39 protein-coding genes, 1 pseudogene and 1 riboswitch (1 of these 41 only partly in view) are annotated in these 57671 nt (G+C 68.0%); of the genes and pseudogenes, 15 read left to right on the forward strand and 25 right to left on the reverse strand.

Features of this window, described 5'->3' with window-relative positions; all coding sequences use genetic code 11:
- Nucleotides 1-591 carry the 5' portion of a hypothetical protein gene (locus tag ACW5EG_RS14505; RefSeq protein ID WP_457022058.1) on the reverse strand. 567 nt of this gene lie to the left of the window's left edge, so 591 of the gene's 1158 nt are visible here — the first part of the coding sequence; its start codon is at nt 589-591; its stop codon lies beyond the left edge, outside the window.
- A 120-nt stretch (nt 592-711) separates the two neighbouring features.
- Between ACW5EG_RS14505 and ACW5EG_RS14510 the strand changes: the two genes are divergently transcribed.
- Nucleotides 712-1404: a transposase gene (locus tag ACW5EG_RS14510; RefSeq protein WP_457022060.1), complete on the forward strand. Its 693-nt coding sequence runs from the start codon at nt 712-714 to the stop codon at nt 1402-1404.
- Between the two features lie 214 nt (nt 1405-1618).
- Here ACW5EG_RS14510 and ACW5EG_RS14515 read toward each other — a convergent pair whose 3' ends face one another.
- The gene (locus tag ACW5EG_RS14515; protein ID WP_457022062.1) at nt 1619-2101 is read right to left on the reverse strand and encodes an Imm26 family immunity protein; all 483 of its coding nucleotides are present in this window, start codon (nt 2099-2101) and stop codon (nt 1619-1621) included.
- 128 nt (nt 2102-2229) lie between these two features.
- Here ACW5EG_RS14515 and ACW5EG_RS14520 point away from each other — a divergent pair, with 128 nt between their 5' ends.
- The gene (locus tag ACW5EG_RS14520; RefSeq protein WP_457022064.1) at nt 2230-2493 is read left to right on the forward strand and encodes a hypothetical protein; all 264 of its coding nucleotides are present in this window, start codon (nt 2230-2232) and stop codon (nt 2491-2493) included.
- 156 nt (nt 2494-2649) lie between these two features.
- Here ACW5EG_RS14520 and ACW5EG_RS14525 read toward each other — a convergent pair.
- The 4 genes and pseudogenes from ACW5EG_RS14525 to ACW5EG_RS14540 form a co-directional block, all read right to left on the reverse strand.
- Nucleotides 2650-2760: pseudogene (locus tag ACW5EG_RS14525) on the reverse strand (RHS repeat-associated core domain-containing protein); the annotation flags it as partial.
- A 669-nt stretch (nt 2761-3429) separates the two neighbouring features.
- Complete coding sequence (locus ACW5EG_RS14530; protein WP_457022066.1) at nt 3430-3621, reverse strand: hypothetical protein; 192 nt, start codon at nt 3619-3621, stop codon at nt 3430-3432.
- A 368-nt stretch (nt 3622-3989) separates the two neighbouring features.
- The gene (gene xerC / locus ACW5EG_RS14535; protein ID WP_457022068.1) at nt 3990-4982 is read right to left on the reverse strand and encodes a site-specific tyrosine recombinase XerC; all 993 of its coding nucleotides are present in this window, start codon (nt 4980-4982) and stop codon (nt 3990-3992) included.
- Nucleotide 4983: 1 nt separating this feature from the next.
- Nucleotides 4984-6861 (reverse strand): hypothetical protein, encoded by a 1878-nt coding sequence (locus ACW5EG_RS14540; RefSeq protein ID WP_457022070.1) that lies wholly within the window; start codon nt 6859-6861, stop codon nt 4984-4986.
- A gap of 338 nt (nt 6862-7199) precedes the next feature.
- Between ACW5EG_RS14540 and ACW5EG_RS14545 the strand changes: the two genes are divergently transcribed.
- Nucleotides 7200-7559, forward strand: coding sequence for a helix-turn-helix transcriptional regulator (locus ACW5EG_RS14545; RefSeq protein WP_457022072.1), 360 nt, complete (start codon nt 7200-7202; stop codon nt 7557-7559).
- A 60-nt stretch (nt 7560-7619) separates the two neighbouring features.
- Here ACW5EG_RS14545 and ACW5EG_RS14550 read toward each other — a convergent pair whose 3' ends face one another.
- Genes ACW5EG_RS14550 through ACW5EG_RS14560 form a run of 3 tightly spaced genes read right to left on the reverse strand, consistent with a single transcriptional unit; the run spans nt 7620 to nt 14353 of the window.
- On the reverse strand, nt 7620-8054 hold the full coding sequence (locus ACW5EG_RS14550; protein WP_457022074.1) for a hypothetical protein: 435 nt from the start codon (nt 8052-8054) through the stop codon (nt 7620-7622).
- Nucleotides 8055-8084: 30 nt separating this feature from the next.
- Nucleotides 8085-9017, reverse strand: coding sequence for an RHS repeat-associated core domain-containing protein (locus ACW5EG_RS14555; RefSeq protein ID WP_457022075.1), 933 nt, complete (start codon nt 9015-9017; stop codon nt 8085-8087).
- Nucleotides 9014-14353 (reverse strand): RHS repeat protein, encoded by a 5340-nt coding sequence (locus ACW5EG_RS14560; protein ID WP_457022077.1) that lies wholly within the window; start codon nt 14351-14353, stop codon nt 9014-9016. Before ACW5EG_RS14560 ends, ACW5EG_RS14555 begins: the two co-directional genes overlap by 4 nt.
- Before the next feature lie 656 nt (nt 14354-15009).
- Here ACW5EG_RS14560 and ACW5EG_RS14565 point away from each other — a divergent pair.
- The gene (locus ACW5EG_RS14565) at nt 15010-15285 is read left to right on the forward strand and encodes a GntR family transcriptional regulator (protein ID WP_457022079.1); all 276 of its coding nucleotides are present in this window, start codon (nt 15010-15012) and stop codon (nt 15283-15285) included.
- Nucleotides 15286-15420: 135 nt separating this feature from the next.
- Here ACW5EG_RS14565 and ACW5EG_RS14570 read toward each other — a convergent pair whose 3' ends face one another.
- From ACW5EG_RS14570 to recC, 6 genes are all read right to left on the reverse strand, one after another.
- On the reverse strand, nt 15421-16653 hold the full coding sequence (locus ACW5EG_RS14570; RefSeq protein ID WP_457022081.1) for a sensor histidine kinase: 1233 nt from the start codon (nt 16651-16653) through the stop codon (nt 15421-15423).
- A complete protein-coding gene (locus ACW5EG_RS14575; RefSeq protein ID WP_457019268.1) occupies nt 16653-17330 on the reverse strand; it encodes a response regulator transcription factor in 678 nt (225 codons plus the stop codon). The genes ACW5EG_RS14570 and ACW5EG_RS14575 overlap by 1 nt, the downstream gene beginning before the upstream one ends.
- Nucleotides 17331-17371: 41 nt before the next feature.
- Nucleotides 17372-19726, reverse strand: coding sequence for a TonB-dependent receptor (locus ACW5EG_RS14580; protein WP_457022083.1), 2355 nt, complete (start codon nt 19724-19726; stop codon nt 17372-17374).
- A gap of 314 nt (nt 19727-20040) precedes the next feature.
- Nucleotides 20041-21981: an exodeoxyribonuclease V subunit alpha gene (recD, locus tag ACW5EG_RS14585; RefSeq protein ID WP_457022085.1), complete on the reverse strand. Its 1941-nt coding sequence runs from the start codon at nt 21979-21981 to the stop codon at nt 20041-20043.
- The gene (locus ACW5EG_RS14590) at nt 21978-25655 is read right to left on the reverse strand and encodes a UvrD-helicase domain-containing protein (RefSeq protein WP_457022087.1); all 3678 of its coding nucleotides are present in this window, start codon (nt 25653-25655) and stop codon (nt 21978-21980) included. The genes recD and ACW5EG_RS14590 overlap by 4 nt, the downstream gene beginning before the upstream one ends.
- Nucleotides 25652-29053, reverse strand: coding sequence for an exodeoxyribonuclease V subunit gamma (gene recC / locus ACW5EG_RS14595; protein WP_457022089.1), 3402 nt, complete (start codon nt 29051-29053; stop codon nt 25652-25654). Before recC ends, ACW5EG_RS14590 begins: the two co-directional genes overlap by 4 nt.
- Before the next feature lie 163 nt (nt 29054-29216).
- On the opposite strand from recC, the gene ACW5EG_RS14600 reads away from it, so the two are divergent.
- The 4 genes from ACW5EG_RS14600 (at nt 29217) to zapE (ending at nt 33643) form a co-directional block, all read left to right on the forward strand.
- Nucleotides 29217-29732 (forward strand): c-type cytochrome, encoded by a 516-nt coding sequence (locus ACW5EG_RS14600; RefSeq protein WP_457019148.1) that lies wholly within the window; start codon nt 29217-29219, stop codon nt 29730-29732.
- A gap of 74 nt (nt 29733-29806) precedes the next feature.
- On the forward strand, nt 29807-31555 hold the full coding sequence (locus ACW5EG_RS14605; RefSeq protein ID WP_457022091.1) for an ExeM/NucH family extracellular endonuclease: 1749 nt from the start codon (nt 29807-29809) through the stop codon (nt 31553-31555).
- 251 nt (nt 31556-31806) lie between these two features.
- Nucleotides 31807-32478: an alpha/beta hydrolase gene (locus ACW5EG_RS14610; RefSeq protein WP_457019150.1), complete on the forward strand. Its 672-nt coding sequence runs from the start codon at nt 31807-31809 to the stop codon at nt 32476-32478.
- Nucleotides 32471-33643: a cell division protein ZapE gene (gene zapE, locus ACW5EG_RS14615; RefSeq protein ID WP_457019152.1), complete on the forward strand. Its 1173-nt coding sequence runs from the start codon at nt 32471-32473 to the stop codon at nt 33641-33643. The genes ACW5EG_RS14610 and zapE overlap by 8 nt, the downstream gene beginning before the upstream one ends.
- Nucleotides 33644-33939: 296 nt before the next feature.
- Here zapE and ACW5EG_RS14620 read toward each other — a convergent pair whose 3' ends face one another.
- Complete coding sequence (locus tag ACW5EG_RS14620) at nt 33940-34698, reverse strand: helix-turn-helix domain-containing protein (protein WP_457019154.1); 759 nt, start codon at nt 34696-34698, stop codon at nt 33940-33942.
- 168 nt (nt 34699-34866) lie between these two features.
- On the opposite strand from ACW5EG_RS14620, the gene ACW5EG_RS14625 reads away from it, so the two are divergent.
- Together ACW5EG_RS14625 and ACW5EG_RS14630 are read left to right on the forward strand one after the other, a co-directional pair.
- Nucleotides 34867-35832, forward strand: a complete 966-nt coding sequence (locus tag ACW5EG_RS14625) for an alpha/beta hydrolase fold domain-containing protein (protein ID WP_457019156.1) — start codon at nt 34867-34869, stop codon at nt 35830-35832.
- Nucleotides 35829-36422, forward strand: coding sequence for an FMN-binding negative transcriptional regulator (locus ACW5EG_RS14630; RefSeq protein ID WP_457019157.1), 594 nt, complete (start codon nt 35829-35831; stop codon nt 36420-36422). Before ACW5EG_RS14625 ends, ACW5EG_RS14630 begins: the two co-directional genes overlap by 4 nt.
- Nucleotides 36423-36817: 395 nt before the next feature.
- Here the strand turns inward: ACW5EG_RS14630 and ACW5EG_RS14635 are convergent, their stop codons facing one another.
- Nucleotides 36818-39112, reverse strand: a complete 2295-nt coding sequence (locus ACW5EG_RS14635) for a prolyl oligopeptidase family serine peptidase (RefSeq protein WP_457022093.1) — start codon at nt 39110-39112, stop codon at nt 36818-36820.
- Between the two features lie 171 nt (nt 39113-39283).
- Entirely contained in the window at nt 39284-41569 is a 2286-nt protein-coding gene (locus ACW5EG_RS14640) for a TonB-dependent receptor (protein WP_457022095.1), read from the reverse strand.
- A 375-nt stretch (nt 41570-41944) separates the two neighbouring features.
- Nucleotides 41945-42171: riboswitch (cobalamin riboswitch) on the forward strand.
- A gap of 168 nt (nt 42172-42339) precedes the next feature.
- Here ACW5EG_RS14640 and ACW5EG_RS14645 point away from each other — a divergent pair.
- The 5 genes from ACW5EG_RS14645 to purU all read left to right on the forward strand — a co-directional run bounded on the left by ACW5EG_RS14645 (nt 42340) and on the right by purU (nt 47943).
- On the forward strand, nt 42340-44814 hold the full coding sequence (locus tag ACW5EG_RS14645; protein ID WP_457019160.1) for a ribonucleoside-diphosphate reductase subunit alpha: 2475 nt from the start codon (nt 42340-42342) through the stop codon (nt 44812-44814).
- Nucleotides 44815-44953: 139 nt separating this feature from the next.
- Nucleotides 44954-46015, forward strand: coding sequence for a ribonucleotide-diphosphate reductase subunit beta (locus tag ACW5EG_RS14650; RefSeq protein WP_457019162.1), 1062 nt, complete (start codon nt 44954-44956; stop codon nt 46013-46015).
- 160 nt (nt 46016-46175) lie between these two features.
- Nucleotides 46176-46655 carry a flavodoxin gene (locus ACW5EG_RS14655; RefSeq protein WP_457019163.1) on the forward strand — a complete coding sequence of 160 codons (480 nt, stop codon included), beginning with the start codon at nt 46176-46178 and terminating at the stop codon, nt 46653-46655.
- Complete coding sequence (locus ACW5EG_RS14660) at nt 46627-46953, forward strand: thioredoxin family protein (RefSeq protein WP_457019164.1); 327 nt, start codon at nt 46627-46629, stop codon at nt 46951-46953. The genes ACW5EG_RS14655 and ACW5EG_RS14660 overlap by 29 nt, the downstream gene beginning before the upstream one ends.
- A 138-nt stretch (nt 46954-47091) precedes the next feature.
- Nucleotides 47092-47943 carry a formyltetrahydrofolate deformylase gene (gene purU, locus ACW5EG_RS14665; protein ID WP_457019165.1) on the forward strand — a complete coding sequence of 284 codons (852 nt, stop codon included), beginning with the start codon at nt 47092-47094 and terminating at the stop codon, nt 47941-47943.
- A gap of 192 nt (nt 47944-48135) precedes the next feature.
- On the opposite strand, the gene ACW5EG_RS14670 is transcribed toward purU, so the two are convergent.
- From ACW5EG_RS14670 to ACW5EG_RS14700, 7 genes are all read right to left on the reverse strand, one after another.
- Nucleotides 48136-48765, reverse strand: a complete 630-nt coding sequence (locus ACW5EG_RS14670) for a nicotinamidase (RefSeq protein WP_457019166.1) — start codon at nt 48763-48765, stop codon at nt 48136-48138.
- A gap of 67 nt (nt 48766-48832) precedes the next feature.
- Nucleotides 48833-49726 carry a fructose bisphosphate aldolase gene (locus tag ACW5EG_RS14675; protein WP_457019168.1) on the reverse strand — a complete coding sequence of 298 codons (894 nt, stop codon included), beginning with the start codon at nt 49724-49726 and terminating at the stop codon, nt 48833-48835.
- Nucleotides 49727-49876: 150 nt separating this feature from the next.
- Nucleotides 49877-51055: a CaiB/BaiF CoA transferase family protein gene (locus ACW5EG_RS14680; protein ID WP_457022097.1), complete on the reverse strand. Its 1179-nt coding sequence runs from the start codon at nt 51053-51055 to the stop codon at nt 49877-49879.
- Between the two features lie 124 nt (nt 51056-51179).
- Nucleotides 51180-53075, reverse strand: a complete 1896-nt coding sequence (locus ACW5EG_RS14685) for a glycoside hydrolase family 127 protein (RefSeq protein WP_457019171.1) — start codon at nt 53073-53075, stop codon at nt 51180-51182.
- Nucleotides 53068-55269 (reverse strand): formylglycine-generating enzyme family protein, encoded by a 2202-nt coding sequence (locus ACW5EG_RS14690; protein WP_457019172.1) that lies wholly within the window; start codon nt 55267-55269, stop codon nt 53068-53070. The genes ACW5EG_RS14685 and ACW5EG_RS14690 overlap by 8 nt, the downstream gene beginning before the upstream one ends.
- Before the next feature lie 108 nt (nt 55270-55377).
- Nucleotides 55378-56376, reverse strand: a complete 999-nt coding sequence (locus ACW5EG_RS14695) for a ribokinase (protein WP_457019173.1) — start codon at nt 56374-56376, stop codon at nt 55378-55380.
- Complete coding sequence (locus tag ACW5EG_RS14700) at nt 56373-57518, reverse strand: serine hydrolase domain-containing protein (RefSeq protein ID WP_457019174.1); 1146 nt, start codon at nt 57516-57518, stop codon at nt 56373-56375. The genes ACW5EG_RS14695 and ACW5EG_RS14700 overlap by 4 nt, the downstream gene beginning before the upstream one ends.
- Nucleotides 57519-57671 lie beyond the last annotated feature (153 nt).

A 57671-nucleotide genomic window follows, 5' to 3' on the forward strand; every position in this document is an offset into this window, starting at 1 on the left:
GATCCAGCTTCCGGTGCCCGGTCGTTCCTGCAGCCCGTAGCTTGTCGCGGTCGCAACGGCGGTCCAGCTGACGCTGTAGCTGCCGGTGACATTGCTGGCAGGCACGGTCAGGGTCGGGGCCGAGGTGGGTGGGCGGGTCACCGCGACCACTTTCTCAGTCGTGTAGGCGCTGCGCCCTGCTACGTTGCACGCCCGGATGCGGTAGCCCCAGTTGCCCGCGGTTTTGCCGCTCAGCGCCTTGCTGGTACCGGCGGCGTTGTGGATCTGGGTCCAGGCTGCGGCCCCCAGCCGTTCCTCCAACTCGTAGCGCTCGGCCGCGGCCACGCTCGTCCAACTGGCGGTATAGCTGCCCGTGAGGTTGGTCGCCGGGACGGTAAGCGTCGGTGCGCTGGCAGGCGGGTGCACCACGTTCACTGTCTGCACCGTCGACCAGCCGGCGCACCCACCCGCATTGCAGGCGCGCACCTGGTAACCCCAGCTGCCCGTCGCCTTGCCGCTGATCGCCTTGCTGAGGCCCGCGGCATCGTGCACCGTGCTCCAGGCGCCGGCGCCCAACCGCTCCTGCAGCTGGTAGGTGGCGGCCGCTGTCACGCTGGTCCAGAGTCAAAGGGTGTCAGAGTGGCTTTCCGACGCCGGCTTCAGAGTTTTCCGATACATTCCGGCAGGGTTGGATGATCGCGCTGGGCAAATGCCTGCGCAACAGTTTTGCCCATGGCCCGATTGCCTCGTCCCGATCTCGCAGGTGTTTCTCAGCACGTCATCCAACGCGGCAACAATCGGCTCCCCTGCTTTCTGGATGACGAGGACCGACAACGCTATCTGCAGGGACTTGGCGAAGGGCTGCTTCGCTATGCCTGCTCGCTGCACGCGTATGTCCTGATGACCAACCATGTGCATCTATTGCTAACACCTGTGGAGACGGGTGCAGTCTCACGATTGATGCAGACGTTCGGCCGCAACTATGCTCGCTTTTTCAATGGCCGGCACGGCCGGACAGGGACGCTATGGGAGGGACGCTACAAGTCCTGCCTAGTCGATTCCGAGCAGTACGTTCTGACCTGCTACCGCTATATCGAGCTCAACCCTGTCCGAGCCTGGATGACCGATGACCCCAAGGACTACGTCTGGTCGAGCTGTCGCGCCAACACGACGGGGCATAGCGATCCCTTGATAACACCGCATCCTGCGTACCTTGCCCTCGGGAGGGGCGAACCGGAGCGACGTGCCGCCTATTGCGACCTCTTGGCTGAAGCCTTGCCGGATGAGACCCTGGCCGAGATCCGGATCTACCTGCAGCAGCAGCGGGCGTTGGGAACCGATCGATTTCGTGAGCAGGTGCAAGCCAAACTGCAGCGGTTCGCGGGAGTGCGCCCGGCATATCGGCCCCGAAAGGCCACCGCTTAAGTGACTCTGACACGGTTGTTCAAAGGACTCATCCTCAAGCACCAGGCCAAGCAGTCGCAGCTGCGCATGCAGCCGGCACGAGCGAACGAGAAGAAGGCAGCCGAAGGCTGAGCAGCGCGATTACAAGCGCCAACAACGACAAGGCCCGCAATGCGGGCCTTGTGCTTCATAGGCAATCGGGAAGTGAACCTGACACCGTTACTGCGGTCAATGGTCAGCCGTGCCGTCCAGAGAAAGACAATCGCTCAATCGGCTTCTTGTCTGGCGAGATCAACATTGCATCCAGAAAGTCTGGAACGTACCAGTCATCCCACGGCATCAATCCATAAAAGGCGTTGACGAATTCTTCAACAACACCAGAGCCATGCACTCTAGCCCCAATAAACCCACCTCTTCTAAGATCCTCATACGGCTTCATACCAGCCGCGATCTTAACGGCCTCATCATCAAGGACGACCCAGCGGCCGGAGTCGAGCAGATCCTTGGTGGCGAGAACTGTAGAAAAGATATCGTCTGAGCGCAGAGAAGGAATTTTCTGTTCAGCCGACCACTTTCCCTTTAGGTCGAACAGCGCTATCGCCACACTGTTCAACACGCTCTTCTCGCGACCAATTACTTGGCCCACGCACTCGGTTCCATCCTTCAATGGAACCAAGAAGACACTCCCTCTATCCCAGCGCTTCTTCTTGCCAGCCACGTCATCTACCTTCTTCTAATTCTTGTTCCAATCGGCGGCGGCTCCCGCCCTCCTGAAGCGCGATACCTCACGTCTCGCATTTCAACTCGCCCGTTGACAAGCCCACCACCATCTCGACGGAGCCCGCCATGTCGACGAATCTGGGTTTCTTCAGCGACCTCCAAATCCTTTCCAGGTTTTGCACGGTCGACAACATCATATACATGCTGATTTCCCAGATCCTTGTCATGACGGCGTTGCCGCTCAACGAAATGTTCTGGCGAGTTCGCACGACCAATGTATGTGTCACCTGTCTTCGGGTCGATTCGACGATAAATGATGCCCGCGGGCGCGCCGTCGATTGTATCGGCCTCAAGCCTCAGCCGCTGAGACGCTCGCGAATCACCGTATAGTGCGAAATGCGAACTCGCTAGATGCCTAGCCATTGCGGACTTTTCAGGCCCGTTAGGCATGCTTCTGTACTGGCGACTTTGGAACGCGTAGGCAAAGTGCGCTCCGGCCTCTCCAAAGGCATCAGCCATGTCGCGGTGCTGCCGCCCATCTGGATCAACGAACCGATAGGGGTTGTTAGCTCCATAACGGTAGCGATTGAACAATCCAACTGGGTCGCTAAATGCTGTGACAGGATCAACGCTGAGGAACAGTCCGATCCCCGGATCGTAATAGCGCTGAACACTCTGACCCGACGCGGGTTCCGCCCGTTGCTGCGATCAACCCTTGATGCCGTGTGGCCTGCCGTCGCCAACTCGCCTTGATGCACCTCCTGCCGTTCTCGCCGAAGCCCTTGAGGCGACTTTCGGCCCGTAACGCGCCTCCGTCAAGACGCTGACCACCCGTTGCCCACAACACACCCGGCGCAGGGGATGGATAGACCATCCCCGTACACGCCGGGACGGCGCTGCGCGCCGGTTGTGGACAACGCATGGACAGCTACGCCCTTTCATTCAACTGGGCGAATTAGCGCTTGGGCAAGAAGCACTCCGCCATTGGCGCTCCCGCGTCATGGCAGGGCCGCAAGTCTTGGATCAAAGCGTGTATTAATCCGCCCCCAACTGCGCCAAGAACCGCAGCCATGACGATGAAGGCCCAAACCCGATCCCGAGGCTTTCGGTTCCGGCCAAGCCAACGCCCAAGATGCTGCGATCCCAGCCATGCGAGATAGAACAGAACGACGATCAAGGCACCCAATAGGCACCAACCCAACAGCGATAGATTCCACAACATTTTTTTGCTTCCTTTCGATGACCCCGTGACGGGGCAATTCCAGCCTATCGGTGTCGGTGGCATTCCGAAATGGGACAATTCCCTATGATTTTTTCTGCCGCCAATCAGGATGTGCGTCCAATCTCCGTCCGCAATTCGGTGCTGGAGATTTCTCCGACCGCATACCGGAACATTGCGTCCCTTTCAGCCTGGGGTCGCAATACGCCTTCCCAGCCGTCCGCAGCGAATACGCCTTCCAGGTCTTGCAGGCGTTCTTTCATTTCCTCCAGCGTGGTCGGCTTTGGCAATCTGTCCATGTGTAACTCCTGTATTGAGTGAAGAATTGACCTTCTGCATCGCGGCGAATTGAGCGGCCAAAAGCGGGGCCGATTTTCCGTCGTGTCCTTAACCCTTCGAAACCCATACACCATACGCACCCTGCCGGGTGTACAGGTCATTGATTTTATTGCCTTTTCCAGAGGCGTCACGATTGGACGTTCGTACATAGGTACGACAAGCTACCTGCAAGCCCTTGATCGGCCACGGATTGGGTTCGTAACACTGTCGTACCCTGCTAACGTCGCATCGTATGAGAACGCGTGACGCCCTACGCGCCGCAATAGCCGATCCGTACATCAGTTGAAGTACTGATATACCCAAGGCTTCCAGGTTTGGAATTGCCCGCTTATCCCTCGCCTGGCTCCCGCAGCAACCGCGCGGCTGGATGCGTGGCCGCATGGACGGCTTTCAGGCGGGCAATGGAGACGTGGGTATAGCGCTGGGTGGTGCTGATCTGCGTATGCCCGAGCATTTCCTGTACGTGGCGAATGTCGGCGCCGTTGTCGAGCATGGCGGTGGCCATCGTGTGCCGGAATAGATGGCACGCCCCGCGCTTGGTGATGCCGGCCTGCTGGAAGTAGTGGCGCACCCGCCACGACAGCGCGTCATTGGATAACGGCTGGCCGTCGCAGTTGAGGAACAGGTGTTTCTCCTCCAGCCGTTTAAGCAATTGCGGCCGCGCTTCGCGCTGGTACTTCTCTATCCACGCCAGCGCCCGCTCACCAAGCGGCACGAACCGATCCTTGCGGCCCTTGCCTAGCCGCACGTGCAGGGTGCCGTGCGAGGGCTCCACGTCGCTCATGTGCAGACCTACAAGCTCCGCCCTTCGGATGCCGGTGGCATAGAACAGTTCCAGAACCGCCCGGTCCCGAAGGCCATACGGATCGGCAATGTCGGGCAAGGCGAGGACGGCCTCGACTTCCTCCAATGTCAGCGGTTCACGCAGGTCGTTCGTGCGCTTGGGCAATTCCAGATCGGCGGCGGGATTGGATTGCACTACGCCTTGCCGCACCAGCCAGCGGAAGAACATTTCCAGCGTGTAGAGCGCCACGATCTGGCCGTTCAACGCCATCGGCTGGCCGTTGGCCTTGCGGTAGCGGAACAGGTAGCCCTGGAACTGCTCCACGTGCCGATGCGTGACTTCCTGCGGACGCTCAATGCCGCGCTCACTGCACCAGCTATGGAACAGGGCCAGCCGGCTCCGACGGGTGCGCTGATCGGCTTCACTGCGATGCTGGACGCGTAGAGCTTCCAGATAGCGCCGTATCCACGCCGACAGGCTGTCCGGGTGCGACGGGGCCAGCAGCAGGGTCAGGCGTTCGGTGCGCGGGCCGGCCATGTCAGCGACCCGCCGCGTGGCCGTTCAGGCGAGCGGCTTTGCCTGCCCGTGGACGTGCGTTTGGGGAAGCTTCCCCGGCTGCCGGCCGCAAAGCCTTGTCCTGCTTGGGCTTGTTGGCGGTTTTGCCACCCCGCACAGGGGCCGCATCCCCACCGCGACCGGGCCGCGCAGCCCCCGCGAGGTTGGGGGTTGCACCCCGCGAGGTTGCCGTTTTGCCCCGCGAGGTTTTGCCGGCGCTGGATTCGAGCTCCGTCCACTCCGCCACACCCAGCCCCATCAGCTGCGGGCTATCGTTGGCCGTGTCGCCGTCGAACAGCAGACTGTACGCGAACCGCTGGCCCGGCCTGCCGCCGTGGACGGCCACGTAGTCCAGTTGCACCAGCCGATCCAGGTGGACACGCAACTGCGTGTCGGACAGCCCCAGCGGCCCGCGCACGTCGCGGCGGGTGAAGCGCACCGCCGCCCGCTCGATGCCCTCCACACCGGCTCGCTCAACCACCCACCCATCCAGCTCCGTCAGCACGCGCCGCGTCTGCGGCGGCAGCTCGTCCAGCGACCGGCCCAGCACCGCATGCGCCAGCCGGTTCGCCAAGGCAATGTCCTCGTGGGTCACTTCCACGTACTCGACCGCCTGCCCCTCGACTTCCAGCATCCGCACGGGCCGCTGGTACTGGTGCAGCAGGGCGATGGCGTCGATCAGGGCCAGGTACTTCACGTGGTCGCGGCGCAGCCGCACGCGGTCACTGGCGAAGGTCAGCGACTCGGCATAGGGGTTCACCACGGCCAGCGGGCGCAACAAGGTCTGCGCCGCCCGGTGGGCGGCCAACACGTGGTCACCAACCACCCGCGACTGCAAGCCGGCCAACGTCCGTGCCTGCCGCTGGCGCTGCTGGATCGCAGCCGTCTGTTCGGGCGTCTCGTTGATCGTCAGCACAAGGCAGCGGTTGAGCAGTTCTTCGTCGATGTCGATGGCAGTGGTGGTCAGGCACAGCATCACCGGGCCTTCCACCCGGTAATCGGCCGTGACCAGTTTGCCGGTGGCCGGGTCTTTGCCAGTCGAGGCGATGGTCAACTCACCCTGCGACTGCAACAGCTTCAAGGCATAGGCAGCCTGCCGAACCCCTTCTTCTTCGGCAATGGCGAGAATCTTGTGCCGCAGGTCGCCCTCACCGAGGTAGAACAGCGATTGCCCGGTCATGGCCGAGTAGTGGACGCGCTGGCGCTCGGGCATCAGCGACAATAGCGCATCCATCAGGGTCGATTTACCGGCCGCGGACGTGGACTGGATCAGCACGGCCAGCGGCTTGTCCAACAGGCGCGAGGTCATCGCCAGATAGCCGACCAAGGCATTGACGTTCTCGCCGACTACACCGACGGCTTCCACGTCCGCCACGATGCGATCGGGCAAGGCGGGATCGCGCAGCAGAGCCAGCCCTGCCGCTTCCTCGTCCTCGGTCAGCAATGACGCGTCGGCGGAGGCATCCGGAGCCAGTGCGCCACGGATGGCCTGCTCCTGTAGCGGTTCCAAGGCCAGCACCAGTGCCGACAGGTCGCCGGCGATGACCGACTCGGCCACGCCCAGTTCCAATGCGGCCGCCTTGGCGAACACACCACGGGCGCGGGCCAGGTACAGATCGAGCGTATCCAGATGCAGGCGTTCGCCGGACGATACCCGCAGCGTGATCTTCAAGGTCTCGGCCGACAGGTTCCGCGACAGGCCGCGCACGCGATAGGCGCGCGGGCCGCGAGTGAAACGCACATCGTCCTCGCCGGCAATTTCCAGAGAGCTGTTGGCACAGAGAGCACCCGACAACGGCATCGACAGCGCCGTATCCGCAGCAGAACCCGGTGACGGGGAGCCTTCGGGAGCGTGGGACATGGACGCGGCCTCCTGCGAAATGCTGTCAAGAGCGACAGCGGGTCATAATTCAATCGCAGTATCACGTCGATATGGCGTTAATGTCAACGCCGATACGGATAGACGAAAACGCCGGAAGTGCAGTTTTTGATGTAAGAAAGACGAACGGATTACGTCATTACTTACTGACGTAAATAGCCAATTACGCAATGACACAGAACAGACGCTGCCATCAGAAAGCACCTGAAAGATGAAAATATTTTGCTCAAACGATTACGCCATATCAGCGTATCATCGACGCCGAACCGTCAAACCGGGGTTAACGTATGGGCACCGTAGGGCCACAACACAGCGTTGCCATGACACCAGACGAGAAAGCCTTCTTCCGCAAGCTAGGGACGCGCATGGCCGACCTGCGCCGCGACCAGGGACTAACACAGGCGCAGTTGGGCGAGCTGGTCGGCGTGAGCCAGCAGCAAATCGCCTCGTTCGAGATCGGGCGCAGGCGTGTCCCGGTGTCGCTGCTGGCGGCACTGGCGACCGGGCTGGCGGTGACTGTGGAGGAGTTGATCGGAGTGCCGGGGCGGCGGCCCGCCGGGAAGCGCGGGCCGACACCGAAGCTGCAACAGCAGTTGGAGCGGATCAGCCAGCTACCGAAAGCCAAGCAGAAGATGGTGAGCGAGGTGTTGGACTCGTTATTAGCACAAGCAGGACGATAAGCCGCTCACAACTTCAGCCAACTGCAACAACGACAAGGCCCGCAATGCGGGTCTCATGTTTCACGGGCGATCTGATACTGAACCTGACGCCACCTCTGTATCGATTGGAATGGGACGCACCTTTAACCTTCCAGTGAAATAACCACCGCCTCTTAGAGAGACGCAAGGGCGTTGAAATTTCTCAAGAACGACTGCAGGAATATCCCCTGATAGCTTCGTGGTATCACCGACAGTCGCAAACCTGAACTCCGCCACCCTGTCCCCGTTGACAGATGGATCTATCGCGTAGAAAAGATCAGATCCATCGCAGTCGGTTACAGCGATGTGAACATATAGCTGACGCCGCTTTATTTTAACGGCATCGCGCGTTGGAATTACCACCTCCACTGTCACTGAATTAGCATTACGAACAGCATGCGCCGACACGATGTCGGGCCGCAAATTGCACCCCGTCAACGCATATACGGCAATCACCCAAAGAAATAATCTGATCATGCTTGCGGCTCAAAAATCATAGGGGCAAGTCTACTTCTTGTACGACGAGTCAATCTTCTGAGGAGCTTCTGCATCGCCCATCATTTTTCTGAAATCACCATGAGCAGCACCCGAAGTCTTATTAACATCAGCTCCAGAAGTATCCGTGACTCCCAGCATCCTACGCCCAAGATATGCAACCGCATCGGAACTGTTACCTGCACCAGCAGTGGGCTGAGCGAGCACGTTAGTCCAATTCGATACGTTAGCCGGCTTTGAACCATCGCCAGATGCGCCAACAGGATCAATAGTCACTAGATTTGTAATTTCGACCGATGAGCTATTTGCTTGTGAAATTGCCTCAGCAGCACCTAAGCTATGACCTATAACGTTGAGCGGCTCCCCCTCAGCAAGGGGAGCATTCATCGCGGCCGATATTTTCTCTGCCTCGTCATATGAGAAGAACTGGACATCGCGACCAGTAGTTGTCTTCTGCGTTTCAGCGTAGGACGCAACGTTTTCAGTCCAACGCTTGTCCGCTGCGCCCCCAATATAGATATCTCGCCTGCCATCCGGATCAACTCGGGTATATGGGTTGTTACTGGCATAACGATAGCGATGGAACTGCCCAACCGGGTTGCTGTAGGCCGTCACCGGATCGGTGCTTAGGAAGATTCCGAGCATTGGATCGTAGTAGCGCTGCTGCATGTACACCAACCCCGTCGCCGCGTCCTGGACGTGACCGGTGTATCCGGGTCCATCCTGCATCGCAGGCATGAGCTGCTGCCCATAGGCCTCGTACTCCCGGTGTCCCTCGACGACGGCCCCCGTCGCGTCCGTCATCGCCACCACGCTTCCCAGCGCGTCGGTGTGGACGTACTTGACCGTGGTCTGGGCCGTAGCGACCTGCGGCAGCAGGGATACAGCGACGAGCAGCAGGCTGCAGAGGCGCAACAGTCGATGGATGAACTTCTGGACGTTCATTCGCCGCCCTCCCCATCATTATCCGCCACCGGGTCTTGAGGCGGATCAGCGATGTCGGTATCTTCCGGCTTTGCGGCCCCATCTACGGTCGGCTCCGGATCGGCGTTGACGACAGGCGGATCACCCGGGTTGCCAGGTTCGCCGATCACGATTGTTTCCTGGGCTGCCGGGGGGGCGGACCAAGCCGAGCAGCCTGCGAGGTTGCAGGCCCGAACCACATGCGAGGGAGCGCAGTAGGCTGACGAGTTGCCGGGCCCGGCCACGGTCGTGAGGGGGCCCGTGTACTGGACCGCGCCGCCATAAGCCTGCAGCTCGTAGCTCGTGGCCGAGGCCATCGACGTCCACCGCACCTCACACCGGATGTGGGTCAGAGCTCCGACGTAAGTCTGGGTCTTCAGCGAGTACGTGATGGTGGGAGTCCCCGGCGGCCGCGTTACCTGCACCGCCTTGACCGTGGAGTAAGCCCCGCACCCGGCCTCATTGCATGCGCGGACCTGGTACCCCCAGCTCCCCGTGGCCTTGCCGCTGATCGCACGGCTGGTCGCGGAGTTCGCCTGCAGCGTGATCCAGCTACCGGTGCCCGGTCGTTCCTGCAGCCCGTAGCTTGTCGCGGTCGCAACGGCGGTCCAGCTGACGCTGTAGCTGCCGGTCGTATTGCTCGCAGGTACCGTCAGGGTTGGCGCGGCCGTTGGTGGTCGGGTCACCGCGACCACCTTCTCGGCCGCGTACGCGCTGCACCCGGCATCGTTGCACGCCCGGATCCGGTAGCCCCAGCTGCCCGTGGTCTTCCCGCTGAGCGCCTTGCTGATCCCTGCGGCATTGTGGATCTGCGTCCAGGCCGCGGTCCCGAGCCGCTCGTCCAACTCATAGCGGCTCGCCGTGGCTATCGCCGTCCAGCTGGCGGTGTAGCTGCCGGTGAGGTTGGTCGCCGGCAGGGTGAGCGTCGGTGGCCCCGCCGGCGGATACAGCACATTCACGCTTTTGATCGCCGACCAGCTGCCGCAACCAGCGTCGTTGCAGGCACGCACCTGGTAGCTCCAGCTGCCCGCGGCCTTGCCGCTGATCGCCCGGCTCAGCGCCGAACTGTTCGGGTAGCTGCTCCAGCTGCCGCTGCCCTGCCGCTCCTGCAGTTGGTAAACGTTTGCTGCGGGCACCGCCGTCCAGCTGACCGTGAACCCGCCGTTGGGTCCGGTCGTCGGGACGGTCAGCGTCGGCACCGCGGTAGGCGCCAACTGCACGGCCACCGTCTTCTCCGCGCTCCAGCTGCCGCAGGTCGCAGGACTACAGGCCCGGACCCGATATCCCCAAGCACCGGCCGCCTTGCCGGTGATCGACTTACTGTTGCCAGCCGCATTGTGGATCGTGGCCCAGCTACCGCTGTCCAGACGCTCCTGCACCTGGTACTTGGTCGCCAGCGCCGAGGTGCCCCAGCTGATGATGTAGCTGCCGGTCATGCTTGAACCTGGCACGGTCAGCGTCGGGGTCGACAGCGCGATCGCGTTCTCCACCTGCGCCACCAGGCTGCCGCCCAGGTGCACGTAGTCGGTCGTCTTGCCGGTGTGCTCGTCGCGCTGGAACCGCAGCGTGCCATCCTGGCCGTAGAGGGAGTAGATGTTGCGATCATCACGCGTCGACAGCACCCGTCGGCCGTGCCCGTCGTAGCGGTACTGCTCGCCTGCGCCCTGGCGCAGGCGGTTACCCTGGTCGAACGTGTAGGTCACGCCGTTCTTGTTCTGGACGTTGCCCTGCGGGTCGTAGCCCAGGCCGATCACGGTGGCGCCGCCCGAGGTGTTGGTGACGTTGGTCAGTTGGTTCCTGGCGTCGTAGACATAGGTGTGGTTGCGGGCCTTCGGCCCGCCGGTCACCTGCACGGTCTGCAGGTTGTCGAGCACGGTGTAGGTGTAGTTGGCCGTGCCGAACATGGGCGAGACGGCCTGGGTCAGCCGGTCGAGCACGTCGTAGGTCATGTCGCGGTGGCCGCGGCTGCCGGTTCGGCCATCGCTGATCGCCGCCACGTTGCCGTGCTGGTCGTAGTCGTAGCTGTCGCGCAGGACTGCGCTGGCTGTGCAGCTGGACCCGACGAAGTCGCAGCTGGTCACCGGCAGGCCGCGGGTGTTCTGGGACAGCGTGTGCTTGATCCCGTTGCCGTAGGTGAACTGCTTGATCCCGCCGTTGGGGTAGTAGCTCACCGCTGTTGCGTAGGTGCCCGCCTTGCTCGGCTGGCCCAAGGCATTGGGGGCCAAGTCGACCACCACCCCTGGCGATGCGTGGTCGGCCAAGTGACCGTGCTGGTTGTAGTTGTAGTCCAGCGCCCACAGCTGGCTACCCACGGCGAAGGTCTCGCCTTCGATGAGACGGCGCCGGTTGTAGCTGTAGCTGTTGGTGACGACATCGCCACTGCCGCTGTTCTGGGTGTTGATGGTCGCCGGCAGCCCGTCGCGCGTGTATGTCCAGCTCTGGTTGCCGCGGCCGTCCGGGAAGCTCAGCGTCCGCAGCCAGTTGCGCCCGTCGTAGGTGCGGGTGGTGCGCTGGGCGGCCGGGATGTCGGCCGTGTTACAGGCGCCCGTGGCGGTCTGCGTGGCGCCGGCCTTGCTCCAGGCCAGGTTGCCGGCGTTGTCGTAGGCCATGATCGTCGCGCCGGTCTCGGGCTCGACCGACTTGCACAGCTGCTGGTACGCGTCGTAGACGTAGCTTCGTGTCAGTGCCACCGAGCCGCTGCTGTTGCGACGCGTGATGGCGGTCGGCTTGCCGAACACGTCGCGACCGATGTCGGTGAAGGCGCCGGCAGGATGCGCGATGGCCACCGGCAAGTCGGTCGTGGGCTGGTCCCAGGCCAGGTAGCTGGTCGTGGTCTGGAACGCGGCGTTCGCGGGCTGCCCTCGCGGCGGGGTGACCCGCGTCTTGAAGCCGGCCAGGTACTCGGTCCCGGTCGTCAACGCGCCCAGTTCCGAGTCCTGTGTGATCTGGGTTGGCCGGCCGAGGGCGTCGTACCAGGTCCAGGTTCCTGTGCTCAGCGCATCGCTCGTGCCCGGGTGGGAGGCAAAGGTCACGCGCCCTTCGTGGTCGTAGGTGAACCGGGAGAAGCGCTGGGTACCCGAGGCGTTGGCGGTGTCGTACTCGCGCACGACCAGCGGACGCCAGAGCGCATCGAAGTAGCTGACCTTGCGCGCATTGCCGGTGCTGATCGTCTGGCGCCAGTGGCCCGCCGGGATGCCGTACTCGATGCCGGCCACCGGCTCGAAGGCCAGCGTCGTGTTATGCCAGACGACACTGTCGTCATCGGGATAGTCGATCAGAGAGAGTCGGCCCATGGCGTCATAGCCGTAGGCGGTGGTGAAGCCCGCCTCATCCACAGTCGACATGATCCAGCCGCTGTCGTTGACCACCGCCGCCTGGGTCGCGCCGGCCGTCGCCTCGGGCGTGGCCGGATACCGGATCGACTGCGGGATGCCGCGCTTCCAGCTGCCCAGCGTGGTGACCTTGCCGTTGCCGTCAGTCACCGAGGTGACGGTGCCGCGCTGGCCGCTGGCGATCGAAGAACTGGTGTCGTAGCCCAACGTCTGCACAGTGCGGCCGAAGTGCTTGCTGACCTGCGGCAATGCCCAGGTCGCATCGTAAGTGGTCTGCGACATCACCGAGTCGGCGGCGCCATCGCAAGCAGGGTTGGCGGGCGTCGAAGCTGTGCACGTCACCTGCGCAACCTGGCCCAGGATCCACTTGGCTAGGTTGTCGTGGTACGTCGTGGCCTCGGTGCGCGAGGGACTGCTTGGCAAGGTGCTGGATTTGACCGCACGCGTGGCTCTGCCATGAAGATCGAAGCAGTAGGTTGAAGACCCACAGCTTTGGGGAATGGTTGTGTTGAAGGTGACGCCGTCCTGGATAGTCGCCTGCGAGACGACGGGGCGGACCCGCGCCGTGGAGGGATCGTCGCCATTGATGATCAGGCCATACCTGGGATGGAACGTCTGGCTGTTCGCGGCAGACTCCGGCAGATACTCGGTCACGTCGGTCCGCTGCGTAGCGCCATTCCCGTTGCGAACCGTGGTGCCCAGCAAGCGACCTTCGTTGCTGGAGTAGAGAACTCCGTAACGGTGCACGCGCGCGGTGCCGTCGGGTTCGATCAGCGTCGTCTGCTTCTCCTCAGGGCACGTCGTGCACGGGTAAGCGGCCGCGCCGCCCCCGCCCCATAGGGGGTAATACTCACCGCCGTACGCGTATTCCCACTGAAGCGTGTTGGCCAGCCCCGGCCCGGATATTGACTTGCTCGTCAACGCCATCACGTCAAAGAAGTTGGGCGTGTTCAACACATAGTAGTAGTGGCTTTGATTGACCCTCTGCAGGCACTCGCTCCGGTGAACGCCAGATCTGTACTGCCGCTGGTTGGTAAACTCGAACGTGCCGACCGCGCCGGATGGGTGGGTAATGCTCAGCGAATAGTTGGCCTCAATCGCAGGAGGCTGCTCATTGCACGTCGCATTCGAACCCCCATCCCAAGGAACGTAAATGGGCGAAAGCGAGCCTGTTCGTGCGTATTGCCAACGTGCGCCATCGGGCAGAGTGACGGTTGCCAGCCAGTTCGCGTTGGTACCAGTGCCATACTGATAGATCCAGGTGCGGCCATGCGCAGAAGCGGATGAGAGCCTGCCACTCGTATAAGTCAGAAGGATCTGCCTGCCATCGCTGGACGAGATGTGCTCCGGGTTCCCGTCCCCGTTGTACTCGTACTCTACAAAGTTGCCGAATCGATCCTCGACCTTGCTGGCGAGCAAGTAGTATTTGGTTCTTGTGACACGCTGGGTGGCATCAATGCTGATCTGCCTCTTCATAACGCCCATGTAGCGGCTGGCAGCCACGTTGAACGTGTACTTGAGCCCCCCGACGGTCTGCATCGAGAAACCTTCCCCGGATAGTCCGCTCTGCATCGGGATGCAGGTAAAGACATCGCGTTCCCGACTGGTCCATTTGTAGGGCCCTCCGGCTGCGGGCAGAGGCGTCTGTGCCTCGGGAAGGAGCATGGAGCGATCACTCTCGCCCGGGACGTGCACGGTATTACCCTGCCAGAACTCCAGGGATTCGAACCCGGTCGCAGACGGGATGGCGCCAACCGAGCAGCGCGTGTCGGCCCAGCCAGAAGACGGGATGCTCGCGGCGATGTAAGGCACGTCGACATCCCAGTCGCCGGCGCCCTTCAGGTTCGAGTTCCAAGGCCCTCCCTCGCTGCCGACCGGATACAACTCGACCTTCATTCTCCGGGTCAGCCTGACCGGGAGAGCGCTGTTTCCAGGCACGTCGATGTCGGTTGCGGTGAACTCGGTGGCGCCGTTGTACAGGCTCACAGCCTCGCCCATTAGGTCGCCGGCTAGTCTCGAAATGGACTGGGACGCCTCAACGCGTTTCCGATACTCATGTTGTGGTTCGACCGCATGGGACCACTGGGGCGTCAGCGATGCGATGATGCCGGCCGCAGCTACGATGAGCGCGCCGCACACCGGAAGGCGAGGAGAACAATCAGTTCGCTGCGGGTCGTTGCACCGGGTTGATCGAAAGCGTGGCCGCCAGGCCGCTCCTGCCCGACACGTAGACGTGAACAGGTGGAACCAGCAGCCATCACTCACCGCGCGCCCGGGCATCTGGCCCGGCATCCTTGAACAAGCCATGTATCCCCCAGAAGCATCCCTTTCCGGCCCCGCCCGAACCGCTCCCCGGGGCGGTGCCACGCGCTAGCGATCTTGCGCCAACCGCGTTCTTTTCACAATCGGGCTACAGACCATCCCTAGGCGGGCCAGCGCATGTAGTGTCGGCTCTAGGCAGACTTTCCGGAACCGCTCAGGTCTGATGTTGGGAGCAGTTCAGAGCATCTCCTCATCGCGAGCAGTCGTGCCTGCGGGCTGGACACATACGGCCACATGCGGAAAGATTGAACCGCATCCGGCATCGGATCGCCAAAGACAACAGGGTGAGCTACTGCCATTCGCGGATACGGAGGTCCGCTATGAGCGCATTCCACACCAAGAGCGTGCAGTTGCAGGACCGGATTCGGCAGGCGCTGCGTTCGGGCCACCACCTGCCCGGCGACCGGATCGATCCGGCGTCGCTTGCCGACGAGTTCAATACCAGCCTCATGCCCGTGCGGCTGGCGCTGGAGCGGCTCGTCGGAGAAGGCGCCCTCGAGCGCCACGCCCGGGGTGGCGTGTACCTGCCGCTACCGGTCGAGATCGGCGGCAATGACACCGATGAGCCGCTGCCCACTTCGACCGATGACAGCTAGTCGGGCGCCGGGCAGGATCAGGCTCGCGCGAACGGGCGCGGCTTCGACCAGCTTGCCGTCCCACGCTGCGCGCCGCGCCTTTCGGTCGCGTTGATTGCAGTTACCTGCTGTTTGCGAAGGAGCAGTCTGTCCTGCTTACCAGGAAAGACGGGCGGTCACACGCGCCTCGTCCGCGTGCAGCGAGAATGCCCAGCCGTTGCGCTCACACAATCGTTGAACGATGCCAAGACCCAAGCCATGCCCGTTGGAAGAGGATGAGCCGGCGGCCGTGATGCGGCCAACTTCGTCACCGCTCAGCCGATTGGTGACCAGCAGCTCGTGCTCCTTGATGAGGACTGTGATCGGTCCCTGCCCGCCAGGCGTTTGCTCGAACGCATTCCGAACCAGATTGGTGACCGCGATCAGGAAGGCCTGTGGATGCCCGTGAACGACTGGTGTTGCGAGACTTTCGACGTCGACTTCGACGCACTTGCCGTTCAGCAGGTAGCGCTGCTGGTCGACCGCCCGGCTCACCAGTGGCGCCACCAGGAACTGCTCGCCGTACAGCCCGTCGTCGGCTTCGCGAGCGATGCACAGGAACATCTCGATCGTGGACTTCATCTCGAGCGTCGCACGCCGGATCCGATCCACCGCCCTCACGTCTTCGGCCGACAGATCACTTTGCTCCAACAGCTCGAGCGCGCCTGTTATCACCGTGATAGGCGTCCGCAGTTCATGACTGGCAGAACCGGTGAAGTCCCGCTCTCGCACGACGAACGCGCTGATGCGCTCGAGCGTTTTTTCGATGGCCCCGGCGAGGACGCCGACCTCATCCGTTCCGAACCGGCTGGACTCGATGAGCTTGTGGTCCCCAGCCGACAGATGCTCCAGGTCGATGCCCGCGACCACTTCGGCGAGCTGCACCACCGGGGAGACCGCTCTGCGCATCACCAGGACGCCCAGCCCCAAACCCAAGGCGCCGAGCAGTCCCACGACCCCAGTGATGACGAGGAGCCACCACCAGTCCTCGGAGGACGCAGCCTCGATCCCGGCGACATCGAACACCACGAATGCGCGCCCCCGTGCGTTGTCGGCGGGGACGACAGCGACATGCAGCTCTTCGGCGACGAACTCGTACAGACCCTCGGCAGGACCTGCCTGCGCCCACTCCCTCAGGGGTTCGGGCAAGCTCCCGGCGTCGTCGTAGCCGCGAAGGCTCATCGTGAGATCGGGGTAGTTCTCGGCGGCGCGCTGCAGCTGGGTGACCAGCACGCGGTCTTCGCTGAACCTGATGGCAGCGTAGAACGCGAGCCCCCAGGCCACGCTGAGTCCGACAACACACAGCGCGAACGCATACTCGACACGTTTGCGCAGACTGTGCCGCGACACTACTGGGCGTCCTCCGCGATTCGATATCCGATGCGATGCACCGTATGGATCAACAGCCGATCGAACGGCCTGTCGATTGCCTGGCGCAGCTTGTACATGTGCGAGCGAAGCGCATCGCCATCCGGCCTCTCGTCGGCCCACAGCAGCGTTTCAAGCTCGTCGCGATCCACGACCGACGGGGACTCTTCCATCAATCGTCGAAGCAACTTCATGCCGGCAGGGTTGATCTCGACACGCCGCCCCGCCCGGTGTACTTGCAGCGTGGACCGGTTCAACGTCAGATCGCCAACCGTCAGCAGGTTGTCGCCGTTCCGGCGACTCCGCTTGTAGAGAGCCCGGATGCGCGCATGCAGCTCCTGCAGTGCGAATGGCTTGACCAGGTAGTCGTCGGCCCCGGCGTCGAATCCCCTGAGCCTGTCGTCGAGCGTGTCCCTGGCCGTCAGCATGAGGACAGGCGTTTCGATTTCGGCATCGGCCCGCAGTCTCTGGCAGAAGGTAAGACCGTCCATCCTCGGGATCATCAGGTCCAGAACGATGACGTCGAACGGATGTGTCAACGCCAGGTTCATTGCGGTGACGCCGTCGTGGGCGAAATCCAGAACGTAGCCGAGCTTTTCGAGGTACGCGGCAATGTTCGCGCAGATGTCGCGGTTGTCCTCGACGATCAACGCCCTGATCGGCGCCGCATCAAGAGCGCGTGCCATCTGCCGCCTCCCTTTTACCAAGCGTAGTCTAGCCGAAGTCCGATCAGCGGCTCGGCCTCGCTATCGTCCTTCACGTTGACACCCCTGCGGTAGTCGAACTCGGTGTCGTCGGTCGACGCGGCCGACGTGACGTTGATGACATCGAGAAAGGCCGTGACGTCGACCGGGCCAAATGCGCGCCGATAGTCGACACGCAGGTTGAGCACGCCGTAACTGGGCCGGCGGCCCACATTGCGCTCGATCGTCTCCCGCGAGTAGCGCAAGGGCTGTCCGGGCCCCAGCACGTCTTCGTGGATGATGTAGGCGTCCTCCGGCCTGCCGGACAGGTACTTGTAACGCCCGGCGACTTTCCAGCGGTCGGTGATTTCCCAGGTCAGCCCAAGGGTCGCCACATGCTCGCGGCTGAACTCGTCGGTGACCGAGCCAAGGCCGTCCTTCCGGTCCACTTTCGCGTCGTTGTAGGAATAGGTCGCGGCCGCGTAGAGCCCTTCGCGGATCGTGCCCCTGACCACGACGTCGAAGCCGTATGAACTGCCATCGCCGATGTTGGCGAACGTCCCGCCCGCCCGATCCAGGTCGACCACGAGATTGGCCAGGTCCTGGTAATAGGCTTCCGTCAACACCGACCAGCTCTCGTTCGGGAAGTACTCCAGGCCGATACTCCCGTGCGTGATCTCCTCGTTTTCGAGCGTGTTCGCCGCATTGGCTGCGAGGTCCAGGAACCGTGGCGATTGATGGAAGAGCCCTGCAGTCGCGAAGTACCTGAAGCTTGTGTTCGGCTGCCAGTTCACCCGGAACCTGGGCGACACGAGGTTTTCGTCCGTCAGGCCGTCGCGCTCCAGGCGGACGCCCGTGCGGATATCCCAGGAGCCGATCTTGAAGGCCTGGTCCACGTAACCTGCGTAGCTCGTCGCTTTCCGGCTCAGCGAGGAATCGATGTTCGCCGGGGTCAGCACGATGAAGCGCTGGTCGGGGTCCGGCCTGGAGTCGTCGCCGTCGTAGACGTACCGGATCCAGTCGCCATCCAGCACGGTGCTGTAGTCCAGTTCGAGCTGCGTCACCTGCATGCCTGCATTGAACGCGCCCCAGCGATTCACCGTTTTGAAGTCGCTTCGCCAGCCGATCTCGGTCTCGTCTTCGGTCACGGTGATGATGTCTTCGCGCACCGGGAAACTGGAGGCGGGCGAGCCGTCGGGCACGAGATCGGGAAATGCTTCGCCCTCCGAGCTGATCTTGTTGCTGACCCGGTGGTAGACCTTGTTGGTCCAGACAGCGTCCTCACCGATCAATGATCGCAGGGTCAGCCCGTACAGGTCACTGTCCTGTTCGAAATCAAGAAGCGCAGCATCTTCGAAGTTTGGCGACTCGAAGACGTGGGTCACGTCGCGCGTGTATGTCTCGCGCGTATCGATGAGCAGCACCTCGAGCGTGTTGGACGGGCTGATCGGCACGGCCGACTTGACGATGATGTCCCTCAACACGGGGTTTCCGATGTCCAGCTCTTCGATATCTTCGAAGAAGGCACCGAAATCCAGTCGGCGGGCGGAAACGAGCACGGTGGAACCTTCAGTGATGCCGAGCGGCCCGTCGTAGCCGACTTCATTGCCTGCGAGGTCGAGGCGCAGGCTGGCCGACGGGCTTGGACTGCCGTCGGCGACTTCGAGCTTGAGCAGCGACCCGGCCCGGCCGCCATACGCAGGGCCCCACCCGCCCGGTGAGAACTCGGCACCACTGATGACGTTCGGTGCGAAGATCGAGAAACGGCCGCCACCGCCGATGTCCTCGTCCTCGCCCAGTGTCGCGTCGAAGTGTATCGCTTTGTCGAAGGGGAACTCGTCGACGAAGATCAGGTTATCCCGGGGGCCCCGGCCGCGTACGCTGAAGCTCGCGAACTCGCTGGCGGAGGCCAGGCCAGGCAGGCCGTCCAGCGAAAGGAGCGGATCTGCGCCACCGCCGACAGCACTTCGCAAGGCTTCCCGGTCGAGATAGGTGCTGGAAGGCGATGCGAGTGCATCGAGCGGCCGTGCCTGGACCACCACTTCCTGCAACAGCGGAATTCCCAGTTCGAATTCGATCCTGGAGTTCTTCCGCGTAACCACGCGTACGCTTGGCTCGTAGATTGAAGCGAATCCGACCTTGGTGATGTTGACCGTGTAGAGGCCGGGGTCGAGCTGTTCAACGAGGATGCGACCTTGTGCGTCGGTTTCCAGGGATCGCGCGGAGGCGGTTTCCCGTTCCGTGATCGTGACCTTCGCGTTTGAAAGTGGCCGGTCGGTATATTGATCCTTGACGATGATGGTCAGGGCACCGGGTGCGTCCGCTGCGTGCGCGTACAGTGGAAAGCCGATCAAGTGCGCCGAAAGGGCCAACCACAATGCGCGTCGGGCGTGCCTACTCATATCGCTCTGCCTCCGAGAATGGGCCGTCTCACTCCATGAACCGGTGCGAGATTAGCGAGGCAAATGTCGCCAAAAGGTCGCCGGCTTGGCGCAGCAGTGACTGTCGATGCCGGTGTGGGTGCGCTCGATACGCATCCGCGTGCGCTCCAGCTGCCACCCGACGACCGCAACAGCGTCGCCAGGGCCAACCGGGGTTCGGTCCTCGCATCGAACTCGCGGGTCCATTCGGAGCTGCGTTCGGCTATTACTCGACAGACTGCCTCGGGTCGAACGCGGGCACTCGGCTAGCTCCCGAGCCGACGTCCCAGGCCTGACCACCTTCCCGTATGTCGCGCAAGCGCGTTCGCAAGTACCTCGGCGCTCCCACCCATGTGCAAAACGCTCCGCGCCCGCGTCAGCCCCGTGTACACCAGCTCCCGCGACAGCACGCGGTTGAAGCGCTCCGGCAGTACCAGCCACACCTCGTCGAACTCGCTGCCCTGGGCCTTGTGCACCGTCATTGCGAAGGCGCTGTCGTGCGCGGGAAGCGCGGCGGGATGGAACGGGCGCGGGTTGCTTGGGTCATCACCAGGGAACCAGGCCATCAACGTGCCGCTGCCATCGCGCAGGCAGATGCCGATGTCGCCGTTGAACAGGCGATGGCGGTAGCTGTTCTCGGTGACCAGCAGCAGGCGGCGGTGGAAGTAGCGGCTGGCAGTGGATGCGGGGCCGGCGCCGCGGCGGGTACCAGCGAGCAGATCCTCGATGCGGGCGTTGAGGCCGCGGGCGCCCTGCGGGCCTTCGCGCACGGCGGTGAGGATGCGCAGGCGGCCGGCGCGTGCGAGGGCTTCGGCGGGGTCGCTGGCGTCGGCGAGCGAGGTCCAGTGTTCGAGCAGGTGGTCGCGGTGCGATTGCAGCGGATCGGCGTTGCCTTCGTGGAAGTGCACGCCCGACAGTTCACCGCTGCGCAACAGTGACAGCGCGGTGGCGGTATCGCCTTCGCGCACGGCGGTGGCCAGGGGGGCGAGATCGAGCGAGGCGCTCTGGCGGTAGCCGCGGGTGAGGTGGATGTGGCGGGCGGGGAAGGCCGGGATTCCTCGCTGCGCCCGGAATGACAGATCCGACTGGTCCACGGCTTCATTGGTGGCTGATGCGGAAGACTCGGCGGCGCGGAGGATGCCGGCAAGCACGTCGCCCGCTTCCACCGAGGGCAGCTGGTCGGGGTCGCCGAGCAGGACCAGCCGCGCGCCATCGGGCACGGCTTCGACCAGCTTGGCCATCAGCGGCAGGTCGATCATCGAGGCTTCGTCCACCACCACCACATCGAAGGGCAGCGGGTTGTCGGCGTGGTGCCGGAACCGTGGGCTGTCGGGGATGGTGCCGAGCAGGCGGTGCAGGGTGGTGCCGGTGGTGGGCAGCTGGGCGGCGAGCGCGGGGTCGGTACCGAGTGTGGGCAGGGCCTGGATGGCGTTGCGCACGCTTTCGGCCATGCGTTCGGCGGCGCGGCCGGTGGGCGCGGCCAGGGCGATGCGCGGCGGCGGGGCGCCGGCGTCGCGGGCCTGGGCGATGAGCGCGACGAGCATGCGGGTGATGGTGGTGGTCTTGCCGGTGCCGGGGCCGCCGGTGATGAGGAGGAGGGTGTGGTGGAGGGCGGCGGTGACGGCTTGGGATTGGGGGTCTTCGGGGGGTGGCGCGGGGGTGCCCCCATCTGCCCTGCGGGCATCTTCCCCCGCAAGCGGGGGAAGAGGTAAGGCCGGGGCGGCGTTGCCGATGCGGCGCAGGCCTTCGGCCAAGCGGCGTTCGTATTCGCGGTAGCGGCGCAGGTAGATCAGGCCGTGCTCGTAGACGAGCGGGGCGTCGGGGGCGGATTCGGTTTCGCCGGTGTCGGGGTGGGCGACCCAGGGGGAGGATTCAAGAGCTTCGCGCCAGGCCTCGGGCGTGGGCCAGTCGATTGGGGCATCGACCAGGCGCTGGGGTTGGGCGGGGTCGAAGCCGGCGTGGCCCGAGGCCACGGCCAGTGAAGCGAGGGCGGCGGCGGCGAGCACGGTATCGGGCGTGTCGGGATCCAGGCGGCGCAGGCTTTGGGCCAGGGCGTGGTCGAGTGGGCGCAGGTGGCCGGCCTTGGTCAGTTGCTGCAGCAGGCCGGTGGGGCGCGGTGCGTTCGGCGGCGAGACGTCGCGTGCGTCGGCGTTGCTGGCCGTGGCGTCAACAGGCTGGCCTTCGGGAAAGAGCGGGAGCGTGCTCATGCTGCAGCCTCCGTGGCCTGGCCTGCGAACAGCGCGTCGAGCGCTTCGACCAGCCCGGGTTCGAAGCGCCAGGCCTGCACGCCTTGCGCATCCGTGCGCGTCGCATCGAGGCCGCGGCAGAACACGTAGCGCACGCCGCCGAAGTCGCGGGCGTAGTCGTACGCGTGGCCTGCGCGGAAGCGCAGCCAGCGGTGCAGGGCCAGGGTGTAGATCAGGGCCTGCAGGTCGTACTCGCTGTGCGCCATGGCCTCATCCAGCTGCGCGGGGCTGTAGCCGGGCAGGCGGTTGGACTTGTAGTCGAGCACGTACCAGCGACCCTCAAACACGTAGGTGAGGTCGATCAGGGCGGTCATCAGGCCTTCCAGCCGGCGGCGCGTGCCGAAGCCCTGGCGCGCGCTCACCAGGCCGTGGCGGTGCAGCAGCGCGAGCAGGGCGTCGATGCGCGTGGGCGCGAGCGCGAACTGGAACTCGATCTCCGGGCGGCGCTGGCCTGCGGGCACGTCGGCCAGGCGCACGCCTTCGGGCAGGGGCACGGTGAGGGTGTGGCCGATGAGCGGGGTGAGCACTTTGATGCCGTCGTCGATGTCGTCGGCCGGGTAGCCGCCGGCGCGCAGGCGTTCGGCGATCAGATCGGTGTCGTCGGCGGTGGGCGCGGGGGCATCGGGCGTCCACGCAGACCAGCGTGCGAAGTCGGTGCGTTCCAGCACGTCGTGCAGCACGACGCCGAAACGGGTACCGGCGAAGCGCGGGTCGTAGATGTCGGCATCGTTGCTGGCATCGACATCGGCATCCGCCGCGGGTTCGTCCTGGCCGCCCGGCGCGGGTTGGGTGGCGCTGGCGGCCGCGTCGCCCTGGCCTTCGGCGTTGGCGAGCTGGGTGAAGCTGTAGACCCACCAGTCGCTGGCCAGCGAACGCGCGGCGATGCGCGCGGGCGGCACGGTGTCGGTGGAAGTCGGCGGCAGCCAGGGCAGTTTGTCAGGCGGCGTGCTGTCGTCGATGGTGACCGCGCTGCCCAGCGCAGCGGTGAGCGCATCGGGCGTCGCCACCATGTGCTGCAGCGGCGACTTGTCGTGATTGCAGACCATGCCGCTGGCCAGCCACAGCGCGTGGCGCGCGCGGGTGAGGCCGACGTACAGCAGGCGTGCGTCCTCGGCGCGCTGGGCGAAGGTCCAGGCGTCCTTCGCCGCTTCCCAGCCGGACTGCGAGGCCAGCAGCTTCCAGTGCAGCACGCGACCCTCGATGCCATTGACCACGGCGCGCTGGCCGGGATTGCGCGCATGCGCGCCGATGGCGGCGAAGGGCAGGAACACCAGCGGGTACTCCAAGCCCTTGCTCTTGTGCAGGGTCACCACCTGCACGCGGCGGGCGTCGGACTCCAGCCGCAGCAGCTGGCTCTCGTCATTGGCATTGGCATCGGCGATGGCGTTGGCCAGCCAGTCGACCAGGCCGTGCAGGCCCAGCGCGCGCGCCTGCGCGTCCTGCAGCAATTCGGCCAGCTGCAGGTAGTTGGTGAGGCGTCGCTCGCCGTCGAGCAGCCCGAGCAGGCGGCCGGCGTGTTCGGCACAGAGCGCGTTGACCAGGGCCAGCGCGCCGCCGCGCTGCAGGCGCTCGCGCCAAGCCAGCGCTTCGAGCTGCCAGTGGCGCAGCGCTTCGCCGTCTTCGTCGAGCGCGGCGATGGTGGTGGCGTCCAGGCCGACCAGCACCGTCGACAGCGCCATGCGCAGGCGGCCGTCGTCGGCGCCGTGCAGCAGGGCGAGCAGCAGCGCGTGCAGATCGCGCGCCTCGGGCGTTGCGAACAGGCTTTGCCTGCCGGCCGCGACCGCCGGAATGCCGGCCATCGCCAGCGCGTGGCGGATGCGCGTGGCCTCGCTGTGGCTGCGCACCAGCACGGCGATGTCGCCGGGTTGCACGGGGCGGCCTTCGATGCTGGCGTTGCCGTCGCGCGCATCGCACAGCACGTGGTGGATGGCGGCAACGCAGGCTTGCGTTGCAAGTTCGCGTGATCGGCCGGCCTTGTACGGTCTCGGCTTGCCCTTGCTGTCGACCTCCTCGGGCACTGGAGCGCGCCACACGGTGAGCGCGGGCGCGGGCGCGCCGTGGCGGATGAAGTCGTCGTCGCGGCGCACGCCACCCGGCTGCACTTCGCGAAAGCCGATGCGCGGGTCGATGAAGGGTGGCGGCACCTTGTCGTCGGTGTCGCTCGCCGCCTGGGCCTGCGCGTACAGCGTCGACACCGCGCGCAGCACGGATGGGCGCGAGCGGAAGTTGCTCGACAGCGGCGGCGCCTCGCGCGCCGTGTCGCGCGCGGCGAGGTAGGTCTCGACGTCGCCGCCGCGGAAGCCGTAGATCGCCTGCTTGGGATCGCCGATCACGAACAGCGCCGGCGCCTGGCCGTGCAGCGTGGCGCTGGCGGCACCGAACACGTGGTCGAAGATGCGCCACTGGCGGGCGTCGGTGTCCTGGAACTCGTCGACCAGCGCGACCGCGTACTGCGCGCGCAGGCGCTCGACCAGTGCGGCGGCGTGCGGGCCATCGATGGCGTCGGCGACCCGGTCGATCAGGTCGTCGTAGGTCTGCACGCGCTGCTGACGCTTGGCGCGGGCGACGCGCTGGCGCGCATCGGTACGCAGGCGGTGCAGCAGTTCGACGCGGCGCGCGTCCTGCCATTCGGCCATGGCGGTGAGCGCATCGAGGTAGGCGGGCACGGCGTCGCAGACCGGTGAATCGGGGGTGCGGCCGGCGCCGGCCTTGCTGGTGCGCAGCTGCAGCGTCTCGCGCGTGAGCTGCGGCAGCTTGGGATGCTCGAACGGCACATTGCGTTCGCTGGCGTTGCACCACTGGTGCAACGAATCGAACAACGCGTTGATCCAGTCCAGCTTGTAGCTGCCGCCGTGCAGCACCTTGCCCTCCACCGCCGACACCAGCGAGGCGCGGAAGTCGTCGCCGTGCGCGCGGAAGGCCTCGGCCAGCGCTTCGCCGCTGGCGTGCAGGCGTGGTGCGGGATCGTCGGGCAGCTCGGCCAGCGTGGGGCGCAGCGTGCGTTCGCGCACCAGCAGCGGCAGGTCGCAGGCCAGCGCCTGCGGGCCGCCCGGCCATAGCGCGAGCAGGTCGTCGGCGGATTCGTGGCTGCGGCCATGCGTGCGCCACAGGTCGGCGGCAATGGCCTCATGCAGCGGCGCGTCGCTGGTGAGCAGCTCGGGCGTATCGAAGGCCTGCCCCGCTTCCAGCGCATGTTCGCGCAGCACGCGCGCGCAAAAGCCGTGGATGGTGAAGATGGCGGCGAGGTCGATGTCGTTGGCGGCGGCGTGCAGGCGGCGGCGCAGCGCCTCGGCGGTTTCGGTGCCGCGCGCGAGGTGCGCGTCGAGCACGGCGCGGGTGAGCGCGGCTTCGGGCGCCGCGTCGGCGGCGAGCGGCGCGCCGACCAGTTCGCCGGCCAGCAGCAGGCGCGCGCGGATGCGGCTGCGCAGCTCCTGGGTGGCGGCCTCGGTGAAGGTCACGGCCAGCACCTGGCCCACGCGCAGGCCGCGTTCGACCACCAGGCGCACCACCAGCGTGGCGAGGGTGTAGGTCTTGCCGGTGCCGGCGGAGGCTTCGATGGCGTGGACGCCGTCGAGCGCGAGGTCGAGGTAGGGGTCGCTCGCGTGCGTGTGGATGGCGCTGGTGTCCGCGCTCATTCGGCCTCCTCCAGGTCGAGCGCGTCCGCGATCGCGTGCAGCGCGGCCGGATCGGTGCCTGCGTAGAACTCGCCCTTCACCACTGCCAGGTAGATGCCCATTGCCAGGTCGATGAAGGCGACCTGCGTGGCCTCGTCGCTGAAGGGGTCGCGCCCGCGCAGCGCCAGGCGCAGCGCTTCGCCGCTGCTTTCTGCCCAGCTGAAGTCGCTGCCGTGCCATTTCTTCGCGGCAGCCTCGAGCCCCTTGCGCATGTCGCCGGCGCGGAAGAACTCCCAGCCGCTGTAGGGCGCGAACGGCAGTGGGCTGCGCAGGCCCCGCTCCTGCAGATCGACCAGCGTGCGCAGCAGCGCGCGTGCCTGCACGGGATCGAGCGGGTCACGCACGTGCGGGCCCGCGCCAAGCTCGCGGTCCTCGTGGAATTCGACCAGCGGCCTCGCAAGACCGGCGGCGCTTGCCAGCAGCCAGTCGAGGCCGTTGCGGATCGCGGACTGGCCGGCTGGCGGATCGAAACGCACCCGCACGATGCCGTGGTCGTAGATGTCGGCGATGCGGCCCTGCAGGGTCAGCGCGTCGAGCGGCACTTCGAGGCGATGCGCCTCCGGCTGCGCATCGCCGCGCCAGCCGCCGAAGGCCAGCGCATACGGATCGACCTGTTCGCGCACCTGCTCCAGCGCACGCCGCCCCAGCGGCCCGGAGGGCAGCAGGCCGCGCGCGCGCAGCAGGGCTTGGGTGGTGGCATCGTCGTCGCCACGCAGCACGGCATCGAACACCGCCTTCTGCAGCGCGTGCCGGGCGAGGCCGCGGCCCGGCGCCAGCAAGGGTTCAACGTCCTCGTCGATCTCTTCGACCTCGGCCAGGCGCAGCCCCAGGCGCTGGCGCAGGAAGACCTCGGCCGGCGCCTGCAGGAAGCGGCGCAGTGCGTCGAGCGACAGCGTGGCGTCGCCGCTCGCGACATCGTCGGCATCGATTGGCGCCAGCGCTGCGCCACCGAACCATGCCGGCAGCGCCACGCGCCGCGCCGATGGCTGCGCGGCCGCCGGCCACCACTGCGCGCTGTACGAGAACCGCCGTGGCTCGTCCTCGTCGCCAAACGCGGTCGGCGCGAACGGCTGCAGCGGATGCCGCACCACCAGCGCGTCGCCCGCCTGCGCCTCCGACGCGTGCTGCGCGTCGGCCGCGGCCAGCAGGTCGGCCACCAGCACCGAGGGTTCGCGCACGCTGCCGTCGCGCGGGTCGGCGCCCTGGTAGCTCACGTAGAACACGTCCTGCGCCGCGGCGAACAGCTGCAGGAACAGGAAGCGGTCGTCGTCGCGGGTGGAGCGGTCACCGCGCAGGCGCCGGCCGCCGGCGAGGTCGGCGGCCAATCGGTCGAGGCCACCGGCGGGATCGCGACGGGGAAACGCGCCGTCGTCCATGCCCAGCAGGCAGATCACGCGGAACGGCAGCAGGCGCATCGGCACCATCCGCGCGACGCTGACGCCGCCGGTGAGCAGCGGCGCGCGCGTGTCGGCCTCCGACAGCGCGGCGGCGAAGTGCGCGCGCACGATCTCGGCCGCCACCGGCGTGTCGACGCCGGCACGCCGCGCATCGGCGGCGAAGTCGTCGATCAGGCTGCGCAGGCGGTCGAGCGCGCGCTGCGTGGCCGCTGCCGACGGCGCGGGCGGCAGCAGCGCGTCGAGCAGGCCGAGCAGGCGCTCGCGCCAGCCGTCCGGGGTCAGCGCCTCGTCCAGCACGCGGGCGTGGCGCGCGAGCACGCGCAGCAGCCGCACCAGGGTGTCGAGCGCGTCGAGGGCGCTGCCTTCCAGCTCCGGCATCGGCGCGACCAGTTGGCCGCTGGCGCTGGTGATCGGCGCGTCGCTGCCGGTGGCGTGGCCGAGCAGCAGGCGGTCGAGCGCGAAGGCCCAGGTGTAGGCATCGTCGTCCGGCGCATCCAGGCGCGCGCGGTGTGCGGCATCCAGGCCCCAGCGCGCGCCGGCGGCGTGCAGCCAGGCGTGCAGGCGATCGAAGGCGGCGGCATCCAACGCCGCCGCTTCGGCCAGCGGCGGGCTGGCGAGCAGGTCCAGCGTTTCCACCAGACCAAAGCGCGCCACCGGCAGCGCCAGCAGGCGCAGGAACACATCGGCCAGCGGCTCGCCGGCCAGCGGGCTGGCATCGGCCACGGCATAGGGAATGGCATCGCTGCGGCCACGGCCGCCGAACACGGCGTCGAGGTAGGGCAGGTAGGGATCGATATCCGGCGCCAGCACCGCGACCTCGCGCAGCTGCAGCGGCGGATCGAAGCGCTGGTCCTCGAACAGGCCGCGCAGCTGGTCGTGCAGCACCTGCAGCTCGCGCAGGCGGGTGTGGCAGGCGTGCACCTGCAGGCTGGGGTCGTCGCGGCGCAGCGCCGGCAGCCGGGTGCGGGCGTCGTCCGGCGTCGGCGCCAGCGGCGGCGACGGCCGGCGGTGGAACAGGTCGGACTGCAGGCGCCGCAGCAGGCTGCCCTGCAGCGCGCCGCCGCCCTCGCCGGGATCGGCGTCTCCGCGGACCTCGATGTCCGGGTGCACCACTTCATAGCTGCCCAGCACCGCCATGAAGTCGCGCCCGGCCGCGCCCCAGGCGCGCAGCAGCGGGTTTTCGCCTGCGGCCGCGTCGGGGTCGCCGCCGCGCACGCGCTGCAGGTCCCCCCAGTAGTCGCGGCTGGGCGAGGGCACGTAGAGATGCAGGGTGCCGACGCGCGCCTGGGTGGCGATCACGCGCAGCACGTCGGGCGAGACGTTGAGGATGGCGAAGGCGAACAGGCGCTGCGGCAGGCCGGACGGCAACGACGCATCAGGCTCGGCGAAACCGCGCAGGTAGGCATCGATGCGGCGCGCGCGGTGCTGCGTGCCGCCGGCCACGCGCCGCCACAGCGCGGCCTGCGGATCGCGCGGCGCCTCGCCGGCCTCCCAGGCCAGCAGCCATTCGCGGCGCCAGGCCTTGTACTTCTCGAAGGCCTGCGCGAGCTCGCCCGACAGCGACCAGCCCTTGAGCGGATCGGGCGCGTCCTCGAGGTAGGCACGCAGCGGCTGCAGCGCGCGCGCGCGCAGCAGCGCCGGATCGGCGAGCGCGGCGTGGATGCGCCAGCGCAGCGCGGCCGCGTCGAGGTCCTGGCCGCGCCCCGGCACATTGGCGTCCAGCGCGCGCTGCACGAATTCGCCCGGGGTCAGGAACTCGAGGTTGGCCGCCACCCCGTGCGCTTGCGCCAGGGTGGCCTGCAGCCAGCGCCGCAGCGCCACCTGCGGGATCAGGATCACGTCCGGTTCCAGCAGGCCCTGGCCCGGGGCCGGCGTGCGCAGTTCCCTGGCCAGCAGCCCGGCCAGCACGTCCAGCGCGTTGGAGTGGTAGAGGCGGAAGTCGGTCCGGGCGTCGGTATGCATGCGTCCGGGCATTGTGCAGGAACCGGTCTCAGCGCCCGATACGGGAGCGGCGGAGCCCGCTGCTGGCGCCGCGTGGATGGGGCGGGGTGGGTCCGGCGGTGTTTGGTGTTTATACTTCGCCGCTAGCTGCGGCTCCGTGTGCCGCGGGCCATATGGGTGTTCCGTGCGCAATTACGACCTCGAATTCCTCAAGCGCTTCTCGATGGTGCTCGGCTTCCTGACGTTGGTGACGTTGGGGCTGATCATCGCGGCCGTGTTCCTGCACCGGACGCTGCCCCTGGAAGTGGACCCGGCCGCGGCCAAGCGCACCGAGAACCGCATCGCGCCGGAAGGCGCAGTCTATGCCGGCAGCACCGGTGCCGCTGCCCAGGCCGCGGCTGCGGCTGCCGCCACCGCGCAGGCCGCTTCGCAGGTCGCCTATGGCGGCACGCTGGACGGCTCGGTGGTCTACCAGAACCTGTGCGCGGGCTGCCACGCCTCGGGCGTCGGCGGCGCGCCGACCCTGGCCCGCGCCCAGTGGACCGACCGCCTGGCCCAGGGCACCGAGACCCTCTACAGGCACTCGATCGAAGGCTTCACCGGCAACACCGGCCTGATGCCGGCCAAGGGCGGTAACCCCGCCCTGTCGGTCGAGCAGATGCACGCCACGGTCGACTGGATGGTCGCCAACCTGCAGTGACGCGACCGCCCGCAGCGGTCGCGATGACGCCGCCTCCGGGCGGCGTTTTCGTGTCCGCGCCCGAGGAATCCCGTATGGCCATGCCCCTCCCTCCCCTGTCTTTCGTGCTGGTCGGCCTGCTGGCCGGCTGCGGCATGCCTGCCGTCGAAGCCCCGGCCGCGATGCCCCGGGCGGAGGGCGTGCTTGCGATCGGCCAGGTGCAGGGCGATGGCGCGGCCAGCCCGCTGCTCGACCGCAGCGTGACCGTCGAGGGCGTGGTCACCGGCAACTTCGGCCGCCACCTGGGCGGCTGGTTCGTGCAGGACGAAGGCGACGGCGATGCGGCCACCTCCGACGCCATCTTCGTGGTCGCCGACGCCGATCCCGGCCTGCGCGCCGGCGACCGGGTCCGCGTGCACGGCCGCGTGGTCGAACACGGCGAGCGCGGGCGCGGCACGCTCACCTCGCTGCAGGCCGCGTCGATCGAGGTGGTCGGGCGTGGCCAGATGGCGCCGCTGGTGCTCGACGCCGCGCCCGCCGACTGGGAGCCGCTGGAAGGCATGCACGTGCGCATCGACGCGCCGCTGACCATCGGCGGCCAGCACGAGCTTTCGCGCCGCGGGGTGCTGCACGCCAGCTTCGGCGAGCGGCTCTACACCCCGACCGAACTCGCGCCGCCGGGCCCGCAGGCCGCGCGCGTGGCCGCCGACAACGCGCGCCGGCGCCTGCTGCTGGACGATGCGAAGGCGCAGGAGCGCCCGAGCCGGGTCTGGTACCTGGAGGGCGGGCCGGCGCCGCGCTCGGGCAGCGTGATCACCCGCGCCGAGGGCATCGTCGACCAGCGCTGGGGCGACTGGCGGCTGCAGCTGACCGCCGCGCCGCGCATCGAGCCGGCCGCGCGCCCGCCGGCGCCGACCGTGCCAGGCAGCGTGCGGCTGGCCTCGTTCAACCTCGGCAACCTGTTCAACGGCAACGGCCGCGGCGGCGGCTTCCCGACCGCGCGCGGCGCCCGCACCCCGGCGCAGTGGCAGGCGCAGCTGGCCCGTGCCGCGGCCACGCTGCAGGCGCTGGACCCGCACGTGGCGGCGCTGATGGAGCTGGAGAACGACGGCTACGGCCCGGAATCCGCGCTGGCCCAGCTGGTGGACACACTCAACGCCGGCGGCGGCGACTGGGCTTTTGTCGACGCTGGCCAGGGGCCGGGCAGCGACGCGATCCGGGTCGGCATGGTGTACCGCAGCGGACGGCTGCGGCCGCTGGGCCGTCCCGTCACGCTTGAGGACGGCCCGCTCGGGCGCGGCAGTCGGGTGCCGCTGGCGCAGGCCTTCGTGCCGGTGGCGCAGGGTCGCGAGATCGGGCCGGCGTTCGTGGTCGTGGCCAACCACTTCAAGTCCAAGGGCTGCGGGGAGGCCCGCGGCGACGAGGCCGACCAGGGCGATGGCCAGGCCTGCTGGAACCCCAGGCGGGTGGAATCGGCGCGCCGGCTGGCGCGCTGGCTGGACACGGACCCGACGGGATCCGGTAGCAATCTGGTCGCGATCGTCGGCGATCTGAACGCTTACGCGCAGGAAGATCCGATTCGCCTGCTGCGCTCACAGGGCTGGAGCGATGCCCTGTCGGCTGATGCGCCGCGGCACAGCTTCGTGTTCGACGGCATGGCGGGACGGCTGGACCATGTGTTGCTCAGTCCGTCCCTGGCGAAGCGTCTGGCCGGTACGGCGACCTGGCACAGCAATGCCGATGAACCCGCCAACGCCCGCGATCGTGCAGGCAACGGCGGTGATCGTGAGACGCCTTGGCGCAGCTCGGACCATGACCCGCTGCTGGTGGGGTTGGACCTGTAGGAGCGCGCTCGCTGTCATTTCGACCGCCACCCTCGCTGTCATTTCGACCGCAGGGAGAAATCTCCGCAGGCGCCGCGGCCCGGGATTTCTCCCTGCGGTCGAAATGACAGTGTGTGGGCCTTTCCACGGCCCAAATGACAGCATCGGGGTCGGCAGCAAGGGGCGGCGGCGGCATGGGGCCGTCGGCGCCCGTGATTCCCTGCCGCAGCAGGTCACCGGCCCCTTGCAGGCGCCCGGGTATCATGCCGGGCATGGCCACCCTCCCCGACTTTCCCGCCGAATCCGGCACCCTGCTGCTGCCCGGACCCGCGGGCGCGCTGGAAGTCGCCGTCGACCCGCCCGATGGCGAGGTGCAGGCGCTACCGCTGGTCGCGATCGTCTGCCATCCGCTGCCCACCGAGGGCGGCACCATGCACAACAAGGTCGTGACCATGGCCGCGCGCGCGCTGCGCGAGTCGGGCGCGACCACGGTGCGCTTCAACTTCCGTGGCACCGGCGGCTCCGAAGGGGAGTTCGACGATGGCGAGGGCGAGCTCGACGACCTGCGCGCCGTCGCCGCCTGGGTGCGTGCACAACGGCCGGGCGACACGCTGTGGCTGGCCGGTTTCAGCTTCGGCGCCTATGTCTCGCTGCGCGCGGCGGCCGAGCTGCGGCCCGCGCTGCTGGTTTCGATCGCGCCGCCCGCCGGGCGCTGGGACTTCGACGCGATCACCCTGCCGACGATGCCGTGGCTGGTGATCCAGGGCGAGTCCGACGAGATCGTCGACCCGCAGGCGGTGTACGACTGGCTGGAGCAGACCGGCGCCCAGGCCGAACTGGTGCGCATGCCCGATACCAGCCACTTCTTCCACCGCAAGCTGATCGACCTGCGCGGCGCGATCAAGCACGGCGTGCGCGCCTACCTGCCCACCGCGGATGACTGAGCCGGACCTGGCGTCGCTGCCGTCGGCGCACTACCGCGCCGGCGTCGAACGCGGCGACTGGAGCGAAGACCCCGCACAGCTCGATGCGCTGCGGGCGCTCGACCGCATCCATGCCGCGCTGCTGCAGGCTGCGCCGCGGCGCAGCCTGCTCGACCGCCTGCGCGGCCAGAGCGTGCCCGACGCGCCGCAGGGCCTGTACCTGTGGGGCGGGGTCGGTCGCGGCAAGACTTTTTTGGTCGACCTGTTCTACGCCACCCTGCCGCTGCCCGAAGTGCGCGGCGCCGCCCTGGCCAGCGGCGCGCTGCCGCAGCCTGCGCCGGGGCGTGGCGCGGCCGGCAAGCGCCGCACCCACTTCCATCGCTTCATGCGCAGCGTGCACGCCCTGCTGCGCGCGCACGCCGGCGAGCGCGACCCGCTGGCGGCGATCGTGCGCGAGTGGCGGCGGCAGCTGCGCGTGCTGGTGCTCGACGAGTTCTTCGTCAACGACATCGGCGACGCGATGATCCTGGCGCGGCTGCTGGAGCGCATGTTTGCCGAGGGCATCGTGCTGGTGACCACGTCCAACGTCGATCCGCCGGACCTGTATCAGGGCGGCCTGCAGCGCGCGCGCTTCCTGCCGGCGATCGAGCTGATCCAGCGCCACTGCCAGGTGGTGCACCTGGACAGCGACACCGACTACCGGCTGCGCGCGCTGACCCGCTCGCCGGTGTACCGCACGCCGCTCGACGCCGGCGCCAATGCCTGGCTTGAGTCGCGCTGGCGCGAGCTGGGCGGCGACGAAGCGCACCGCGACGCCGGCATCGAGATCGACGGCCGCCGCATCGCCGTGCGCGCGCGCTGCAAGGACATGGCCTGGTTCGACTTCCAGGCGCTGTGCGAAGGCCCGCGCGGCAACGCCGACTACATCGAGATCGCGCGCGAGTTCCACACCGTGCTGCTGGGCGGGATCCCGGTGCTGGACGACCAGCGCAACGATGCCGCGCGCCGCTTCGTGCACCTGGTCGACGAGCTGTACGACAGCCAGGTCAACCTGGTCTGCACCGCCGCCGCGCCGCCGCATGCGCTGTATGCCGGCGAGCGGCTGTCGGGTGCATTCGAGCGCACCGCCTCACGGCTGATCGAGATGCAGGGCACGGACTACCTGGCGACCGAACACCGCGGCTGAGCGACCCAGCTGTCATTTCGACCGCAGGGAAAGGCGCCCCTCAACGGCGGAGCCGGTAAATCTCTGCGGGACCGCGAAACCGACACCCTGTCTCTGCCTGCCTGGAGAAGCAGATTTCTCCCTTCGGTCGAAATGACAAACCACGGGTCGAAATGACAAGCCTCGGGTTGAAACGGCAAGCCTCGGGTTGAAACGGCAAGCCTCGGGTTGAAACGGCAAGCCTCGGGTTGAGACTGCAAGCCTCGGGCTGAAATGACAAGCTCGGGTCGAGATGATGGAAGCCTCCGCCCCGCCGCTCAACGCCCCATGTACGCACTCGGCGGCTCGCCGAAGGCACGGTGGAACATCGCGGTGAACGCACTCGGGCTTTCGTAGCCGACGTCGAAGGCGACCGAGGTGATCGAGCGCCCGGCGGCGAGCAGCGACACCGCCTGCATCAGCCGCACCTGCTGGCGCCACAGCGCAAAGCCCATGCCCAGCTCCTGCTTGAAGGCGCGGGTGAAGGTGCGCCGGCTCATGCCGATCTGCGAGGACCAGGCATCGATGTCGCGCTGGTCGGCGGGGTTGGCGATGATCGCCTGGCACACGCGCGACAGCCGTGGCTCGGCGGGCATCGGCACGTGGTAGGGCGCGCCGGGCATGCGCCGGATCTCGTCGAGCAGCAGCCAGACGATGCGGCCCTCGCGTCCGTCCAGGTCGTATTCGGCGGGGAACTTCACCGCTTCCAGCACCAGCGCCTTGAGGAATTCGGAGACCTCGAGCACGCGGCAGGCGTGCGGGGCGGTGTCGTGCACCGGGTCGATGTACAGCGTGCGCAGCGACACCGCGCCGCGGCAGGACACCTCGTGCATCATCCCGGCCGGCAGCCACAGCGCGCGCTGCGGCGGGATCACGAAGCTGGTGGTGGGCGTGACCACCGACATCACGCCCGAGGACGCGTACAGGAACTGCGCGTGCGCGTGGCTGTGGCGCGGGTCGACGAAGCCGGGCAGGTACTCGTCCTGCAGCCCGATCATCGGCCGCGCCCTGAGCGGATAGTCCTGGCTGTGTTTCATCTCGGTGACATCGGCAGCGAACGTCCGATCACACCGCAATCACGCGCGCGGCGCAACCACGCCGACACGCGCCCGCGACGGCGTGGCCCGACCGCGGGAGTCTGCGACCTGTCCCCGTGGCACGGTCCGGGCGTGCGGCGCTAACGTAACGCCGCACAAGGAGAGCGCATGCACCCACAAGGTTCCAACCCGCCGCCGGCACAGGACGACGACGTCGACCCGCAGCTGCGCCAGTTCATGCTGCGCATGGCCGAAGGTTATGTCGGGCATCCGCCGCTGGACGGGCTGCCGCTGGACGATGTGCGCCGCATCACCGCCCGCGTGCGCGAGCAGTGGGGCAGCGGCGGCCCGGAGATGGCCACGCGCGAGGACGTCGATGCCGATGGCGTGCGCGTGCGCATCCTGCGCCCGACCATCGATGCGGCGCAGCCGGTGCTGGTGTACCTGCACGGCGGTGGCTGGACCCTGTTCAGCATCGACACCCACGACCGGCTGATGCGCGAGTACGCCGCGCGCGCCGGCGTGGCGATCGCTGCCGTCGACTACAGCCTGTCGCCGGAGGCGCGCTATCCGCGCGCGCAGGACGAAACGGTGGCGGCAATCGCCTGGCTGCGCGCGCACGGCGCCGCGTATGGGATCAATCCCTCGCGCATGGCCGTCGGCGGCGATTCGGCCGGCGCCAACCTGGCCATCACCAGCCAGCTGCGCCTGCGCGACGCAGGGCTGCCGACGGTCTCGGCGATGCTGCTCAACTACGGCGTCTTCAGCGACCAGGCCACGGCGTCCTGGTCGCGCTACGATGGCGCCCGCTACATGCTCGAGTGCGTGGAGATGCAGGCCTTCTGGCACAACTACCTGGCCAACCAGGCGCAGCGCACCGATCCGCTGGTGATGCCGCTGCTGGCCGACCTGCGCGGGATGCCGCCGGCGTTCATGGCGATCGCCGGATGCGACATCCTGGCCGACGGCAACCACGCGATGGCTGCGGCGCTGCGCGAAGCGGGCGTGGCGGTGGAGGCGCGCGAGTACGCGGGCGCCACCCACAGCTTCCTCGAGGCGATGTCGGTGTCCGACCTGGCCAATCGCGCGATCGACGAATCCTCGGCCTGGCTGCGGCAGGCGCTGTCGGCATGAGCGGATCGTTCGATCCGCGCGGGCCGGAGGACATCCTGGCGCTGGTGCAGGCGCATCCGCTGGCCTGGCTGGTGCCACGCGATGGCGACGCGGCGGCGACGCCGCTGCCGCTGCTCGCCGAATGCGATGGTGAGGGACGCATCATCGCGCTGTTCGGACACATGGCGCGGCGCAATCCGCTGTTTGCCGCGCTGCAGGCGCAGCCGCGCACGCTGGTGCTGTTCCAGGGTCCGCAGGCCTACGTGCCGCCGCGTCTGGTGTCCAAGCCGGACTGGGGTCCGACCTGGAACTACGCGGTGGCGCGCTTCGATACGCGGGTGGAATTCGTGCCCGACGAGACCGACGCTTCGCTGCGGCGGCTGGCCGCGCATCTGGAGCAGCACCGCGCCGAGCCCTGGACGGTGGAGCGCATGGGCCCGCGTTACGCGCAGTTGCGCGAACACGTGATCGCCTTCCGCGCGCATGTGCGCGATGTGCACGCCACCTTCAAGCTGGGCCAGGACGAGGCGCGCACCAGCTTCGACGAGATCGTCACCGGGCACGAGGATGCCGCGCTGCGCGAGTGGATGCTGCGCTTGCGGCAGGATTGAGCGCGGGTCCGAGGCGGGAGATCGCTGCAGCCATGGGGACGCGGATCGCCCAACCCGTTGCGAAATGTCCACACCTTTCCCGCCCGGAGCGGGACTTCGGATGGACGCCCGGTCCCGTCGGCGGGAAGTCGCTCTTCCCTCGGTCAGGGCTTCCTGCCCTGACTCGGGCGCGCGCCATCCATGGCGCGCTTGCCGCGACCTCCCGCCGCCGGGACCGCGCTAGTCGCGCATCTTTTCTCGCCCTTCGGCGAATCACCTTCAGTTGTCGCGGTTTCTGCCGTTTCGCATATGAGCGGGCAGCCCTGTCGGTGTCCTGATGGCAGAGCCTTCCTTGGGGCCGCAGGCACGCAGCACGGGCGGATGCCGTTGCGGTCAGGCCATCGCGCGCAGCGCGGTCATGCGCGCTGCGGCACGGCGCCCCATCGGTTGTCGGCGGCCCAGATGGCGAAGGCCAACAGTCGTGCTTCCTGCGCGCGCGTGGCGCTGGCGCCGCTGTCGCCGGCGTGGCCGGCGGCCATGGCGATGCGCACCATGATCGGACGCTGGCCGGTGGTGAGCGCGCGCGCCTTCGCCGCGAACTTCAACGGCTCGTAGAAGGCGACGCGTTCGTCAGCGACGGCGCCGGTGGCAAGCAGGGCAGGATAGTCGGCCGCAACGAGTTGCTCGTAGGGCGACCAGGCCTGCATCGCCGCGTGGTCTTCGGGGATGCGCGGATCGCCCCAGATCGGCAGCGCGCCCGCGCCCAGCGGATGCGCGTCGAAATGCTCCATGGTGTTGAGCGGATCGACGAAGGCGACCTCGGCAATCGCGCCAGCCCACAGTTCGGGCCGCATCGCATACACCGCGCCGGCCAGCAGCCCGCCGGCCGACATGCCGCGCGCGACGATGCGGCGCTTGGACGAGTAGCCGGCCGCGACGAGATGTTCGGCGCAGGCGATGAAGTCGGTGAACGTGGTCTTCTTGTTGCGGGTGAGCACAGAGCGCCACCAGTGGGTGCCCTTCTCGGCGCCGCCGCGCACGTGCGCGATCGCGTACACCCAGCCCTGGTCGACCAGCGCGATGTTGGACGGCTGGAACAGGGCCTCGACTGACGATCCGTAGGAGCCGTAGCCGTACAGCAGCAGCGGACTGCTGCCGTCGAGCGCGGCGCCGCGGCGCATCAGCACGGTGACGGGGATGTCGGCGCCATCAGGCGCGCGGGCGGACAGGCGCCGCACTTCGTAGCGCTGCGGGTCGTAGGCGGGCAGCGAGGGTGAAGACGCCGTTGCCACCGTGCCGTCGTCGAGATTTGCGCTGCAGGCGACCTCCGGCAGCCGCGGCGACTGCATGCCGAACACGATCTGTTTCGCGTGCCAGTCCTGCTGTGGCGGCATGCGCAGCGCGTAGGCCGGCTCGTCGAAGGCCAGCGTGTGTTCGCCGCCGTCGCGCCGCATCAGCACCAGTCGCGGCGCTGCGTCGCGCCACTCTTCGCGCACCAGCGCCTCGCCGAACGGATGCACGGCGGTGATCAGGCGACCGGCTTCGTGCTCGACCAGCGGCCGCCAGTGCGCCATGCCGGGCGTGGCCGGGTCGGCCTGCATCAGCTTGAAGTCGGCGGCGCCATCGGCGTCGGTGAGGATCAGCAGCTGGCCGTTCCAGTCGTCGACGTCGTAGTTCAGGCCCGGCGCGCGTGGTTCGACCAGGATCGGCATCGACTCCGGCGTGTCCATCGGCACCAGCCGCACCTCCGACTGCGCGCCGTCGTAGCTGCGCAGGACGACGTAGCGGCCCGACGCGGTGGTGCGCATCAGCAGGAACGGGCCGGGCTGCTCGACGCGGTACACCAGGGTGTCGCTGCCATCGCGCAGGTCGCGGCGATGCAGGCGGTCGGCGCGGCCCACCGCGTCGCGCCCGACCCAGTACAGCCAGCGCCCGTCAGGCGACAACGCAAAGGTGCCGTAGGCCTGCGCCACTTCGGTGACGATGCGACCGCTGTCGATCTCGCGCACGCGGATGGCGTACTGGCCGGAGCCGACGCGATCTTCCGACCAGGCGAACAGGCGCCCGTCGCCGCTGCGCACCGGTTCGCTCCAGTGCAGGGCGTAGTAGTCGCTGCCTGCGGCCTCGACATTGGGATCGAGCAGCACTTGCTCCGCACCGTTCGCGACGGGGCGGCGCAGCCAGGCGGCGTACTCCGCGCCTTCGGCCTGGCGCTTGAAGTACAGCCAGTCGCCGGCCTGCACCTCCAGCTGCGCGGCGCCCAGCGGTTCGAGCGCGGCCATGCGCGCGGCGAGTGCATCCTGCAGCTTGGCCGTGGGCGCGAGCATGGCCTCGACATAGTCGTTCTCGGCCTGCACCGCGGCCTTGATCGGCGCGTCGAGCGAGGCCGGGTCGCGCAGCACCGCCAGCCAGTCCTTCGGCCGGAACCAGGCGAACTCGTCGATGCGGCTGTGGCCGAAGCGGCCGACCTCGGTCGGGATGCGCGGATGCTGCGGCGGCAGCGGCCAGCGCGCGGCGGCGGCGGCTGCGGCAGCGACCCCGGCGAGCGCGCGATGCGGATGCAGGACCAGTGCGCCGATGCCGGCGAGGCTGGTGGCCAGGAAGTTGCGGCGGCTGCTCAGTTGGGACTCCTTCGGGTGTTGCGGCCCTGCAGTTTGCGTTGTGCCGGGGAGTACTTGGACGGGAAGGCTCCGTTCGCCCTCAGTCGTCATCCCCCGCAAAAGCGGGGGATCCATTTTTGGCGACCTGCAGAATGGATGATCAGCCTTCGGCTGTTGAAAGGCGCTTCCAGCGTTCGCTGGGATGACGGGAAGGTAGCTGGGATCCGAAGCCGGCGATTGCCAAAGGGGATCACCGGCTCTGGATAGGCAGCACCCGCCCAGCTAGTACCGCCAGTGCACCGTCACCCCAAACGTGCGCGGCCGCAGGAAGCCCTGGCCCAGGCCGTAGGCCTCGGGCACGGTGCGGGTCACGCCGCGCTCGTCGGCCAGGTTGGTGCCGAACAGGGTCACGTCGGTGTTGCCGAAGCTCATGCGGAAACGCGCATCGAACTGGTGGTAGTCGCCCTGCTCGTTGGGTGCCACGCCGGGCACCGCCGAGTTGAGGTCGCTGATGCCTTCGGACAGGTAGGTGTGCGAAAGCATCAGGGCCGGCGCGTACGTGCCGTCGAAGCGCCAGGCCAGCTGGTTGGCAATGGACCAATCCGCCGAGCCGGGCAGGCGCGAGCCCTTGGGCGCGGTGCCGTACCAGAGGATGAACACGTCCTCGTCCAGCCGTGCGCGCTGCCAGGTCACGCTGCTGGTCCAGTCGAACGCCGCGGTCGGGCGCCACTGCGCCGACAGCTCCACGCCCCTGCTCGAGGCCTTGCCGCCGTTGCCCGCGTAGTTGACCACCGGTTCGGGCGTCTGCAGGCGCAGCTGGATGTCGCTCCAGTCGATGTGGAACACCGTGGCGTCGAGCAGCAGGCGGCCACCGGCGAGGTCGGTGCGGAAGCCGAGCTCGTGGTTGACCAGCGAGTCGCTGCGCGAGCCTTCCGGGATGTCGTGCTGGGTCACCGAGGAGTTGTTGGGCACGCCGAACCGGAAGCCCTCCGAACGCAGCGCATAGACCATGAAGCGGTCGCTGGGCCGGTAGCGCAGCGAGACCTTGGGCTGGAAGCCGCTCTCCTCGGTGTTGTCGTCGGCGGTCTGCGCCGACGGCAGCGGATATACGTCGACGCCCGAGGTGGTGTCGACCACCCGCACCTGGGTCTTGAAGGCACGTCCGCCCAGTCCCAGCGTCCACTGCGGATTGAGGTGGATCGAGGCTTCGCCGAACAGCGCCTGCTCCTTGCCGGTGACCTTCGAATAGAAGGCGTTGAACACATCGCCGTCGGGCGAGACCACCGCGCCGGTGCCCGGTCCGAAGCGCGGGTTGGTGGAGCCATCGAGCTGCGCGGCGAAGCCCGGCGCGCCCAGCTGCTCGTACAGGTGTTTCTCGGTGTCGAACACCATCGCGCCCAGCAGCCACTCGAAGCGGTCGTTGTCGGCCGAGGCCAGGCGCAGCTCGTAGCTGTTGCCGGTGCTTTCGCCGCCGCTGTTGACGAACAGCGGGCCGGCCGAATCGGTGCCCAGGTCGGCGTTGTAGAAGTCCAGGTAGGGCGTGAGGTCGAAACGCCAGTCCTGCGATTTCTGCTGGCGCGAGGCCAGCGCGGTCAGCGTGCCCCAGCCCAGGTCCTGGTCCCAGCGCAGGCTGTGCAATTCGATGTCGGTCTCGGTGAACTCGGGCGTGGAGGTGTAGCGCACCAGGTCACCGAGTTCCGGGATGCGGTAGGCGTTGTCGTCCGAATCGATGGTCTGCAGCAGGCTCAGCCAGGTCAGCGTGGTGGCCTCGCTCGGGGTCAGCACCATCGACAGGCGGCCGCCGGAGACGGACAGGTCGTTGGCGCCGTCCTCGCCGGTGCCGAGGTTGTCGATGTAGCCCGGCGCGCTGCGCTGCTGCGCCACGGCGCGGATCGCGAACACGTCCTGCTTCACCGGCACGTTGACCATGCCCTTGAGCGTGTAGCCGATATCGGCGTTGCGCGTCGACGACAGTCCGGCCTCGACCGCAGCATCGAAGCCGGAGGCATCGGCGGTGTTGGCGATGTAGTTGATCGCCCCGCCCATCGAGGCCGAGCCGAACAGCGAGCCCTGCGGGCCGCGCAGCACTTCCACCCGGTTGAGGTCGAAGGCGTCGATGTCGGGGATCGCGATGGTCCAGCCCGGCTCGATCAGCGGCACGTCGTTGAGGAAATAGCCGGTGGTCGGCTGGCCCTGCGGATTGCCGGCGCTGGTGGAGATGCCGCGCACCACCACGTGCGAGACGCCCGGCTGGTAGCTGTTGAAGACCACGCCCGGCGTCTTCTGCACGTAGTCGGCCAGCGACTGCGCGCCCAGGTCCTGCAGCTGCTGCTGGGTGACCGCCGACACCGACGCCGGCACTTCGCGCACCGACTGCTCGCGCTTGGCGGCGGTGACGATCACGCGGTCGAGTTCGATGGCGCCCTCTGCAGCCGCGGTGTCCTGCTGCTGCGTGTCCTGCGGTGCGGCAGCGGCCAGGCCGGCGCTGCTCGCCAGCGCGATGGCGACGGCCAGGCGCAGGCGCCGGCAGCCGTGCGCGACAACGTCGTATCCGAAACGGTTCTGCATGTCTGTCTCCCCATGTGTTCCGGCCAGCCCGGCCCTGCAGGTCGCAGGGGAGGCGCCGACACTTCGAATATGCGCGCGGCAATGGGAACCAGTTGCGTCGCGGGGGCCGGATGCCGTCGCATTCAGGCCAAGCGGGGTGAATGCAGGCACGGCGCGCACACAGACGCGCATCTGTCGGGAGTCGCCAGGCTTCGCGACGTTTCGGATTCGGTGCGCGAAGGGCGCGGCTGGCCGACGTGGAGGCCGACTGCGCATCTCACGCATTCGGTGGAGGGCGCACGGGTGGCCGTGTCGGGGCAGGCGTGGACGTTCGCGCGCGGCGGTCGTCGGTTCCACAGACCACAACATTTTCGGTTGACCGCAAAACCCGACCACACTATCTTGTGCCCTGTCGGTTCTCCGCACCTGGTGCGGGGATGAAAAGGGAAGCCGGTGACGCCAGCCCGCAAGGCTCGGCCAGTCCGGCACTGCCCCGCAGCGGTAATCGGGAACGAACCCGCCACCAGCACTGGAGCCTGCGCTCCGGGAAGCGGCGGGGGAGGTGGACGCCACGGCGTCCGGGCCCGTGAGTCCGAAGACCTGCCGACAGCCGCGCGCATGCACGCCGCGCGGTGCCGGCCGCGGAATCTCCGGGGGGAGATGGCTGGTGGAGCAGTTCGGGCCGCGCCATGCGCAGTCCCGGATTCTGCGACGCCGCCTGTCCACCCTGCCTCCAACGCCACGCTCGCCTGCGAGGGACAGGCCGGCCGTGCGCCACGCATGGAGGACGCATGAGCCAACACCACGACACCCGCGGCGACATCGCGGTCGCAACGCGCGCCGGCGCCACCGGCTCCGACGCGCCCTCGCCGGGCCGTGACCACGACATTGCGGACGCGCGCGACGACATCGTGCCCGCGCCCGGCGCCGATCCGGGCCGCGCCGACACCGCGGCCGTCGCCGTCGCGGCATCCACCTGGATCACCAAGGAAGCCGGCAACCGCCGCATCCCCTTCGACCGCGCCCGCCTGGAGCGCGCCATCGACCGCGTCCACGCCGAGTTCCCGCAGCTGGACATCGCCGACTACAAGCGCAGCGTGCTGGGCTTCGTCGAGCGCAAGGACGCGGTGAACGCCGACGATCTGGTCGACCACCTGATCCGCGAGGCCGAGGCACGCGTCGACGTGGCCGCACCGGAATGGGAGATGTTCGCCGCACGCCTGTACCTGCATCGCCTGTACAAGCGCGCCGGCCGCAACCGCTTCTACGACGTCGAACAGAAGTACGGCTCCTATGTCGGCCTGCAGGAATCGCTGGCCGACCGCAACATCTATTCCAACGACATCCTGCGCGCCTACTCCAAGGAAGAGTTGATCGAGGCCGGCAAGATGATCGATCCCGGGCGCGACAGGCTACTGGCCTACAACGGCCTGTACCTGCTGGCCACGCGCTACCTGGCCACCGATCACGCGCGCAACGTGTACGAACTGCCGCAGGAGCGCTGGCTGACCATCGCGCTGTACCTGATGCAGGACGAGCGGCCGCGCGGGCGGCGCATGCAGCTGGTGGGCGAGGCCTACTGGGCGCTGTCGAACCTGTACATGACCGTGGCCACGCCGACGCTGCAGAACGCGGGCAAGGTGGGCGGGCAGCTGTCGAGCTGCTTCATCGACACGGTGGACGATTCGCTGCAGGGCATCTTCGATTCCAATACCGACATCGCGCGCGTGTCCAAGGGCGGTGGTGGCGTCGGCGCCTACATGGGCTTCGTGCGCTCGTCGGGATCGGCGATCCGCGGCGTGCCCAATTCGTCCGGCGGCGTGGTGCCGTGGATCAAGCAGCTCAACAACACCGCCGTATCGGTGGACCAGCTGGGCCAGCGCAAGGGCGCGGTCGCGGTGTACCTCGACATCTGGCACCGCGATATCGAGGCCTTCCTCGACCTGCGCCTCAACAACGGCGACCAGCGCCTGCGCGCGCACGACGTGTTCACCTCGGTCTGCATCCCCGACCTGTTCATGGAGGCGGTGGAACGCCGCGGCGACTGGTACCTGTTCGACCCGCACGAGGTGAAGCGGCTCAGGGGCTGGTACCTGCAGGACTTCTACGACGAATCGAGGGGCGAGGGCAGCTTCCGGCAGAAGTACGAGGAGGTGGTCAACGACGAGCGCATCGGCCGCAGGACGGTCAAGGCGATCGACCTGTTCAAGCGGATCATGGTGTCGCAGCTGGAGACCGGCAACCCGTTCATGTTCTACCGCGACGAGGTCAACCGGAAGAACCCGAACAAGCATGCGGGCATGGTGTACTCGTCCAACCTGTGCACCGAGATCCTGCAGAACATGAGCGCGACCCGGCTCATGCAGGAGATCATTTCCGGCAACCAGATCGTGACCACGCGTCAGGCCGGCGACTTCGTGGTCTGCAACCTGTCCTCGATCAACCTCGGGCGCGCCGTGCTGCCGGCCGAAGACCAGGGCGACCTGATCACCGACGTGCTCGAACGCCTGGTCCCGATCCAGGTGCGCATGCTCGACAACGTGATCGACCTCAACGCGTTGCCGGTGCCGCAGGCCACGATCACCAACCGCAAGTACCGCGCGATCGGCCTGGGCACCTTCGGCTGGCACCACCTGCTGGCGCGCAAGGGCATCCACTGGAACGAACCCGCGGCCGAGGACTTCAGCGACACGCTCTACGAGCGGATCAACTACCTGACCATCCAGGCCAGCATGGCGCTGGCGAAGGAGAAGGGCACCTACCCGGTGTTCACCGGCAGCGACTGGCACACCGGCGCCTACTTCCGCGACCGCGGCTACCACAGTCCGCAGTGGCTGGACCTGGCCGCGCAGGTCGGCGTGAACGGGCTGCGCAACGGCTGGCTGCTGGCGGTCGCGCCGAACATGTCGACCGCGCAGATCGCCGGCTCCACCGCCTCGATCGACCCGATCTACTCCGCGTTCTACTACGAGGAGAAGAAGGACTACCGGCGTCCGGTCGCCGCACCGGGCCTGTCGCTGGAGACCTGGCCGTACTACGAGAAGGGCGCGTACAAGCTCGACCAGTTCGCCAGCGTGCGCCAGAACGCGCGCCGCCAGCGGCATGTCGACCAGGCGATCAGCTTCAACCTGTACGTGCCCTCGACCATCCGCGCCAGCACCCTGCTCGAGCTGCACATGAGCGCCTGGCGCGAAGGGCTGAAAACCACCTACTACGTGCGTTCGAACGATATCGACATTACCGAATGCGAATGGTGTTCGAGCTGACGCGCTGATCTCCCTTCCCCCGCTTGCGGGGGAAGGTGCCGAAGGCGGATTGGGGGCATTCGAAGCGACCGGCTCGCCCCCACCCCAACCCTCCCCCGCAAGCGGGGGAGGGAGCAACAACAACCGACGAGATAGCACCATGTCCACAGCAGCCCCCCGCACCTCCACGCCACTCGAGCGCATCCGCATCCTCGAGCCACGCCATCCCAACCGTTCCACCGGGATCATCAACGGCAAGACCTCCGGCATCCTCAATTGGAACGACATTCCTTATCCGTCGTTCTACCGCGCCTACAAGGAGCTCTCGACCAACTTCTGGATTCCGGACGAGGTCGACATGAAGAGCGACGCGCGCCAGTACGGGGAGCTGTCGGCGCGCGAGAAGAACGCTTACGACTCGATCATCGGCCTGCTGGCCACGCTCGACTCGCCGCAGACACGCTTCATCTACAACGTCGCCGAGTACATCACCGACCCGGCCGCGCACGCCAACGCCGCGATCATCGGCCAGCAGGAAGTGATCCACAACGAAAGCTACAGCTACGTGCTGGCCTCGATCACCGACCTGGCCAACCAGAACCGGGTGTTCGAGCTCGCACGGACGCATCCGACAATCATCGCGCGCAACGCGCCGATCATGGCCTCGTACGACGACTTCATGCGGGAAAAGACCGCCGAGACCCTGCTGCGCGCGCTGGTCCAGTCCTCGATCCTGGAGGGCATCAACTTCTATTCCGGCTTCGCCTATTTCTACAACCTGGTGCGCCAGAACCGGATGGCCGGCACCGGCAAGATCATCAGCTTCATCAACCGCGACGAGCTGGCCCACACCAAGTTCATCAGCGAGGTGATCCGCGCCATCGTCGGCGAGAACCCGCAGCTGCAGACCCACGAGCTGACCGACTACGTGCACACCGCCTTCGCCCACGCGATCGAGCTGGAGACGCAGTGGACCGGCGAGGTGCTCGACGGCATCGACGGCATCGACGTGGACGAGATGATCCGCTACGTGAAGTACCGCGCCAACAAGATGGCCGGCATGCTCGGCATCGAGTCGATGTACCCGGACACCACCGACAACGTGATGCCGTGGATCAAGGCCTACGCCGACAATTTCACCGAGACCAAGACCGACTTCTTCGAGATGCGCAATGCGTCGTACAAGAAGACCAACGTGGACAACGGATTTGACGATCTGTGAGGCCGGTCGTGGTGCTCCCGTCGCGCGACTGGACGACCCGTGATGCCATCTTGCCCTGTAGGAGCGGCTTCAGCCGCGATCTCCCGATCCGGCGCCGCGCCTCCCTGATGCTCGCGGCTGAAGCCGCTCCTACAGGGGGCGGGGCAGCCGCCTTTACGCCATGCGCATCCTGATCGCCTTCACCTCGCTCAGCGGCAACACGCGCGACGTCGCGCGCATGGTGCGCGCGCGCTGCGAGCAGCGCGGGCATGCGGTGAGCTGGGTCGAGACCGATATCGCCGGGCTGGCCGCGGCCGGTCCCGACCCGCACCACGACCTCTACCTGCTCGGCGCCTGGTCCGACAACGCGGGCCGCACGCCGGCGGCGATGAAGCGCTTCATCGCCGCACTGGTGGAGGCGGTGGGCAAGCCGGCGCAGCTGGCGGTATTCGGTACCGGCGAGACGCAGTGGGGCGAGGAGTATTACTGCGGCGCGGTGCGGCGCATCGCCCACTTCTTCGATTCGTCGTTCCCGCGTCTGGAGATCGAGCAGATGCCACATGGCGAACGCGACGCGACCCGGATCCGGCGATGGGCCGATCACATCCTAAATTGCATCGAGAACCCACGACATGCGGACCCTGCACGCGCCATCGCCTGACGACTACCACGCCGCCATCAAGGCGCATCCACGCCTGCTTGTGGACTACGGCAAGCACGACTGCCCCGGCTGCAGGATGCTGGACATGTCGCTGCGCAAGTTCGCCGACCAGGCCGCGGCCAGCGATCTGGTCCTGCTCAAGGTGAAACTGGAAGACGTGGGCGAGGAATTCTTCCGCGGGCTGGGCCTGCGGCAGACGCCGACGCTCTCGCTGTTCCGCGATGGCGCCGAAGTGGCGCGGCTGGCTGGCTTCCGGTCGCCGGCGCAGCTGGAAGAGGCGGTGGATTCGTGCCTGTAGCGAGCGCGCCTGCCGGTTCCGGGTGCACTGCGCGTACCCGGGCTGCGTGGCCGTGGTCGTTGCGGGGGAAACGGTGTTTCGTGCGACGCCACGGCGTGTGACATAGTCGCGCGCCTGTCCTGCCGTGCCGGCAATCCCATGCCCCGCGACCACGTCCTCGTCCTGTCCTGTCCCGACCGCACCGGCATCGTCCATCGCGTGTCGGGGCTGCTGTTCGAGCACGGCTGCAACATCCTCGACGCACAGCAGTACGGTGACGCCGAGTCGGGGCGGTTCTTCCTGCGCGTGCACTTCGACGTGCCGGCCGCCAGCGACATCGATATCGTGCGCGCGGCCTTCGAACCGCTGGCCGCCGCCCATGCGATGGCCTGGGACATGCACGACGTGCGCCGCCGCGCGCGCCTGCTGGTGCTGGTGAGCCGGCAGGGCCACTGCCTCAACGACCTGCTGTTCCGCACCCACAGCCGGCAGCTGCGCGCGGACATCGTCGCAGTGGCCTCCAACCATCCGGACTATGCACAGCTGGCCGGGTCCTACGGCGTGCCCTTCCACCACTTCCCGGTCGACGCGGCGACGCGCGAGGCGCAGGAACAGCAGGTCCTGGAGCTGGTGGAGCGCGAGCGCATCGACCTGGTGGTGCTGGCGCGCTACATGCAGATCCTCTCGCCGGCGCTGTGCGCGGCACTGGCCGGGCGCGCGATCAACATCCACCACAGCTTCCTGCCCAGCTTCAAGGGCGCGCAACCCTACCACCAGGCGCACGCGCGCGGGGTCAAGATCATCGGCGCGACCGCGCACTACGTGACGCCGGACCTCGACGAGGGCCCGATCGTCGATCAGGACGTGGCGCACGTGGACCACGCGATGACCCCGGCCGCGCTGATCCGCATCGGCAGCGACGTCGAGTCGCGGGTGCTGGCGCGCGCGGTGCGGCTGCACGTGGAGCACCGGATCCTGCTCAACGGGCACCGGACGGTGGTGTTCCGCTGAGGCGCCGGCAGGCGCCTCCGCAGGGCCCACCGGATACGCAACGACTGTCATCCCGAGCGCAGCGAGGGATCTCTTCTTCAGCGAGTCGGATGGAAGATCCCTCGCTGCGCTCGGGATGACAGTCCGGGGACAGGGCGCATCGATCCACATCACCTGCGGGTCAGACCCGTCGCTCTCGCCTGCCCGGGAACCTCACGCCTCCAGCGCCACTCCCGCTGCCTGCAGCGCCGCGCGCGTGGGCGCGTCGCTGTCCGGGGTCACCGGCCGGGTGAGATTCCACAGCACGCAGGCGCGCAAGCCCGCGGCCACCGCGTCCTGCGCCGACCACAGCACGCAGTAGTCACGCGCCAGGCCGCACAGGTGCACTTCGGCGATGCCGCGCTCGCGCAGCCAGCCGGCCAGGCCGGTCAGCGGGCGCATGCCGTCGGGGCCGATGTTCTCGCGGAAGGCACTGTAGGAATCGACCTGCCCCCGGGTGCCCTTGCGCAGGATCAGGTCGGCCAGGTGCCAATCCACGCGAGGGTCGAGCGCGGCGCCCGGCGTGCCCTGCACGCAGTGGTCGGGCCACAGCATCTGCGGGTGGCCGTGCAGTTCGATCGTCTCGAACGGGTCGCGGCCGGCGTGGCTGGAGGCAAACGAGGCGTGGCCGGGCGGGTGCCAGTCCTGGGTCGCGACCACGGTGCGGTAGGCGCGCGAGGCAACCAGGGCGGCGACGCCCGGCACCACCGCGTCGCCTTCGTGGCACGGCAGCGCGCCGCCGGGCATGAAGTCCGGCTGCAGGTCGATGACGAGCAGGGCGGTGGTATCGGGGTGGATGGGCATCGGTGCGTCCCCGCGAAGAGGCTGGAGCCCGGCGCGGCGCATGGCGCCGGGCCGGACCTAGATCCCCTCAGGCGATCGACGCGCGGTAGATCGACCCGATCGAGGCATCAAGCGCCTGGTTGTACGCGCCATCATCCTGCTGCGCGCTCAGGCCTTCGGTCAGGGCGCGGCTGAAGCTGGCGATCACGCCCGGGTTCCTGGCCAGCCTGGCGTTGGCGTCGTCGCGGCTGTAGCCGCCCGACAGCGCCACCACCTTGAGCACCGCCGGATGCTCGACCAGCGCCTGGAAGTAGCCGTCCACGTCGGGCAGGGTCAGCTTGAGCATCACCGGCGACGATGGATCGAGCTTGTCCAGGCGCGCGAGCAGGCCCTGCCTGAGCTCGACCTCGATCGCCTGCTTGTCGGCGGCGTTGATGTCGACCTCCGGCTCGATGATCGGCACCAGGCCCGCGTCCAGCACCTGACGGCCCAGCTCGAACTGCTGGTCGAGCACCTCGGCGATGCCCTTGGCGTTGTTGGCCTTGATCACCGAGCGCTCCTTGGTGCCGAACACGCCGCGCGCCTTCGCGCGCGCCAGCAGGTCGTCCAGGCCCGGGATCGGCTTCATCTTCTGCACGCCGTCGGCCTCGTCGGCCAGGCCCTTGTCGATCTTCAGGAACGGCACCACGCCCTTGTCTTCCCACAGGTAGGCGACCGCGTTCTTGCCGCCGAAATCATCGTCCATGGTGCGCTCGAACAGGATCGCACCGAGTACGCGTTCGCCGCTGAAGGCCGGGCTGGTGACGATGCGCGCGCGCATCGCGTGCACCTGCTCGAACATCTCCTGCTCGTTGGAATAGGCCGATTCCTCGACGCCGTAGAGCTTGAGCGCCTTGGGCGTGCTGCCCCCGCTCTGGTCGAGCGCGGCGATGAAACCCTTGCCGGAAGCGATGCGGTCACGTTGCTGCGGATTGATGGTCACAATCGATGTGTTCCTGTGCGATGGGCGGGACATGCGCCGGAGCCGGGGATGATAGCGCCGCCCGCAGGCAACTGCCGGCAGGCAAGGCAGCGGCCGCGCATGGTGCGCTGCGGTGCGAGCCGGCGGCAGGGTCCGGCGCGCCGCTCCAGCTCAGGTGTCGCTGTCGCCGCCCTCGCCGGCCGCGGCCGCGATCTCGCCGGTGTGCTGGCCCAGGGTAGGCGCGGCGAACGGCTCGGGGCCCGGCGTGCGGCCGAAGCGGATCGGCTGCGCCACGCCGCGGTAGCTGCCCAGGACCGGATGCGGGATCTCCGCGATCATGCCTTCGGCCAGCACTTGCGGATGGTCGAACATGTCTTCGACCTGGCGCGCCGCCGCACACGGCACCTCCTCGCCGAAGATCTCCTCCCATTGCAGCGCCGTGTGCGCCTGCAGCGCCTGGTGCAGCTGCGGCAGGATCTCGTCCGCATGCCGGGCGCGCTTGCGCACGCTGTCCAGGCGCGGGTCGTCGGCCAGCGCGTCCAGGCCGGTCTTCGCGCACAGCGCGCGCCAGAAGCGCGGCGTGTTGGCCGAAATGTAGAGGAAGCCATCGCGGGTGGGATGGATGCCGGTCACGCCGCCCGAGCGCATGTCGCGGCTGATGTCGTGGTCCTCGCCCTGCGCCCAGACCATGCGCGCGGACTGCATGGTCAGTGCGCTGCGCAACAGCGACACGCCCACGTACTGGCCCTGCCCGCTGCGCTCGCGCTCGTACAGCGCCGAGGACACGCCGGCGGCCAGCAGCGCGGCCGCGTAGTAGTCCACCACCGAGCCGTAGATCAGCTCCGGCGGGCCACCGCGCTTGCCCTGCATGGCGCACATGCCGGTCATGGTCTGCAGCACCTGGTCGTAGCCGGCCTTGTCCTTCAGCGGCCCGCTCTCGCCGTAGCCGGTGACCGCGCAGTACACCAGCCGCGGGTGCAGTGCCGACAGCGTTGCGTAGCCGATGCCCAGCCGCTCGGGCACGCCCGGGCGGAAGTTGTGCACCAGCACGTCGGCCTCGCGCAGCAGGCGGTAGAGCACGGCGCGCTCGTCGTCGCGCTTGAGGTCCAGCACTGCGCCGCGCTTGCTGCGGTTGACGCCGAGGAAGGCGCGGCTCTCGGCATCAAGCGTGGACGGGTAGTTGCGCAGGTTGTCGCCGCCGGGCGGCTCGATCTTGATCACGTCCGCGCCCTGGTCGGCCAGCAGCGTGCAGCCGTAGGGGCCGGCGATGTAGGCGCTCAGGTCGAGTACGCGCACGCCGGCCAGCGGGCCGGCATCGCCCTGGCGGTCGGGGTGGAAGACAGGACTCAACGGGGCCTCCAGCGGGTCGTCCATGGTCGGGGGTTCGCAAGTCTTGCCGATGGTCCGGCAACGGGACAGCGCGGGCGCCTATCTTCAGCGCACAGGGAATCTTGCTTGAGCGCGGGCGCCATGTTCACAGCGCGCCGCAATCGTCCTCGGCGCGCCCCTCGGGCGACGGCGCCAGGTGCAGCCAGGTCAGGCGCCAGCTGCGGTCGCGGCGCTCGTCGACGGCGTACCAGGGCTCGAAGTCGAGCGGCGCGCGGTCGTCGAAAAGCAGGCGCAGGCGGGTGCCCGGTGCACCTTCGGCTGGCGCCAGTTCCTCGATGCGCAGCGCGGCGTCGTCATCGGGCAGGCGCACGGTCTCGCGCGGCTTGTAGCCGTCGATCAGCCCGGTGGCATAGGCCAGCGGACCGCGCGACAGCGCCAGCCAGGCGTTGTGCACCACCTGCTGGCGCACCAGCGAGCCGTCGGGCGCGCGCGATTCCTGCACGTTGCGGTGCACGCGCCGGTGCACGCGCGGACGCATCGGCAGCTTGAGCACGAGCGCATCACCGGGCGACCACTCGCGCTCGACGTCGGCGTACTCGCCAGCGGCCACGACGACGGCCAGCTCGCCGCCGACTGCCAGGGTCGCGCCGTCGGCCCACGCCGGTACCCGCAGGCGCAGGCGGAAGCGCGTCGGTGCGTCGGGTTCGACTTCGATGCGGACCGTGCCGGCGAAGGGATAACCGGTGCGCTGGTGCAGCCTGGCGCTGCCGCCGCCGGGCAGCGCCAGCTGCGCCTCGCCCGGTCCCAGCAGGTTGACCACCACGCCTTGGGCATCCACGGCCCAGGCGATCGCCGGCAGTTCCTCCAGCGCCATCGCGCCGCTGGACTTGCAGCAGCGCCAGTAGTTGGTGTGGATGCGGCGGCCGTTGGCGAACGAGTAGTAGACCCAGTCCTCGCCGTCGGGCGCCTGCGCGCCGATCAGATCGTTGTAGGCGCTGCGCTCGATCTCCTCGGCGTAGCGCGCCTGGCCGGTGATCGCCAGCAGCTCGCGGTTGAGCTGGATCCAGGCCAGCACCGAGCAGGTCTCGACGTAGGCCTCCGGGTCGAACACGCCGGCCGGGTTGAACACCTCGCGCGAGCGGTGGCCGATGCCGCCGAACGGCCCGCCGCCCAGGCTGAGGTGGTGGTCGCGGATCGCCTGCCACTGGCGGTCGACCGCCTCGCGGTAGTCGGCGCGGCCGGTGGCACGGTGCAGCCGCGCCAGGCCGACCAGGTTCCAGCACAGCTGGTAGGCCTTGCCGGTGGCGATCTCGGAGGGATCGGCGCCCGACTGCGCGCGCTCCAGCAGGGCCAGCCGGGGGTTGGCATTGGCCTGCGCCAGCACCCGCTCGGCGAGCTCCAGGTAGCGCTGCTCGCCGGTCAGCAGGTGCAGCTCGGCGGCCGGGTCGAGCAGCACCGTGGCCGACATGCCGTGGTGGTTGCCGACGCTGGTGATGTCCAGTCCGCCTTCGCAGAAGCTGCGCCAGCACAGGTCGGCGATGCGCTGCGCGGCCTCGAGGTGGCGCGCCTGTCCGAAGCAGCGATACACCTCCACCAGGCCCAGCAGCAGGTAGCTGTGGGTCCAGATGTCCCAGGTGCGCAGCGCCGGCTCGCCGTTCCAGCTTTCCGGCTTGGGCGGTTGCGGCACCATGAAGCGGCGCTGCGGCGCGTAGTTGCCGAGGTAGCCATCGTCGGCCTGCACGTCGGCCAGATGGTCGGCCACCGCCAGCACGCGCTCGCGCAGCGCGGCATCGTCGCTGCGCGCGGCGGCCTTGGCCGCGGCCGCCAGCCACTTGCCGGCGTGCTCGCCGTACCAGTCGCCTTCCTCGTTGTGCTCGCGCTGCGGCGGATCGAAGATCGCGATCGCCGGGCTGTCCGGGCCGGTGATGAAGTGCGACAGCCGGCCGCGCCGGTTGGCGTCCAGCGCCTCGCCCAGCACGCCCTCAAGCTGCACCTGCCCGGGCCGCGCGAAGTGCTGCGCCTGCGCGCCGCGCTCAGTCACGGGCCGGCTCCGCGTCGACCACGCAGCGGAAGCCGACCGTGCCGGAGCGATCCTTGCACGGCGCCATCAGCAGGTACTTGCCGTGCTGGTCGAGCCGGTAGGCCTGCGGGAAGTACCAGTGCGAGGTCTGCGGCTGGTAGCTGCTGCCGCCGCGCAGGATCGCCGCGCGGGTGTGCTCGTCGACGAACTCGTCGGTCCACTGCCAGACATGGCCGACCAGGTCCTCGACGCCAAACGGCGAGGCGCCCTGCGGGTTCTGCCCCACCTTGTCGGGCGGCAGCAGGCGACGCCCGCGGTTGACCCGCGGCACGTAGGCCTCGTTCCAGTCATTACCCCAGGGGTAGAGGCGGCCGTCGCCGCCCTGCGCGGCGTACTGCCATTCCCATTCGCGCGGCAGGCGCTTGCCCGCCCAGGCCGCGTAGGCGCGCGCGTCCTCCAGCGAGACCCAGGTCACCGGCCTGTCCTCCCAGCCCGGGCGCGGCGCGCCGTCGACCCAGTGACGCAGGAAGTTGGCCGCATCGCGCGGCACGTAGCCGCTGCCCTGCACGAAGCGCTGGAACTGCGCGTTGGTCACCGGATGGCGGTCGATGTGGAACGCGGCCAGCTGCATGCGCCGGTGGTGGTGGCGGCGCGGCGTGGGCTCCCAGGGGTATTGCACGTCCACCCCGGCCCAGTTGAAACCTTCGATCTCGATGCCGTCGACCTTGAACAGGAACTCGCCCGCCGGCACGGTGACCATGCCTTCGGGCTTGGCGGCCTGCGGCGCGGTCGGCGCCACGTCCACGATGGCCTGCGGCAGGTGGCGCCAGGCGGCCGAATGGGCGTTGAGCGGCGTGTGCGCCTGCGCGGCGATTGTGGCGAGGAAGGCCTCGAGCCCCGCCTCATCGGCGTCGGGCGCCAGCGCCAGCACCGCGCCGAATCCGCGCGCTTCCAGCGACAGCTCGACCAGCGCCTGGCCGTCGATCACGCGCGGCGACAGCGCGCGGCCGTGCCAGGCGTCGTAGTAGCGCGTGCCTTCGACGTGTTCGATGGCGAACTGTTCGCCGTCCACGTCGTACTCGTTGCGGTTGGCCAAGGTCCACAGCACGCGGCCGTCGCCCGGGAAGCGGCTGATGAACACGTTGCGTTGTGCGGTGAGCTGGTACGGCGCCCAGTCCATGCTGACCACCAGCGACGGGAACTGCCGGTAGATGGTGGCGATGCGGCGCAGCGCCTCGGCGTTGCGCGGCGTGAACTGGTTCCAGATGCCCCAGATGTTTTCCCAGGCGTTGTAGCCGATGCCGTTGAGGAAGCAGTACTGCAGGTCGTGGGTGCGGTCGCGGCCCCAGCGGTTCTCGTAGTTGACCATGTGGCGCGGCTCGAGCCACTTCCACTTCGATACCGGCGGCACCGGGCCGTCGGGCGCCTTCTTGCCCCAGCTCTGCACGTTCCAGATCAGCTGCTCCTCGGCGCTGATCGTCGACTCGGGCTGCACCACCACCGGATGGTCGAGCCGCTCGCAGGCGTCGAAGAACGCGCGCGGCACGCCGTTGAAGGTGTCGCCGTTGATGCCGTCCGCGCCGACCGCCTTCACGATCGCCGCCAGCCCGTCCCAGTGCGTGCAGTCCGGGTCGCGGGTGCCGTGGTCCCAGGGCTTGGCCGGCAGGAACACCTTGACCCCGCGCCGGTGGAAGTCATCGACCGCGCGCTTGAGCCCATCGAGGCCGCCGGGCAGGTCGTGCGCCAGGTCGAACTGGTTGCGGTCGTCGACGCCGATGTTGGGATAGATGTACCAGATCAGCACCGAGTCCAGGCCGCCGAAACGCTGCTCGAGATCGTCGAGGTAGCGGTCGACCGTGTACTGCCCGGTCTCGACGTCGAAGAAATGGCGGTCCTCGACCATCATCTGCGCGTGCACGAAGTTGCGCTGCGCCCACTGCAGCTCCGGGCGGCGGTAGTTGGCATCGTCGTAGCCGATGCGCACCAGGTGTTCGCGACGCCAGTCGCGCAGTTCGACCAGCCAGTCGGCGCCGCCTTCGTTGGCGTCGATCATCCAGTGGCCGATGTCGGCGAACGGCCAGGCCGGCGCCTTGCCCGGGGTGGGCAGGTAGCGCCCGGTGGTGACGTGCGAGAACTTGTGTTCGGTGCGCAGCGGCGCCGGGCCGTGGTCGGCGCTGGCGGGATCGTGTTCGGGGATGTCGTAGGGAGAGGTCATGGTGTGCCCGGTGATCGTAGGGGAATGCGGGCCAGCCCGCAGGCATCGCGCCATGGCGGCGCGCTCGTCGCATCGGTGCGGCGCACAGGTCGCCGGCACCTGCGGCGCTCAACCAGGCGCCATGTCATCGAGCGATGCCGCGCCAGGCGCGCGCCGCGTGGCGTGATCGGCCAGCACCGCGAATGTCCCGTCGGCCCGGTGTGCGCACTCGGCCGCATCGAGCAGCGCGAGCACCGCCGCCCTGGTGGGGATGCTCGACTGCGCGCCGGCCGTGATGCAGGCCAGCGCCGAAGCCGCGCTGGCCTCGCGCAACGCGTGCGCCAGCGCATCGCCACGCGCCAGTGCGGCCACCAGCGCGCCACAGAATGTATCGCCGGCCGCGGTGGTATCCACCACGTCCACGGCGAACGCGTGCTGGCGCAGGATCGCCGCGCCCGCGCGCGCCACGCAGCCAGCGCTGCCCAGGGTCACGATGGCGCAGGGCACCGGCAGGCGCCGCAGCGCAGCCTCCAGGTCGGCGGTGTCGCCGGCCAGCATCGCCAGCTCGCCCTCGTTGACCACGAGGATGTCGATGGCCGCCAGCAGTCGCGGCGACAGCACCCGCGCCGGCGCGGCGTTGAGCACCACCGTGACCCCGGCCGCGCGCGCGCATTCGGCGTAGGCGGTCACGCTCGCCAGCGGCGTTTCCAGCTGCAGCAGCAGGTGGCTGATGCCATCAAGCGGCGGCAGGTCTTCGGCGGCCAGCAGGTCGTTGGCGCCGGGCGCGACCACGATCGAGTTCTCGCCCGAATCGGCGATGCAGATGAAGGCCACGCCGCTGGCGGCGCCGACGGCGCGCTTTTCCACCAGCGCCACGCCGGCATCGCGCAGCGACTCGCGCAGGCGCGCGCCGGGCGCATCGTCGCCGAGCGCGACCAGCATCGTGGTCGGCGCATCGCCGGCACGCGCACAGGCCACAGCCTGGTTGGCGCCCTTGCCGCCGGGAAAGGTCTGCAGTCCGCCGCCGAGCACGGTTTCGCCGGGGGCTGGCGCGCGCGGCGCGCGCACCACGAAGTCGAGATTGGCCGAGCCGGCCACCAGCACCCGGGTCCTGGGCATTGCGTTCATCGCGCCAGCACCTGCTGCACGTGGTTGTAGAAGGGCAGCGCCACGCGCGGCAACTCGCTGTCCGACTCGCCGGGCAGGTGCTGCAGCATCAGCAGGCCGATGCCGCCGGTCGCCGGGTCGATGACGAAATAGGTCGAGGCCGCGCCGCTCCACCCGGCCTGCCCGGGCGCGCCATCGCGGCTGGCCGCCGCCGGGTCGAGCAGGACCGACATTCCCAGCCCGAAGCCGCGGTCGCGTGTGTCGCCGGTCCAGGGATGGGCCAGGCCCATCGGCGCGAGCTGGTCGCGGAACATCGCCTCGACCAGCGCCGGGGGTACCAGCACGTCATCGCCGTGGCGGCCACGCGCGAGCAGCATGCGCGCGAACGCGAGGTAGTCGTGGGCGCTCGCGTACAGCCCGCCGGCTGCACTTGAATACGGGCGCAGCGGCGCGCCGGGCACACGGCCACGCGCCCTGTCGTCGGACTGCAGCCGGCCATCTGCACCGGTGCGGCTGATCTCGACCACGCGGTGACGCTGGCCGGCCGGCACCGAGAACGCGGTGTCGTGCATGCCCAGCGGGGAGAAGAATGCCGCCTGCAGATAGGCTTCCAGCGGCTGGCCGCTCCAGACCTCCACCAGCCGGCCCAGCACATCGGTGGCCAGCCCGTCGTAGACGAAGCGCGTGCCCGGATCGCGCTCCAGCGGCACCCGCGCAGCGCGTTCCACCAGATCGGCCAGGCCGGCGCTCTCCTCCAGCCGTTGCGCCTCGCGCAAGCGCAGTGCCTGCGCCCCGGTCACCGCGAAACCGGCGGTGTGCGTGAGCAGGTGGCGGATCGTCGGCACGCGCACCGGCGCCCGCAGACGTCCCTCTTCAAGCACCTGCAGTCCTTCGAAGGCGGGCAGGTGCAATGCCAGCGAATCATCCAGCCCCGCATGGCCTTCGCCCACCAGTCGCAGCACGGCGGCCGAGACCACGGGCTTGGTCATCGAATAGATCCGGTAGATCGCGTCTTCGCGCAACGGGCGTTGGCGCGCGATGTCCGCATGTCCGGCCGCGAGGTCCACCAGCACCTCGTCGCCGCGGGCCACCAGCAGGTGAGCACCGGGATAGCCGGCGCCGAGCACCGTCGCGCGCAGCCAGGCGTCGGAGGCGTCCGGCACTGGCGTCGCGCTGGCGACGAGGGGACATCCGGGCCAGAGCGCGACCAGGAGGAGAAGACGAAGGAGCGTCTGGCGCATTGCGTGATGTAAAAGGCGCGTGCCGCACCACGACCTGCAGGGGAGGGCAAGACGATGTGGTGCAGCACCGCCGAA

Source organism: Luteimonas sp. A611 (assembly GCF_054072715.1).

Excerpts from the sequence above, each read along its gene's own strand:
- ACW5EG_RS14510 (WP_457022060.1), top strand. The coding sequence starts at position 712 with ATGGCCCGATTGCCTCGTCCCGATCTCGCAGGTGTTTCTCAGCACGTC.
- ACW5EG_RS14520 (WP_457022064.1), top strand. The coding sequence starts at position 2,230 with ATGTCGACGAATCTGGGTTTCTTCAGCGACCTCCAAATCCTTTCCAGG.
- ACW5EG_RS14530 (WP_457022066.1), bottom strand. The coding sequence starts at position 3,621 with ATGGACAGATTGCCAAAGCCGACCACGCTGGAGGAAATGAAAGAACGC.
- xerC (WP_457022068.1), bottom strand. The coding sequence starts at position 4,982 with ATGGCCGGCCCGCGCACCGAACGCCTGACCCTGCTGCTGGCCCCGTCG.
- ACW5EG_RS14540 (WP_457022070.1), bottom strand. The coding sequence starts at position 6,861 with ATGTCCCACGCTCCCGAAGGCTCCCCGTCACCGGGTTCTGCTGCGGAT.
- ACW5EG_RS14545 (WP_457022072.1), top strand. The coding sequence starts at position 7,200 with ATGACACCAGACGAGAAAGCCTTCTTCCGCAAGCTAGGGACGCGCATG.
- ACW5EG_RS14550 (WP_457022074.1), bottom strand. The coding sequence starts at position 8,054 with ATGATCAGATTATTTCTTTGGGTGATTGCCGTATATGCGTTGACGGGG.
- ACW5EG_RS14555 (WP_457022075.1), bottom strand. The coding sequence starts at position 9,017 with ATGAACGTCCAGAAGTTCATCCATCGACTGTTGCGCCTCTGCAGCCTG.
- ACW5EG_RS14565 (WP_457022079.1), top strand. The coding sequence starts at position 15,010 with ATGAGCGCATTCCACACCAAGAGCGTGCAGTTGCAGGACCGGATTCGG.
- recD (WP_457022085.1), bottom strand. The coding sequence starts at position 21,981 with ATGAGCACGCTCCCGCTCTTTCCCGAAGGCCAGCCTGTTGACGCCACG.
- ACW5EG_RS14590 (WP_457022087.1), bottom strand. The coding sequence starts at position 25,655 with ATGAGCGCGGACACCAGCGCCATCCACACGCACGCGAGCGACCCCTAC.
- recC (WP_457022089.1), bottom strand. The coding sequence starts at position 29,053 with ATGCATACCGACGCCCGGACCGACTTCCGCCTCTACCACTCCAACGCG.
- ACW5EG_RS14605 (WP_457022091.1), top strand. The coding sequence starts at position 29,807 with ATGGCCATGCCCCTCCCTCCCCTGTCTTTCGTGCTGGTCGGCCTGCTG.
- ACW5EG_RS14610 (WP_457019150.1), top strand. The coding sequence starts at position 31,807 with ATGGCCACCCTCCCCGACTTTCCCGCCGAATCCGGCACCCTGCTGCTG.
- zapE (WP_457019152.1), top strand. The coding sequence starts at position 32,471 with ATGACTGAGCCGGACCTGGCGTCGCTGCCGTCGGCGCACTACCGCGCC.
- ACW5EG_RS14620 (WP_457019154.1), bottom strand. The coding sequence starts at position 34,698 with ATGAAACACAGCCAGGACTATCCGCTCAGGGCGCGGCCGATGATCGGG.
- ACW5EG_RS14625 (WP_457019156.1), top strand. The coding sequence starts at position 34,867 with ATGCACCCACAAGGTTCCAACCCGCCGCCGGCACAGGACGACGACGTC.
- ACW5EG_RS14630 (WP_457019157.1), top strand. The coding sequence starts at position 35,829 with ATGAGCGGATCGTTCGATCCGCGCGGGCCGGAGGACATCCTGGCGCTG.
- ACW5EG_RS14635 (WP_457022093.1), bottom strand. The coding sequence starts at position 39,112 with ATGACGACTGAGGGCGAACGGAGCCTTCCCGTCCAAGTACTCCCCGGC.
- ACW5EG_RS14640 (WP_457022095.1), bottom strand. The coding sequence starts at position 41,569 with ATGCAGAACCGTTTCGGATACGACGTTGTCGCGCACGGCTGCCGGCGC.
- ACW5EG_RS14645 (WP_457019160.1), top strand. The coding sequence starts at position 42,340 with ATGAGCCAACACCACGACACCCGCGGCGACATCGCGGTCGCAACGCGC.
- ACW5EG_RS14650 (WP_457019162.1), top strand. The coding sequence starts at position 44,954 with ATGTCCACAGCAGCCCCCCGCACCTCCACGCCACTCGAGCGCATCCGC.
- ACW5EG_RS14655 (WP_457019163.1), top strand. The coding sequence starts at position 46,176 with ATGCGCATCCTGATCGCCTTCACCTCGCTCAGCGGCAACACGCGCGAC.
- ACW5EG_RS14660 (WP_457019164.1), top strand. The coding sequence starts at position 46,627 with ATGCGGACCCTGCACGCGCCATCGCCTGACGACTACCACGCCGCCATC.
- purU (WP_457019165.1), top strand. The coding sequence starts at position 47,092 with ATGCCCCGCGACCACGTCCTCGTCCTGTCCTGTCCCGACCGCACCGGC.
- ACW5EG_RS14670 (WP_457019166.1), bottom strand. The coding sequence starts at position 48,765 with ATGCCCATCCACCCCGATACCACCGCCCTGCTCGTCATCGACCTGCAG.
- ACW5EG_RS14690 (WP_457019172.1), bottom strand. The coding sequence starts at position 55,269 with ATGACCTCTCCCTACGACATCCCCGAACACGATCCCGCCAGCGCCGAC.
- ACW5EG_RS14695 (WP_457019173.1), bottom strand. The coding sequence starts at position 56,376 with ATGAACGCAATGCCCAGGACCCGGGTGCTGGTGGCCGGCTCGGCCAAT.